This window comes from Billgrantia bachuensis, assembly GCF_011742165.1.
Lineage (GTDB): Bacteria > Pseudomonadota > Gammaproteobacteria > Pseudomonadales > Halomonadaceae > Halomonas > Halomonas bachuensis.
The window spans coordinates 1-57,671 of record NZ_JAAQTO010000005.1 but is presented as its reverse complement, the minus strand read 5'-3'; the positions used below and the strand labels follow the sequence as shown (position 1 = coordinate 57,671).

Below are 57,671 nucleotides of genomic sequence, written 5' to 3'. Positions count from 1 at the left end.
TGCCTGACTCCTAGGGTTTCAGCCAGAACCTGTCGAGAAGCCTCGATCGAGGCATTTTCATTCATGCCCTGCTGGAGGAAGTGCTCCAGCTGCGGGTAACGCTGGACGGCTTCGTCCAGTTGGGGATCGTGACCGGGGCTGTATGCGCCTACGCTGATCAGGTCGCGGTTGCGCTGATAGCGTGAGAAGAGTCGCTTGAAGGCCTGGGTCATGGTCAATTGCTGGTCGTCGATGATGTGGGTCATCACGCGGCTTATCGAGGCTTCTATATCAATGGCCGGGTAGTGGCCGGCTTCGGCCAGTGTTCGAGACAGCACGATGTGACCATCGAGAATGGCGCGTGCCGAGTCGGCGATGGGGTCCTGCTGGTCATCGCCTTCGGTGAGTACGGTATAGAAGGCAGTGATCGAGCCACGGCCGCGTTCGGCATTACCGGCACGCTCCACCAGGCTGGGAATCTTGGCGAAAACCGAGGGTGGATAGCCCTTGGTCGCCGGCGGCTCGCCGATGGCCAGGGCGATCTCACGCTGGGCCATGGCGTAGCGAGTCAGCGAATCCATGATCAACAAGACGTTCTTGCCCTGGTCGCGATAGCCTTCCGCCAAGCGCGTGGCATAGGCGGCGCCCTGCAGGCGTTGCAGCGGAGAGGTGTCGGCGGGTGCCGCTACCACCACCGCACGGCGGCGACCCTCGGGGCCGAGAATGTTGTCGATGAAGTCCTGTACCTCGCGGCCCCGTTCGCCGATCAGGCCCACCACGATGACGTCGGCCCCGGTATAGCGGGCCATCATGCCGAGCAGTACCGACTTACCCACGCCGGAGCCGGCGAACAGCCCCATGCGCTGCCCGCGACCGACACTGAGCAGGGCATTGATGGCGCGAATGCCGACATCGATCTGCTCGTTGATCGGTGCCCGCTTCAGCGGGTTGAGCGGCGGTGTAGCGAGCGGGGAACGCGGAGCGTCGTCCAGTGGGCCGAGGCCATCCAGCGGGTCGCCGTTGCCATCCACTACGCGGCCCAGCAGAGATTCGCCAAGGGGGAAACGGCGCGCGGCATGATCCGGGCCATCGCCCAACGGGAAGACGCGAGCACCGGGCATCAGGCCGGCGATCTCCGTGAGCGGCATCAGCAGGAGTCGTTCGCCGTTGAAACCGACCACCTCGGCCTCGGCAAAACGGGGCGGCTCGCTGCCGCCGGACGAGAGCAGCTCGATGCGGCAAGCATTGCCCAGTGCCACGCGCAGGCCGACGGCCTCGATCACCATGCCGGTCGCGCGGAGCACCCGGCCACTGGCGCGAAAGCCAGGCACCGTTTCCACACGCGCACGGACATGCTGCAGCGTCTGCTGCCAGCGTGCCTGATGCGTGTTGGTCGATGCCGCTGCTTCGCTCATGTCCTGCCTCTATTCTTCATTGTCGTCGGTGGACGTCGCCGAACGGCGCCGCCTGACTTGCGACTTGACGGCCTCCCAGCGACTTTCCCAGGTGGCGTCCAACTCGCCGTTGGCGCTCGTTACCCGGCAACCGCCACGGGTCAGCTGAGCATCTGGCTGCAGCTTCCAGCCTGCCGCGGCCAGTTCGCTGCCCAGGTGTTCCTCGATCAGCTTGTGATCCTGGGGGTTCAGCCACAGACGCTGTTGCCCGATCAGAGGTGGTTCGGTGTGCAGTAACGCCTTGATCAGTTCCAACACCTGCTTGGGGCGTGCCTTGAGCGCCTCGCCGGCCAATTGATGACCCGTTGCCATGGCCAGCTCGACCAGGTCGTTGGCGATCTCTTCGTCGAGCAGTTCGAGTGCATCCGTGAACTGCTCGGCAAGCGGCTTGAGCGGTGTCACGACCTCATGAATGCGCTGCTTGAGCTCGCGCTGGGCCTCCTCACGACCTTCTTTCAGGCCCTGGGTATGACCCTCGCTGCGTCCCGCCTCGAAGCCGGCCTGGTAGCCCTCTTCGCGGGCTTCCTGGATGACCTTCTCGCGCAGCGCTTTAAGCTCCGCCTGGCGCTGAAAAGCGGCACGGCGCCTGGCCTGCTCGGCGGGGTCCAGCTCTTGAGCAGGACTCCCGTCGTCCGAATTCTCGGCGTGCAGCTCGCCCATCCGCCAGCGCTGCCAGGGCGCATGGCGTTCGGAAGAGGAGGGCGCTCGCTCAGACATAGGTGTCGTCTCCGCCGCTCAGCACGATCTCGCCGGAGTCCGCCAGGCGGCGTACCACCTGCAGGACGGATTTCTGCTCGGCTTCCACCTGGGAGACACGAATCGGCCCGCGGGCTTCCATGTCCTCGCGCAACAGATCGGCGGCGCGCCGTGACATATTGCGCAGGAACTTCTCCATGAGCCCTTCGGGGGCGCCCTTGAGCGCCACCACCAACGAGTTGGTGTCGATCTCCTTGAGCACCAACTGGATGCTGCGGTCGTCCAGGTCCATGAGGTTCTCGAACAGGAACATCTCGTCGATGATCTTCTGGGCCAAGTCCTCGCTGTGGGCACGTACCGTTTCGATGGCGGTCTCTTCCAGGGAGGAGTTCATCAGGTTGAGAATTTCGGCCGCGGTCCTCACGCCGCCCATCTTGCTGCGCTTGAGGTTCTGGCCATCGAGCATGCCGGTAAGCACCTCGGTGAGCTCCTGTAGGGCGGCCGGCTGAACGCCACTGAAGGTAGCGATACGCAGAACGACATCGTTGCGCAGCTTGTCGTCGAATTGCTCCAGCACGTCGGCAGCCTGATGCCGCTCCAGGTGGACCAGGATGGTAGCGATGATTTGCGGGTGCTCGTCGCGGATCAGCTCGGCCACCATGGAAGCTTCCATCAGATTCAGCGAATCGATACCGCTGCTGGTCCCGGTGGACTCCAGTATGTCCTCGATCAGGCTGGTGGCGCGCTCGCTGCCCAGGGCCTTGGTCAATACCGAGCGGATGTGCTCGCTGGAGTTGAGGTTCAGCGCGATGAACTCTTCGGTCTCACGATGGAACTCCAGCATGACCTGCTGCATGTCCTCGTGGGAAACCTGGTCCATCTCCGCCATCTCCATACTGAGCTGCTGGATCTCCTTGGGTGCGAGGAATTTGAACACCTCTGCGGCACTATCCTCGTCGAGGGCCAGCATCAGGATGGCGCTGCGGCGCACGCCGCTCATGGTCTTGGCACTACTCATTCTTTGTTCATCCAGCTGCGTACGATCATGGCGATCATGCGTGGATCCTCCTGGGCGAGTTCGCGCAGCTCGGCCAAGTGGTCTTCATAAGCCGAGGAGCGGCGCTTGCGCTTCGGCTTCTGGTAGGGCCGCAGTGCGTCGTCTTCTTCACCAGCCGCTTCCAGCTCGCCTTCGCTTGCCTCCGTATCGTCGCCCACGCGAACCTGCAGACCGGTGCCGGGGGTCGTGGCCAGCACGGGCCGCTCGGTGTGACGCTTGATCAGCGGGCGCAGGATCAGCAAGTAGCCCAGCAAGATGCCTAGTGCCACCAGCAGGTAACGTCCGATGGTGAGTGCCAGTGCATGCACCTGGGGCGATTGCCACCACTCGAGTTCCTCGAACTCCTCCACGTCACGGGTGAACGGGCTGTTGACCACTTCGATGGCGTCTCCACGTGCCTGGGAGAAGCCAATGGCCTGGCGCACCAGACTCTCGATTTTGGCGATCTCAACCTCGCTGAGCGGCACGCGATGCCATTCGCCTTCTTCGTTGCGCTCTTCACGGTAATCCACTACTACCGCGGCGCTCAGGCGAGTCACCTGTCCCTGACGGTGCTGAATGTGTTGGATGTTGCGGTCGACCTCGTAGTTGACGACGTCGTCCTGGTTCAGGTTGTTCAGCGCCTGCAGGCTCTGCTGGGCTTCCTCGGTGAGCTCTCCCTCTTCATCGGTGGGGAGTTCTTCGATGGGTGAGGGCGCGACTCCCGGCGGTGTGTTGCTCAGCGCACCGGGTATACCCATTGCCACTCCATCGCCACCGTTATAGGAGAGGCTGGATTGGCGGCTGCGCACAGCAGCTTCGTTGGGCGGTTGGTTGGGGCCATAGCGCTCGCTGGTTTCTTCGCGACGCGAGAAGTCGATCTGGGCGGCTACCTGAGCGCTGATGCTCTCGCGACCGAGTATCGGCGCGAGAATGTTCTCGATGCGCTGCTGGAAGGAGCGCTCGACCTCGGCGATGTAATCGAGTTGAGTTGCATCGAGTCCACGCCCCTGGCTGTTCGGCATCGACAGCATGCGACCGCTATGGTCGACCACGGTAACGTTCTCGGCCGCCAGCTCCGGTACGCTGCTTGAGACCATGTGGACGATGGCGGCGACCTGACCCTCTCCCATCACGCGGCCCGGCTCGAGGGTCACGATGATGGAAGCCTTTGCGGGCTCGCGGTCGCGCACGAAAACGGAAGATTTGGCCATGGCCAGGTGAACGCGGGCGCGCTCTACCGGCCCCAGGGATTCGATGGAGCGCGATAATTCACCTTCGAGGCCGCGCTGGAAGTTGACCTGCTCGGCGAACTGGCTGACGCCGAAGGCCTGGTTGTCCATCAGTTCGAAGCCGACGTTACCGCCGCGGGGCAGGCCCTGCTCGGCCAGTTGCAGACGCAGGCTGTGCACGGCATCGCCCGGTACCAGCAGGGCGGTACCACCCTCGCTGAAGCGATAAGGAACGCCGCGGGTGTCCAGTTCGCTGATGATGCGCCCCCCATCGGCCTCGGTGAGGTTGCTGTAAAGGACGCGATATTCTGGCTCACGCGCCCACATCAGCAGGGCCACCACGATTGCGATCATGGCGGCCCCACCGATCAGAACGGCGATCAGCGGGTTTCCGCGAAGCTGTTGCTGGAGTCGCTCCAGCATCGCGGTGGAAGACACGCTGCCCGAGGCGTTCTGACGCTCCTGCGTCGTGGCACCGTTGCTCATGCGCCCCCCCGTAGGAGAGCGCCATCGGCTGCTTGTAAAGTGTTGCTGGAAGATGGCATCGACTGCATCCGTTCACCGCGTTCTGGCTGCCCGCAAGGGGCGCAACTGTGATGGAAGCTATTATGCGAGCAGCCTTCCAGTCCAAAGGCGGGAAAAGCCCCTTTTTTACCTGCCATTTGGCAGTTTGGTTAATCTTCGTAAGCTGTTAGCCTTGCTCTACATTCGCCAGGGGCCGGTTCAACGGCTTATGGCGTGGCAAGCTAACACTACGCAAGAGGGCATGGATCATGAGTTCACCGGCCATCCAGTCGGCGCTGGCACAGATGCAGAGCCTGGCGACCCAAGCCGGCGGCCAGGTTGGCAAGGGGCAGCAGGTTTCCACTCAGGTGGGCCAGGGCGGCTTTGCCGGCGAGCTGCAAGCTTCGATACAGCGCATCAACAGCCTGCAGCAGGCATCCGCTGCCAAGACCATGGCGTTTCAGGCTGGCGATCCCAATGTCGAGCTCAACGACGTCATGGTCGACATGCAGAAAGCCAGCGTCGCCTTCCAGATGGGGCTGCAGGTTCGTAACCGCCTGGTAACGGCTTACAAGGACGTCATGAACATGCAGGTCTGACCCCTGCATGAATGTCGCGCGAGCGTGTTGCTTCGCTACGCGATGCCGAAGTGTCGGAACCCTGGCATATTAGCGTTTTTTCGTTCAGACCCTCAGGCTGATCAGATTTCCCTGCAGCTCTTCCAGCCGTTCGGCGATGGCCAGGACTTCCTCCGAAGGAATTTGGCGTAGCACGTCCCCTGTTTCACGATCCACGATGCGGGTAATCACCCGTGATGTGTCGTTGAGTTCGAACTCCACGCCATACTGGCGAAGCACTTCATTGATACGTTGAATTGGCTCCACCAGGTCGGCTGGGCTGGGTGCCTGGCCGTGGCTCGCGGCTTGAGCCAGCAAGGTGCCGGCTGAAGGTAGCGTGGAGAGCACGGTTTCCTTGCGCTGGCGCGGTGTCAGGTCGTGCAGTGCCGACGTGTTCAAGGCGTTGGTGGCATCGGTTAGTGGCGAAGACATTTCGTATTTTCCTTATGTATGCCCTTGCTGAAGCTATCTTCAGCATCCTCCCCAAGGCCGCCTGGTAGACAGCCTCTCCCGCAAAAGCTATCGGCCGAACCGGGAATAACTTTAATGTTTGGCGCAATTTTTTTGCGGCCTTGAGCGCACCGTTGGTCTTTTTTTTCGTTCGTTGATGCAAAGTGAGGCCAAGTGGATAAAATGCAGTTACGGATTGGCTACATTCTGAATGTTGCAATCCAGACAAGCAGGGATCTTGAGCAGGCAGGGAAGCGTGCAGTTTGCACTTGGGTCCGATATGGGCGTTGACTCAAGCTGCATTATCCAGCCAGCGAGGCGCCATGAGCCAAGAGCTAACTATCGAACGCATCATGCAGTCCGGGCTGCTGACTTGCGAACCCGAGACGCCGCTGTGGATGGCCGCCGAGCGTATGGCGGCACGCCAGTGCAGCTCGATCATCGTGGCCAAGTCGGGGCAACCCCTGGGTATCTGGACGGAGCATGATGCGCTTGCGGTAAATTTCGCCGACCCTGATGCCGTTCGCCTGCCAATCTCTGAAGTCATGAACCAGCCGGTAGCGAGCCTGCACTGTTCGACACCGGTCAGCGAAGCCGCGCTGCGCTTCAATGCCGAGCGGCGTCGGCATTTCCTTGTGGTGGATGACGCTGGCGTCCCACTGGGAATCCTGTCGCAGACTGATGTTGCTCTGAACCAGGGGCTCGAGCCCTACCTGAGGTTGCGTGAGGTTCAGGCCGCCATGCGTCAGCGAGCGCTGGTGCTGGAGGGCGAGCTGCGCTTGGCCCAGGCGGCACGTTCGATGCGGCTCTCCGAGTGCGATGCCGTAGTGATCAAGTGCGAGGATGGGGAGCTAGGCATTCTCACGGAGCGCGACCTGGTGCGGTTCGTGGCGCGCCATCCGGGTAACACGCCTATCGGTTCGCTTGCCAGTCGACCTCTACTGACGGTGCACCAGAACGATACCTTGGTAGCCGCGCGGGATCTGCTGATGGATCACCGCGTACGTCACCTGGCAGTGCTGGATGAGGACGACGAAGTTGCAGGACTTCTGGGCTTCCGCGACATGTTGGCCGGCGCCGAGCACCTCTACATGCAAGACCTGCGCAACGCCCTGGAGCAGCGCGACCGTGCACTTGCCCAGTCGCGGGAAAACCGGCAACTGGCCGAGCGGGTGATCGATTCCTCGCTGGAAGGCATCATTATCACAGATGCCGGTAACCGCATCGAATTCGTCAATCGTGCTTTTACCCACATGACCGGATATACCGCAGAGGAGGTGATCGGAAAGACACCTGCGATTCTATCGTCGGGGCGCCATGACGCCGCTTTCTACCATCAAATGTGGGACACCCTGCAACGCAGTGGCTACTGGCGCGGTGAGATCTGGAACCGGCGCAAGAGCGGCGAACTCTACCTGGAGCTGCTGACGATCACGGCAATTACCGACGATAGTGGTGTGGCTACCCATTATGCTGCGCTGTTCAGCGACATCACGCATCTGCGTGACAATGAAGAGCGCATCCGCAGGCTGGCCTACTACGATGCCCTTACGGGGCTGCCCAACCGTCGCCTGCTGGAAGACCGACTGGAGCTGGCGATACGCCACGCCCATCGCAACCAGAGCCGCCTGGCAGTGATCTTCGTCGATCTGGATCACTTCAAGGAGGTCAACGATGCGCTGGGCCACGCCTTCGGTGACGAACTGCTGGTCATGATGGCCGAGAGGCTGCAACTGCGCCTGCGCGAGGATGACACCCTTGCTCGTCTCGGGGGCGATGAATTCCTCGTGCTGCTTCCCGACCTGGAGGAGGTGGACGAGGTGACCAGGGTGGCTCGGCGCTTGGTGGAAGCCGTCCGCGAGCCCTGCGTGATAGAAGGCCAGGAGTTTCGCCTCGGCTGCAGCCTGGGCATCAGCCTCTATCCCGATGATGCTTCGACGGCGGAATCGTTGGTGCATAATGCCGATGTCGCGATGTATCGGGCCAAGCAGGAAGGGCGCAACGGTTACCGCCTTTACCGCAACGAGATGAACCTGCAGGATGATCGCCAGCGTGCGCTCGAAACTGCCCTGCGCGAGGCGTTCGTCACGGGAGAAGGCTTGCAACTGCACTATCAGCCCGTCTTCGAGCGCGATGGGGTCAGGCTGCATGGCGCCGAGGCGCTACTGCGCTGGCACCATCCGCTGTTGGGCAGCGTGCCGCCGGTCAGTGTCGTCACCCTGGCCGAGCGCGCGGGACTGCTACCGCAGCTTGATGAGTACATCCTCGAGCAGATCTGCACACAGTTGGCCGCCTGGAGCACCTTGGGGGCCGGCCCGGTTCCCATCAGCATCAACCTGTCGGCGCGCCAGTTCTGGCAACATGACCTGCCCGTACGCGTGGCCACCAAGCTCAACGAGCACAAGCTGCAGCCGGGCCTGCTGGGCTTCGAGATCGCTGAGCGTACACTGCTTGACAAGCCCCACCAGGCAGCCGTCGTGCTCAAGCGCTTGCGGCGCCTTGGTGGCGAGGTCGCCATCAATGATTTCGGCACCGGCTATGCCTCGTTCGGCTATCTCCAGGAGCTGCCGATCAGCATGCTCAAGATCGACCGCCGTTTCGTGCAGCGCCTGGATAGCGGGCAGCGGGGCAGTGCGGCGATTATAGCCGCGGTGGCCGGGCTGGCTCGGGAGATGGAGCTGCGCCTTGCCGCCGTCGGGGTCGAGACCGAGTCGCAGCGCGATACTCTGGCCCGGCACGGGGTCGAACTGATCCAGGGCTACCTCACCGGTCAACCCCTGCCGGCCGATCTCTTTGCCAAACGCTACCTGGCCTCCCGCAACGGGGTTACGCCACAAGACGCCTGAATGCATGGCCTAAGTACGTCGTAAGTAGGGCCTGATACAGAGGAGCCGGCTTCGGTGGGCGCTTTTCATGGTTTCACCCCTCGTCGAGACCCGTTAGTCTAGGCATCTTTTCGCATTTCTCTTTCATCTCTCCAGGTCAACAACCGTTTCGATGAGTTCCCTGCACTCCAGCAGCGGCGATCATCGTGGCCCCATGCGCCACGAGTCACTGATGCCGACCCACCAAGATCACGACCAGGACAGTACCTGGATGATCGGCTACCTGGACATCATGACCCTGCTGGTGGCACTGATGGTGCTCATCTTCACGCTTTCCAGCTTCGGGCAGCCTGACGACGAGGCGGCGCCTCTCGCTACGCTCGTTCCCTTCGCGATACCCCTACCCAGTGAAATGGCCCAGGCGTTGCCTGAGCCAGTTGCGCCTCGTCCGGCTCTCGGTTGGCTGAGCCAACCGGCCATTGCGGCGGCGCTGGGCGTGGCGGGGCTGCCGCGCCCAGCGCCGAGCGAACGGGTTGCCTTTACGGCTCCGCCCACGCCGCTGGCCCTGCTGGCGCAGCGTGAGCCGCCTCCGCTCGTATTGTCGCCCCTGACTTCTCCGTCGCCGGTGCTGATGGCAAGCGGCACACTGCCGGTATCGGCGGCCAATTTTGCGCTGGTGTTGACCGATCGCCCGCCGAATGGCACTCGGGAAGTCGACCCGCAAGCCATAGCGGCGACCGAAGAGCTGCAAGCCGTGCTGAGTGAGCGTCTTGACGATGCCCCTTACCTGGCTGACCTCGAGGGAGTCGAAGTTTCGCGGGTGGCCGAAGGCATCAAGCTGCGCGTGGAGGATCGGCTGCTGTTCCCCACCGCAACGGCCGAGCTGACCGACGACGGTGAGGTGCTCGTTCAGCGCCTGATGGAGGTCATCCAGCGCCACGACGGAGAAGTTGCCGTGGAGGGGCATACCGACAGTCGGTCGATTCGGACCGAAGAATTCCCCTCCAATTGGGTGCTCTCAAGTGCCAGGGCGATCGCCATCGTTCACGCCCTTGAGCGGGCGGGCGTCGATTCACAGCGTCTGCGCGCCGTGGGCCTGGCCGATACCCGCCCCTTGGCCAGCAACGACACGGGTGAGGGGCGGGCCCAGAATCGCCGCGTGGAGGTCATCATTCACGCGCTCTGAAACCCGCCTAAAGTCTAGTCTCTCGCGGCCGATATACGAGTAGCCCCGGCTCAAGGATGTGCCGGAAAGCAATCCCGATTCGCGAGACCTCCTGATGCTTTCCTCCCTTAAATTCCGACTACTGTTGGCCACGGCTGTTATCATTGCACTTGCCTTGGTGGCCAATGCCGCCGTCAGCTATTTCACCATTCAACGCCATAACGATCGGCAGATCGCACAAAATTTGTCGGACGTGGCTCAAGGCAACGGACGTACCATCAGTGCCTGGGTGGGCTCCCATGCGAGCATGCTCGAGGCGATGGAGAACAGCGTCCGTGCCGAGCATCTCGACCCTGTGCTGAAGGCAGCCCAGGCGTCAGGTAGCTTTCTAGCCACCTACATGGCTTACCAGGATACCGGCGAAACCATCTTCTACGATGGCTGGGAGCCGCCTGCCGACTTCGATCCTCGTGTGCGCCCCTGGTACGAGAGGGCAGTTACCGAAGGCGAAAGCATCGTCACGTTGCCCTATGTCGACACCGTTACCGGTGGGCTGGTGGTCACCATTGCTAGTCCTTTCGAGAGTAATGGCAGCCTGGTTGCCGTGGCCGGCGGTGACGTAGCGATCGACGATGTGGTTACCATTGTCAGTGACATCTCACCGACACCTAGCAGCTTCGCGTTTCTCGTCGCTGCGGATGGTACCCTGATCGCACACCCCGATCCCGAGCTGAGCCTCGAGCCTGCCACACGTCTTTCGGCTCAACTGGATTCCACATTTCTTGCCAACCTTGCGCAAGCGAGCGAGCCTGAGCGATTGACGCTGTCAGAGCGGCCGCGCCTGCTGCAGAGCCAGCCGATTGCAGGTACGGACTGGCAACTGGTCGTAGCGCTGGACGAGCGAGAGGCCACCGCCGGCTTGCGCGCGGTGCTGGGTAGTTCGGCGCTTACCCTGGTACTGGTGGTGCTGGCTGCCGTGCTGGTATTGGGTGCCTTGCTCACGCTCATGTTCCGCCGGTTGCAGGCGGTACGCGATGCCATGACCGACATCGCCAGTGGTGAAGGCGATCTTACCCGACGCTTGCCCGAGAACGGCCGCGATGAGGTGGCGCAGATCGCAGGCGCCTTCAACCAGTTCGTATCGCGTATCGAGAACGTCATGCTCACGATTCGTGATGCCAGCGAGTCGGTGACCGTAGCGGCGGGTGAGATCGCTACCGGCGGCCAGGATCTCTCCCGGCGTACCGAGAACGCCGCCTCGAGCTTGCAGCAGAGTTCGGCCTCTATCGAAGAGATCACCAGTACCGTCGAGCACACGGCGGATTCGGCCCGCCATGCCAGTGATCTGTCGCAGTCTGCTTCCGAGGTGGCGACCCGTGGCGGAGAAGTGGTGGGGCAGGTCGTGACCACCATGCAGGAGATTACCGCCTCCTCCGAGCGTATCGGCAATATCGTCAAGGTGATGGACGGTATCGCCTTCCAGACCAACCTGTTGGCGCTCAACGCCTCGGTGGAAGCAGCTCGTGCCGGCGAGCAGGGCAGAGGCTTCGCCGTGGTGGCGGGGGAAGTGCGTCAGCTGGCGACGCGCAGTGCCGAGGCCTCGCGTGAGATTCGTGGTTTGATCGAAGCGTCCAGCCAGAAAGTGGCCTCGGGCACCGAGCTGGTGCAGCGTGCCGGCTCTACCATGGAGGAACTGGTTGCCGGTGTCGGCCGAGTGGCCAAAGTGCTGGGTGAGATCAGCGTGGCGGCGGGCGAGCAGAGCGACGGCATCGGCCAGGTCAACGTGGCGGTTGCCGAACTCGACCGCATGACACAGCAGAATGCCGCCCTGGTGGAAGAGTCGACGGTTGCGGCCGAACAGCTCAAGGATCAGGCCGATCGCCTGGCCGAAGCCGTGGGCGGGTTCAAGCTCAGCGAGCGGCGCGCGGATCGGCAAGTCTCAAGCCAAGCTCAAGCGGCGCCATCCCGGTCGCGTGAACTCGCCGAGCTAGGCTGAGTCCCTGCCAGGCTCGGTGGAAAAAATACCTAGCAACTAAAGGTTCGCGTCCCGCCGCCGACAACAGGTAGACAAGGAGGGTGCCGAGCGCAGAAATACTTGCCTCGGTACCCGAATTCATCGGCTCAAAGGCAGTTTCTCATGGCCAGCATTTCTTCCCTTGGCATTGGCTCCGGTCTCGATCTCAACGGCTTGCTAAATCAACTCAATGAAGCCGAGCGCGGCAAGCTCGAACCCATCAAGCAACAGATCGAGACCCAGCAGGTCAAGATCTCCGCCTACGGCGAATTGAAGGGAGCGCTCTCCGGTTTTCAGTCCGCCAACGAAACGCTCAATGATGCCTCGCTGTTTCAGAGCCTTTCTGCATCAGCCAGCGGTAATGCCGTGCAGGCCGCCGCAGGGCCAGAGGCTTCCCCGGGGCAGTACGCCATCGAGGTGGAACAATTGGCCACCGCCGGCAGCCTCGCCACACAGCGAGTGAATGATCTCGACACCGTGCTCAACGATGCCGATGCCACGCTCGATCTCACCTTTACGGACGATAGCCTCGACCACGGCGTTGCCATTGCCGCCGACAGTACCCTCGAGGACGTGCGTGACGCCATCAATGCCGATTCCGATGCGGCCGTCACCGCCTCGATCGTGAACGATGGCGAAGGCTACCGATTGGCGGTGATGTCGCAAGAGACCGGTGAGCAGGCGGCTGTCGTCGATGCCAACTTCGCCGACCTGGTGACCCAGACAACCCTGGAAGACGAAGCGGTGCTGCAGGATGGCCAGGATGCCATGCTTGAAGTGAACGGGATCGCCGTATCGAATGCCAGCAACCAGTTGGATGATGCCATCCAGGGGGTCACACTCAGTTTGCAGGGAACGGGGAACAGTACCTTGACGGTTGAGCAGGATGCCGAAGCCGTTCAGCAGGCCGTCGTCGATTTTGTCGAAACCTACAATGAGCTCAAGGAAACGGCTGATAAGCTGACTGCCTACAATGGCGAAGACGGGCAGGCCGGCGATTTGATCGGTGATAGCGCAGTGCGCAGCATCGAGTCTCGTTTACGTAGCGACCTGGCGAGTGTGGTATCCGTCGGTGACGAGCATACGATGCTTGCCGATCTGGGCATGACCCTTCGCGTAGATGGCACGCTCGAACTCGATGAAGTGAAGCTGGAAACGGCTCTCGCGGAAGGCCCAGGCGAGGTTGGGGCATTCTTCGCCGGAGAGGCCGCAACGGATGGCATGGCGGGGCGGCTCGATACGACTCTCGAGCAACTGCTGGATACAAACGGTGCGCTGGAAGGGGCCATCGGCGGGGCAGAGAATCGTATCGATAGTTTGAACGATCGATACACCCGCACCGAACAAAGCATCGACAATACGATTGCACGCTATCAGAAGCAGTTCGGCCAACTCGACGGCATGCTCGCGCAGATGAATCAGACCAGCGCCTACCTGTCCCAGCAACTGAGTAGCTTGCCAGGGCAGAACGGCGAAGGTGGAGGCATGTTTTGATCATTTATCCGGTCCGAGGCTGTCGAGTCAGGCCTCGGCAGAAAATTCAGCAGTAGGCCTAAAGTTGTCATCTTGATGGCCGATAGTAGGCTTATAACCGCTATTGACGCTCACGGAGGGCGACAGACTCATGGCAAGCATCTCCTCACTTGGCGTTGGCTCCGGCCTCGACCTCACTGGCCTGCTGAATCAGCTGAATGCGGCCGAAAGGCAGAAGCTTCAGCCGATCACGGCTCAGAGGACTCAGGAGCAGGCCAAGATCTCCGCCTATGGCCGGCTTCAGTCTGGCTTGTCCAAGTTCCAGGACGCCGTGACCGCGCTCAATGACGCCAAGCTCTACCAGAGCCTGACGTCCAAGACGCTGGGCGAAGGCATCACCGCGACGGCTGGCGCGGATGCAAGCCCGGGGCGTTATGAAGTCACCGTAAACCACATCGCGAAGGCGGGTAGTATCGCCAGCCAGGGTGTCGCAAGCACGACCGATCCGCTGGTGGGAGCCGGCGGTGATACGCTGACGCTCACTTTCGAGGGCAAGGCAGACGTTACGGTTGACCTCGCCGAGGGAGGCACTCTCGAGGATGTTCGCGATGCCATCAATGCACAAGCGGATACCGGTGTGTCTGCTTCGATCATCAATGACGGCAGTGGTTACCGGCTGGTCGTGAACTCCAAGGAGACGGGGTTCGCGGAAAGTGTGACGGGCATGTCCTTCGCTAATACCACATTGACCGAAGATACGGCAGTCAAGGTGGCGGGAAGAGACGCTGAGCTGTTAATCAACAACATCACCATTACCAGCAGCTCCAACCAAGTGGAAGGAGCGATCCAGGGCGTGACGCTCGAACTCGATGCCGCTGCCGCAGGCAAGACCTCGACTATCGTGGTGGAGCGTGACACCGAAGCCCTCAAGGAAGCCGTGACTGGCTTCGTCACCGCCTACAACGAGTTGAAGTCGACGATCGGCCGAATGACGGAGGCGACCGGCGATGTCGAGACGGCGGGTGAGCTGGTAGGGGATCGTACCGTACGCACCATCGAGTCACGGTTGAGCCGTAACCTGGGCGATCTCGTAGCCGGTGGCGAGATTCAGATGATGTCCCAGCTCGGTATTTCCTTGAAACCCAACGGGCGGCTAGAGCTGGACGAAGCCAAGCTCGACGAGGTCATTGCGAACAATCCGCAGGCAGTGTCGGATTTTTTCGCGGGCGATACTGAAGAGGCCGGCATGGCGGGGCGGCTCAGCGGTACCCTGGAACAGGTGCTCGGCGACGATGGCCTGGTAAAGAGTTCGATAAAAAGTTCGGAAACACGGGTAAGCAGCCTGGAGGATCGCTATGAGCGCGTTGAGACCAGCATCGAGCGAACCATCGAGCGTTACCGCAAGCAGTTCGGTCAGCTCGACGTCATGCTTGCTCGGATGAATTCCACCGGTTCATATTTAATGCAGCAGCTCGATATGCTGAACATGCAGATGAGTCAGAGCAAAAAATAAGAGGAGCCTGCCGCTCAGAGCCTGAATATTGAGCCAAGGCGGCAAGTAGACAGCAGGAGCACGGGCTCGGCGTTTGCCGGGCCCGTGCTCTTTACATTATGGAGAACTGGCTTGGCAAGTTGGCCGGTTCTCAAAAAAAGCAAAAAAATTCCATTCGACCCTAAAGGTTTTCCTCCCCGAGCCGTTAATTAGGGTAACGGCCAACGGCGCCGTTGAGACAGGCCCGAGAATGCTGGGCCGCAGCAAAGGTTCAGTGGGCCCGTCAATGGAGCCCTCAACATAGAGAAGGAATGACACCATGTCAGTGATCAACACCAACATCACCGCCCTGATCGGCCAGAACAACCTGAAAACTTCCCAGAGCATGCTGGCCAAGGCGCAGGAGCGTCTCTCCTCCGGCCTGCGCATCAACAGCTCCGCCGACGATGCCGCCGGCCAGGCCATCGCAAACCGCATGAGCGCCCAGATCAAGGGCATGCAGCAGGCTCAGCGTAACGCCAACGACGGTATCTCCCTGGCGCAGACCATGGAAGGTGGCCTGAACCAGATCAGCGACAACCTGCAGCGTATTCGTGAGCTGGCGGTGCAGGCGGCCAACGATACCAACTCCGCTGAAGACCGTGCTTCCATTCAGTTGGAAATCGACGAGCGTATCGCTGAAATCGATCGTGTTGCCGGTGCGACTACCTTCAACGGCACGGACCTGCTGAATGGTGCTGCAACACTGAACATTCAGGTGGGCGCCAATACTACCGCTGACGTTGACGATATTTCGGTCAATACTGTTGATGCCCAAGCAGCGGCGCTGGGCGTTACTGGATTGGATGTCTCTTCCTTCGCGTCTGCACAGGCTGCCATTGACTCCGTTGATGCAGCACTTCAGACCATCGATGACGAGCGCGCAACTCTCGGTGCTACCCTGAACCGCTTCGACTCGGTGATCGAGAACCTGACCACCAACGTCACCAACCTTACCGAAGCCCGTTCGCGGATCGAGGATGCCGACTACGCGGTTGAGGTCTCCAACATGACCCGCGCGAATATCCTGCAGCAGGCGGGTACGTCGATGCTGGCCCAGGCCAACCAGACCCCGCAGAGCGTGCTCTCCCTGCTGGGCTAATCGCACTGCTTGTACCGGATTGCTCCTCGCAATCCTGCCTCTCGAGGCTGGCCAATTGGCCAGCCTCGTTTCGTTAGTGCTCGCTGAAGAAGCCGGGCTGCCTAAGAGTGGAAAAGGCAGGTGTTGCTAGGCCTTTTATGCGTATCCCGGTTCACTGGGCAGGCTACCATGAGCAGTTGTCATCGTACTCGACTGTCAAGGTGCCCTGGCCATGGCCAAGAAAAATGCTCGTCGACGCTTCTCTTCCCCTGCTCCTCAAGCTGGCGTAGCCTTGCCGGCCGATCAGCTAGGTGCCTTTGATAGCGCTTATCATAGCGGAGACTACCCCCGAGCCTTGCGCTTGGCCGAAGCCATGGTGCAACGCTACCCGAAGATTGCCCAGGCCCATGAGCTGCATGCCAAAGCGCTGGGGCGGTTGGAGCGGTATGCCGACGCCTGTGATGCCATGGTCAGGGTGATGGAGCGGGTGGCAACGCCCGGTACCGACCAGCAGCTGAAACTGGCACAGTATCAAGTGCTGGCAGGGCGGGCCAAGACAGCGGTGGCAGCCTTGGAGGGAATCCTCGAGGTAGAATCAGCTCATTTGGCCGCCTTAGTGTGGTTGAGCCGGGCCTATCATCAGTTGGGTAATAACCCTAAGGCTCTCGAGATCAATGGCCGTGCCTTGGCGCTGGATGCTCATAACGAAGAGATGCTGCACTGGAGAGCGCGTATTCTCGATCAGCACAAACGCCATGATGAGGCTCTCAAGACTCTGGAACAATTGCTGGCTATCAACCCCAAGCGCATTGGAGCGAATAACCATATCGCGGCCTTATATGTCAAAGAGGGTGGTTACAAGAAGGCCGAAACTCACTTCTCCGAAGAACTAAAGCTGGACCCTTCAAACGGCCAAATCCATTCGAATCTCTTGGTGGCGGCACACTACAACCCGGAGTATAGCGCCGAGAATCTTTTCACTATGTTGGTCGAGTGGGAAAAACGCTTTGCCAAGCCCTCTTCCGGTCGTGCGGATACGTTGAAGAACCCCGCGAAAAAACTGCGTATTGGCCTGCTTTCCGGTGGCTTCCGGATGCACCCGGTAGGGCAGATGATTCTTCCCGCGCTGAAGCATTTGCCTTGCCAGCAATTTGAGGTAATCGCTTACAGTACCAGCCAGATCGTGGATAAGTTGACTCAGCAGATTCAGGAGGTCATCCACCGCTGGGAGATGATAGAGGGGCTGAGTGCTGGGCAGCTGAATCAGAAATTTCGAAATGACAGTATCGATATCTTGATCGATATGAACGGTGCCGGTGAAGGATCGCGTTACGATACCCTGACGCAAGAGCCGGCACCGCTTATCGTCAAATGGGTAGGCAGCCTGATCAATACCACGGGGCTAAGCTGCTTCGACTACCTTTTGAGCGACAGCATCGAAACACCAGAAGGAGTCGATGATCTTTATGTTGAGAAATTGATCCGGCTTCCCGATGATTATATTTGCTATCATGTTCCAGAGCACGCCCCTTCGTGTAATGCATTGCCAGCACTGAGTAATGGTTACATCACCTTCGGCTGTTTGAATAATCCAGCCAAGCTATCGCCACCCATGTTGGCAGAGTGGGCTAAGCTGCTGAAAGAAGTGCCCGACAGCAAGTTGCTGCTCCGCGGGATCCAGTTCGAGAGTTCGCGCTATCGCGACAAGATAGCCGATATTTTTGCAGAACATGGCGTAGCTGCAGACCGTCTCGTGCTGGAGGGCCCGGCTCAACATCAGGAGTTCATGGCCACTTATCAGCGCATCGACATCGCTCTGGATACCTGGCCCTACTCCGGTGGCCTGACTACTTGTGAGGCACTGATGATGGGTGTGCCAGTGGTGACCCGGGTCGGCCCCACCTTTGCTGGGCGTCATAGCGCCACCCATCTGGCCAATGCTGGGCTTCCCGAGCTGGTGACCGATAGCTGGGAGGATTTCCGCATACGTGCCAAGGAGCTGGCCTCTGACTTGCCCAATCTCGCCGTCATTCGCGCCGCCCTGCGTACCATTCTTACGGATTCCCCTATTTGTGACGGTCCTCGCTTCGCAAGCCACTTGACCACGGCGCTACGTGCCATTTGGCAGCGCCATTGTGAAGGCAAGGCGCCCGAGGCTCTTACCTTCAGTAAGAGTGGCGCAGCTCAGTTCGCTGACGAATATGCCCCAGTGAAACTTGCCGTAGCGTTACCCAGTGGCGGATTTGACTGGCAGCTTGAAAGCCCAGTGCTTGCTGTCGACAACGGTGCGATATTGGCTGCCAGAGCTGATGCCCGCGAGCTGCTTGGCAGCGGTCGTGTCGTTATGCTGAGTTTCGACCCCGCCGGTAAGTTGACTTCGGTGGACCATCTTGCTCAGTATGGAGAGATTCAACATTTCGCTCATACCAGCCTTGGAAGCGGTCAGCCTGCAACGCTGCACGTCGGCGTGGGTCTGGAGCCCACCACTTTGGAACTCATCAGCCAAGACGCCAAGATTGAGACGCACGAAATCCCCACTGTTGCGCTGGATAGTATCGAAGGTCTGCCTGCAATTGACCTGTTGGCTCTAGATGCCTGCCATGATGATATTTCGATATTGTGGCATGCCGAACAGGCTCTGAAGAATACGCTGCTGATCCAGGTACGTGTAGTTTTCCAGACTATTGCGCAAAACCAGCCCGACTTCGCTCGGGTAAATGATTGGATGGAAAAACATGGGTTTCGATTCTACCGGTTTTTCAATGAGCACTATAGAGGCTATTTTCCCGATAGTGTACTAAAGGAAAAGCGCCAGGCAACCGACCTTCAGAGCGCTGATGCGCTCTTTATACCAACAAGTGAGCGTTATGCTGAGTTAGGCTCGCGTCAGCGAATCAAGCTATCGTTTGTTCTACACACTTTGTATGATATCTATGATCTGGCGTATAGCCTGCTCAAAGAGACGGATCCGGAGCGAGCTGCAAGATATCTTGAAGTAGAAGGGCTGATTGAAGAGTTCGATACAAGCTTCGAATCTAGCAATGAGGTGCCACCTCCTGCCGGTCCGCCTATTCCACAAGACGATCATATCAAAGGTAAGCCTATATTAAGTGTCATTTGCACTACATATAACCATGCTGATTATATCGAGGATGCAATTAAAGGAATTATTTCGCAAAAAACAGATTTTCCTTTTGAAATCATTATCCACGATGATGCATCAACGGACGGCACGCAAGATATAATCGAGGTATATGCAAGTAAGTATCCTGATATGATCGTTCCAATCTATCAGAAAGAGAATCAATATTCGCAGAATAGAAAGCCGCTTGACATATGTCTCCCTCTGTCAAAGGGACAGTATGTAGCGATCTGTGAAGGGGATGACTATTGGACTGATGCTGGAAAGCTGCAAAAACAATTTGAATACATGGAGAACCACAAGGAGTGTGTGGTTACGCATCACAATGCTTTTGTTTTTGAAGGGGGTGGTTTAATTGCAGAGTCAAAGCTTCCTCAGAAATTCTCGCGAGGCTTTTCCAGTAATGAGTTATTAAAGAATGATTGTTTTGTGCTTACGCTGTCTATGATGTTTAGGAAAAAGTTTAATAATTTTCCAAGCGAAAAGGGGAATGTGGAAAATGGAGATAATTTTCTTATTTCTATGCTTGGACTCTACGGAGAAAGCCATTATTTGGAAAATATAAAGCCCGCTGCATATCGTCTCCATTCTGGATCCACATGGTCTAGCAAGACGATGAAAGAAAAAAGTAAAATGTTGGCGAACAGTTTTTGGTGGATTGCTGCCTATCATGAGAGGAAGAAAAGGCTTGATCTGGCAGACTTTTATTATAAAAAGTCTGCCAGCGCTTTAAAGAGAGGCTGAGCTAGCTTTTAATCTTGCTTGATGCTTCACTAGCACATAGAATCAATCTTATAAAGCTGGGAGCGGGATGGTTTCCAGCTTTATGAACGCCTAATGTATCCGTAGAAATTGTTATTGAAACTTAGGCACTGGTCAATGAGTGAAATTTTTGGAAGAGAGCCAAGGAGGGGGTGGATTTTATCCTTTATGATCTTAGTGGTTTTGCTATCTCGTTGAACTGCAAGGTTGGAGTTATTAATCGCATTCAATTTTTTTTCCATAAATGCTAGTGAGTATTGATTCTGTTTTTTGTTCCTTTTAATATGTATAAAATGAATTTTTTGGAATGGTTTAAAAATATCTACTTGTTGGGAATAATTGAAAAATTGATCGAAATGGCACTTTACTGTGAAAATGTTTCCGTTCGAATTTTTGTAATTATTCGTTATAAAATTAAAGTGTTCATTGAGGTTTATTAAATTTTTCTCTTTTACAACTTTTGGCACATGTACAGAAAGGTTGAAGTGTTCAGCGACATAACCTGCCTCGGCTTGTGTTAAAAGGTCAGAAATTAATGATGAGCCTACTCTAGGGCTGGAAGCGATAATGACCATTTCCATAATGTATTTTTCCTCCATTTTTTGCTTTGCAGGGAAGTTGAGCGGAATTTTAAAACCGATGGATATAAGATTGGTATGCACTTTCGGCATCTGCTTGGCTATACTCTTCTAATCGCCATATGTTCGTATTGGTAAAATGTGCTTTCCCTCTGTATTCAGGAATTTTGATATCACGGCTGCTGGCTTGCTCAAGTAAGCGATTGGAGATTTCTTCATAATAGTGGTTTGGTCTACGGCAAAAGTCTTCATATTGAATAGTTAATTTATTTTTTTCAGGCAAGCAGGATAAGCCAGTATTTATTGATCGATTTATGGCGGTAATTTGGCCTGCAACGGACTTTAACGGATCAAGATCTTTGAGTTTAGGATATTCCTTAATCTTAAACGAATACCAGGCGCTTATGTCTCCATACTGGCGTTTTCGAGCTTCAAGTGCGGACTGTATATTGAAGATCGGATCGCGGCGAATCCAGATAAAAAGAGCCTTATCAAACTGCTCCGCTAGTTCCGGTATGTTCTGGTTCATAATCATGGCTTTCATGGCAAATGGTTTTTCGAAGATATTTGCCAAGGCATTCAGTTCATCACGTAATCCTGAAAGGTTGGCTTTTTTTCTGAGCTCTGCTGGTGACATATAGTCAAGCTCTTCGAACGGCAGGAAGCGGCGCCAGAAGTACCAGAATTCGTTTGGCGCCAGGGCTCCTTTTGTTTTTCCATTATCGGAACTGAAATTGATGCCGGTGGTGAAGTCCAATATTTCGTTGCGGAAATTATATCTCGAGTCCGTTAACAGTTGCTGTATTTTTGCGCCTACTAATGGTGCTCCAAAAAAGCGGGACAGGAGGTTGCTTGGGTAGGCGATCAAGCCGGTGTCGGCGAGCCATTGCATAAAAAGAGTGCTGCCTGAGCGGTGCGGCCCCATCAGAAAGATCTTCGGAAAACGCTCAACTGAGTCTTTTAGATAGTTTTCGTTCGCGCCCGTTAGATTGGCATTCAGATCCGTAAGCAGTTCTTCGAGTGCTGAAATCCGTGCGAATTTCTCGGCTCTATTTTTTGGAGCGGACATATTGAAAACCTTTTACTTGATTGCTAGCAAGCTGATGAGCCTGCCCATATCACCTTCGTTGTAACGCTGGTCGCACGGCAAGAATAGTCCGTTGGTAACCAGTTTCCATTCAAAACTGCCTTTGTTCACTCGGTTCAGCACTTCAGGCCAGTAGCTTGGCACATAAACACGCCTACTGATAAGTTCTGATCTGCTAGACGTCTTCACGCTTGGAAGGAATGGGTAGCATAAGGGGGCCGGATTATCGTCAAATGCTAAGCTCAATTGATTATACTTGCCTAGACGTTCGTGAAGGTAGCGGGCGTTACGAGTTCGAGCCGTTCTGACTTCTTCGTAATCAATTGCTTGGAGCAAGCGCTCCGTTAAGCAAGACATTCCCTGAACGGGCAGGTCTGAGATGGCCTGCTCTGCCTCTAGGTATTGCTGATAGGCCACTTCTGGACTATTGGTGAGACGGCTGATCAGATGCGGCATTCTGGATTCTGACGAGTTATCTCTTTGCTCCGGCTGATGGATTCGGGAATCTTTTGAGTAGAGCAAACCGCCATCTGGGAGGCCGAAAAATTTTCTTGGTGAAAAGATGGTTGCGACTGCTCTTGTCTGCTCTGAAAAGTAGGCTTGCGAGCAATCGACAATTGTATTTGCATAGCCAAATCTATGAACATTTTGCTTGACTGTATAACCACATAGTCCATAGTAGTCGGTTATGAGTATATGCTCTCCTGCTTTGAGCTGTAGCGCAGCGTCTACTGCAAAGTTACTATCAATGCTATAAAATTTAATGCTTACGCCTAGATCAAGAGCCGCCAAGACTACTGCATCACAGGTGTATGCGGGTAGCCAAATTTTTTTGATATCTAGAGAACTAAGTACAAGTTTAATGCCAGACCTAGCAGAATTTATTTTGATTGTTGATTGATTAAGACTTTTCTCATAAAGTGGAAGCTCTAAACCTTGATATCCACCAATAGCACGACCTTGGATATTGTCCCTGTGTCGAACAAAGGAATTAGCCAAACTCATAACGCTCCATTTGCTCTATCACCTGCTGTGGCGAACAGTTCATTAACATATCGATTATAGAGAGGTTCGGGGTGAAACCAGTTCCACCTTGCGAGTATTCAACAGGCAACGAATCAACAAACTTCAGATCAACCCCTTTCTTGGCAAAATCTGACTTGGTATACAGTTTTCTCCCGCCAGGAGAGTTGAGGTAACAATCTGCTCCGAACAGGTGACATAGCGCAACCAGGCGATCCTGGGCGGAGGCATAGCGGTCATAATCAAGTTCGCTCGTTTTCGCGAACCGCTTTTCGATTCCTAGATACGAAAAGATCTCCTCATAGCTTTTTTGGCATACGGTAGCAATTGAACGATCTTTATGCTCCAGAGATCTTCTGAGTATTGGAAACACGAATTCAAAAAGGGGCGCCTTTGAGTAGCTTTGTTCAATTGTCTTTAGAATTTTTTTCACACGATCTGAGTACTGTAATTCTGATATCAGTTTGTTCGAGGACGCTCCCGGCACCGGAACGGTGAAACGTATAGCACCGTTCGTGGATAAAATGCTATTCTTGTTTATATAGCCCTGTTTTATGTAGGCTATATCGTCGTAAATAAGAAAGAGATCGGCAGCGTAGATGAGCTGAAAATAGCCGATGTAAGGGAATAAGTACGGCTGCATGACTGCCAGCTTCATACATTTAGCTCCGTCGCGATCAGGCTGATGATTTTATTCTGTTCTTTCTGGCTGAGTTGATAAAATATTGGCAAGCATAGCACCCGGCGAGCGATATCTTTGGATACCGGTTGGTCTACCATAGCGTCCAAACAGCTCACCGATTCCAGTGATGGATAGAAATACCGCCTTGCGTGGATACCATTTTCCTCAAGGGTAGCTACCACTCGCATGGCCTGTTCTTCGCGCTCAAACACCACCGGAAAGTAGGCGTAGTTATATTCCAGTGTGTCCGGCTTGGCTTGCAAAAGCAGTGACTGGCTCAGCGCCTGTGCGTACCGTCGCCATACGGCGGCTCGGGCTTTAAGGTTTCCTTCCATTTCATCCAGCACACACAGACCCATGGCCGCCTGCATTTCATTCATCTTGGCATTGACACCCAGCTCTTCGATGTTCTTCGTCCCGGCGATGCCGAAGTTGATCATTTTCTTCGCTCGCTCCAGATCTTCCTTGCGCTTGAAGATAATGGCCCCGCCCTCGGTGGTGTGAAAGAGCTTGGTCGCGTGGAAGCTTAGCGTGGTGGCATCGCCATGCTTGAGAAGACTTTCGCCTTTGTATCTCACGCCGAAAGCATGGGCTCCGTCGTAGATCACTTTGAGCTTGTGGCGCCGGGCAATGAGATCGATGGCCTCCACTTCACAGGCATTGCCGAACACATGTACGGGGACGATGGCTCGAGTTTTTGGGGTAACCGCCGCTTCGATATTGGCGGCGTCGAGGCACCAAGTATCTGCGTCGATGTCCGCAAAGATTGGCTCCACTCCTTCCCACTTCAGTGAGCTGGCGGTCGCCACGAAAGTAAAGGGTGTGGTGATCGCTTCAGCTCTATCTCGCTGGCCACTGATACCTAGCGCCCGGTAGGCGATTTGCAACGCCAAAGTACCGTTTGCCACAAGCAGCAGATTTTCCACGCCCAAATATTCTTCAAGTCGCTGGGTTAGCTCTTGTGCCAGTGGTCCGTTATTGGTCAGCCAGGCGCGCTCATAAATTCCATCAATATAACGATTCAGCTTTTCGCGATTTGGTAAGTAGGGCTGCGTTACAGGGATCATATTTGTTCAGTTCGAGGATCAGTTTGTGTTTTCAACCAAGGAAACTAAGTACTGCCCGTAGCCGTTCTTGCTCAATTGATCAGCCTTGCTGATCACTTCGCTGATGTTGAGCCAGCCATTGCGCCAGGCAATTTCTTCTAGGCAGGCGATTTTGTAGCCTTGGCGCTTCTCGATGGTTTCCACGAACTGAGCGGCTTCCAGAAGGCTTTCATGGGTGCCGGTGTCCAGCCAGGCAAAACCGCGGCCCAGAAGCTCTACTTTGAGGGCGTCGCGCTCCAGATAGGCCTGGTTGATGCTGGTAATTTCCAGCTCGCCGCGGGGGGAGGGCGTGACCTGCTTGGCAATTTCGATGACACTATTATCGTAGAAATAGAGGCCTGTCACTGCATACTGGGATTTCGGCCTGGTGGGCTTTTCTTCAATGGAAATCGCGCGCTTGTTTGCATCGAACTCAACGACGCCAAAACGCTCGGGATCTTTGACTTGGTAGCCAAACACTGTGGCACCGTGAGTTTGTGCGGCAGCTTGGCGTAGCTTAGGCGTAAAGCCTTGGCCATAGAAGATATTATCCCCCAATACCAAGCATACATTGTCATTACCGATGAATGCCTCTCCAATGGTAAATGCTTGGGCCAGGCCATCGGGACTTGGCTGCTCGGCATAGCTGAGCATGATGCCGAATTGACTTCCATCACCGAGCAGTCGCTCGAAGCTGGCGCGGTCTTCTGGTGTAGTAATGATCAACACCTCACGGATACCTGCCAGCATCAGCACCGAAAGCGGGTAGTAGATCATCGGCTTATCATAAATCGGTAGCAGCTGCTTGGATATTCCCAAGGTGATTGGGTGCAGGCGTGAGCCGCTACCGCCGGCCAGTATGATACCCTTCATGCGGAGATTCCCAGACGTTGGTGTAGCTGATGAGGGGTGCGTGCTTGAATCCGATGACACCACTCGAGATTGTCTAGATACCACGTTACAGTCTTGCGAAGACCGCTTTCGAAGCTTTCCTGAGGAGCCCAGCCAAGCTCGCGCTCTATCTTGCTGGCATCAATCGCGTAGCGTTGATCATGACCGGGGCGGTCTGTGACGAAAGTAATTAAGCGGCAATAGCGTACGGTCGCTGGCGCGAGTGCCTGTAGCAGATCGCAGAGGCTCTGTACGACTTCGAGATTAGTTTTCTCGTTGTGGCCACCAATATTGTAGGCCTCGCCTACTTGACCCTCCGTAACTACTTTGTAGAGCGCGCGCGCGTGGTCGTCCACATAGAGCCAGTCGCGGATCTGTTCGCCCTTACCATAAACCGGAAGTGGCTTGCCGCTCAGGGCGTTCAGGATCATCAGCGGGATGAGCTTTTCGGGATAGTGGTAGGGGCCGTAGTTGTTCGAACAGTTGGTAACCAAAGTGGGCAAGCCGTATGTCCGCTGCCAAGCACGTACCAAGTGATCGGAACTGGCCTTGCTGGCCGAGTAGGGCGAGCTGGGGGCATAGGCGGTAGTTTCGGTGAAAAGATCTGTACTTCCCTCCAGGTCTCCGTAGACTTCATCGGTGCTGACGTGGTGGAAGCGGAAGGTGTCGTGGCGTTGGGCATCAAGGCCATTCCAATAACCGCGGGCGACTTCTAGCAGCGTATAGGTGCCGACGATATTCGTCTCAATGAAAGCCGCGGGGCTGTCAATAGAGCGGTCTACATGGCTCTCCGCGGCCAGATGCATGACAGCATCCGGCTGGTGCTCCAAAAAGACTTTTTCTAGCCTCGTTCTATCGCAAATGTCGACTTGCTCGAAGGCGTAGCGCGGAGAGTCAGCGGCCTCAGCTAGTGACTCCAAGTTGCCCGCATAGGTCAATTTGTCGACGTTGACAACGCTGTCCTGAGTATTGTCGATGATATGACGTATGACGGCCGAGCCAATGAAGCCCGCCCCCCCGGTGATCAGTAATTTCATGCTGCTCTCAACCTTCCAGCCTGTGGGCACGCTACCGCCGGGGCATGCTTGACGCGCAGGCATTCCCCAGCCTGATGGTGGCATGCCCGCAAGACCGCCGATCCTTCGATTAGCTGGCCAGAACTCAGCCTATTGCAGGTTCGACATGGTTAAAGTTTTCTTAGCCGCTGTCGAAATTATGTTAACCATCTTTTCGGCAGAGCGGCTATGACGGTCATCACTACCAACGTGCTGTCACTGACGGGGCAGAGCCACCTTTCCCGCAGCCAGTCGCAGCTGGCGGCTTCGATGGAGCGTCTTGCCACAGGTCTGCGTGTGAACAGCGCCAAGGACGATGCCGCCGGCCAGGCCATTGCCAACCGCATGGAGGCCAGCTTGCGAGCGGGCACCGTGCTGTCGCGAGGCATCAGCGATGGGATTTCGCTGATGCAAACCGCCGAGGGTGGGTTGGATGGGATAAACGATATTCTGCATCGTGCCCGCGAGTTAGCCGTTCAAGCGGCCAATGGCACGCTCTCGAATGCCGACCGCGCCTCGATCGATGCCGAATACCAGCAGCTCGCCAAGGAGATCGATCGGATAGCGTTTGGCACCGAAGCGTTCGGCAAGACCCCGCTTGCCCCCGCGGAGCCTCGGCCGCTGCCGGTCAAGCTGGGAAGTGCTCCGCACATTACCGAACTTCTCGAGCCGAGCTTCAATCGGTTCTCTTCCGGCACCAGATCCATGGCCTACATACCGGCAGGTGCCACCAATGTCATGCTCGAGATCGATTCGCTGAGCTTCGACGACGACATCCAGATTTTCACGACAGATGGAAAGCACCTCATTGGTACACCCATTGGAGGTGACCACCCTGACTATGTTTGGCAATACCGCAACGTTAGCGATGCCGCTTCGGCAGATGCCATGTTGGTCACCAGCGATAATGGATTTGACGCGAATGCTCTCTATGATGACAGCCTGCTGCAGGACAGTGCGGGTACGCATGATCCAGATTCATCGCCCATCGTGCTGGATTACAACGGCATGCGGATCGGCTACAGCGGAGATGGTGACCGGCTGGAGCTGGACACTGCCGGCGAGGACGGCACGAAGTTCAACGATGGTTGATTGGCGGAGAACACACTGGAGCGGGTTACCTTCGACAAGGTAACGGAGAACCTGCTCGTTTTCGTCGTCGGGGAGGGGGCATTCAATGCCCGGGCGACCTGGGACGAGATGCCAATAGAGTATGAGGACCCCGAGCCGCCGATGAGCCCCGTCAGTACGCCCAGCGAGATTCCCGTAAGCGCCGGGTTTGGCCAGGGGGTGGATACGATTACCGTCGGCCCCACGCCTGCCGACAGCCATTCGCTGGGGCTCGAGGATGTTGCGCTGGATCCGAGGGAGAAAGCCCTCGAGGCCATGCAGAAATTCCAGCAGGCGATGGGGCAGGTGGATGGCTACCGCAGCCAATACGGTGCGCTACACAATCGCTTCGAGTCCGTCATCGGCACATTGGAGCAGGAGCAGGTGAGCCTCGGAGCTGCCAGATCCCGAATCGTCGATGTCGACTTCGCCAAGGAGGTGTCAGACATGATCAAGGCGAAGATTTTTCAGCAGGCCGGTTCCGCGGTGCTGGCCCAGGCTAATCAGGCGCCGCAGGAAATCATGTCCCTGCTGGCTTGAGGGAGCGCCTTCCAAAGTGGGTAGAGCCTCATTCATTGCTGACTGTGAGAGGAAAATGGTGGAACTCGATTCGAGCCTATCGTCAAGGGAGCTACTGGATGAACTTCTGCCGAAGCTCAAGGCAACCGAGCTGTTCCTGAGTGACACGCTCGCGGCCAAACTGGAATCCAGGCTGGAGCCGGGAGAGGCGCAGCGGCTTGAGAATCTGCAGGCTGAGTTCGAGCTGGAGATTACCATGATCCACCTGAACCTACGGCGTCTATTGCAGCGCTATGCCGATCAATTAACCGACGCCGTCGATGATCCAGAAGGGAAGGGCAATGCTTTTCTGGTACTGGACGAGCATGAGGCGGTGGCCATCGAAAGCATCCGAAGGCTTTACGCACGCTCCCGTGAGTTGCAGACAGACACACCATGAAATGGCACATGGCCGAAGCGGAACATCAGCAACTGATCGATAAGATTGAACAGATCCTGCCAGACCACTCGGGCCGCTGTGCCACGAGCTCTCGCAGCGAGATGTGACGCAAGCAGCCCGGCCCGGGCTGCTTGTTAAGTGTAAGCCGAAGCTTTCCGGTCGCTTTCGATCAGCACTGCGAGTTGGTTGCCCCTCAATCAGCGGGTCGGGTTCAGCTCGGTAATCTTCAGTGTTGCCGACTGCATCTGATCGCTGCCATGCACGCCCACCCAGACGTTGTACATGCCGCTGGGCGGATTCTGGAACATGACCACGGGGTCGAGGCCGTTGAAGTCGTCGTTGCAGTACCAGCGTCCGTCAGGAGCGTTGATCACCAGAGTGGTGTCGCTGCCGGAGGTGGCGGTGACATAAAGCGGCATGCTGCCGGCGGTATAGTGCAGATCGACGTCCGGTGCACTGGCCATGATGTATCCGGTACAGTTGGGGCCCAGCTTCGCACTTACTTGATTGGAGCCGCCGGCCTGCAGGCTTTGGGTCCAGGGGTCGGGAGTAAAGCCGGCCTGAAGATGCACGCTGCCGTAGCTGGGCTCGGCACTCCAGTCCGGTTCCTGGGCCTGGGCCATGCCGAGGGTCAAGGCCAAGCCTGCCATGGCGGCGCCGACCACCTTGGTGGTGCGGTAGAGAGTGTCTGTGTTCAAGGTTGAAGTTCCTGCGTGACTGAGCGTTAGGCTCTTATCGTTGGTATGGGTGAAACGTAGAATAAAGCCGATGGCCATCGATGAGAAGTCGCTGATTCAACACTGTACGACGACTACCGTCATGAACGTAAATCACAAGACCGGTCGAAACGTATGCCGAGTATCGATGTCATGCTGGATCTTTCCGCCGAGGTTTGCCTTGCCCATTACGAAGGGCGAGTTGGGCAAGTAATAGCCCGCAGCCTGGACGGTCGGCGCGTGATGTTTCCAGCCGAAGCGCTGCGTCGAGTGGTGGCCCGGGATGGTGTACATGGCACCTTCCGTCTTTTCTTCTCGCCGGAGGGGCGCTTCCAGTCGATAGCCGCTTTGTCACGAGACATTTGAAATGGCGCTGAAATGACGTGTTGTTTGTCGTATGTCAAACCCTTGGGTCTCGTTACGTTGAGCTTGCTCTGATATAACGATGCATCTGCATCGTTCTCCTTCGTTCAGGCATGTGTGCAGCGTTTCCGTCAACGGCCATTGCGAAGTGCGGCCGCTCTACAAGGCCATGTCATGCTCTTCAGCAAGCTGCGTGAACCTCGCGAGTACCAGAACCGCCGCCTGGATTCGCTAGCCGAGCCACCCGAGGTGGGACATGAGCTGTTCGTCGGTTTGAGCGCTCTTCGCGATACCTTGAGCAGCCGCCACCATTCGCGCGACTTCGCTTTCGCCCATGCACGCTATCTGCGCAGTCGCGTGCTGGCCTTGGGGCTGATCTTTGCGCTGCTTTCACCGCTGTGGATCGTGGTGGATGCCCTGGTGCTGCCGAGCGAGTTGCTGTGGTACACCCTGGCGGGGAGGGTGGGACTGTTGCTGGGGCTGGTGGGTGTGCTGGCGCTGGCATATTTCAGCCTCGAGCGAATTCGGCGCATTCGCTTCAGTGCCGGTATGCTGCTGGCTTTGCCGGCGGGGTTCTATCTGCTCGTACTGATCATGCTGCCAGCGGAGCAAGTACGCCACTTGGTGGGTTATGGCTTCATTCCCTTTCTGCTGGTGGCAGCATTAAGCGTTTTTCCCTTCACACTGCTGGAATCGCTCGTTGCCGGCCTTGCCATGCTTGGGCTGCTGGCGTTCACGCAGGTAATCGATGGCAGCTGGTTGACCGGTCGAGGCTTGGAGAGCGTATGGCTGCTCTCCAGCCTATTGGTCGTTTCGCTGGCGGCCAACCACTTCCAGCTCAGTCTGTTGTTGCGACTCTATCGCCAGGCCACACATGATTCCCTGACCGGGCTCTTCAACCGCGGTGCGCTGGAGGAGCATCTGGAAAAAGTCCAGGCCTGGCAGCGTGACACCGAAGGGCAGGATAGCCTTGGCAGCGTACCTTGTTCGCTGCTGATGGCCGATCTCGACCATTTCAAGCGTATCAATGACAGCTATGGCCACTCGGTTGGCGATAGCGTGCTGTGCCAGTTCGCCGAGCTGTTGATGCGTCAGACGCGCCGGCACGATTGTGTCGCACGTTATGGCGGAGAGGAGTTCGTCATCATTCTGGTCGGCAGCGGCCAGGCCAGAGCGATGGAGATCGCCGATCGCATTCGACGTGCCGTGGAGAAGACCGAGTTCTCCAGCCACGATGGCCAGTCCATACCCGTCACGACCAGCATCGGCGTGACCCGGTTGGAACAGGACGAGCCGGCCCAGGAGGCAATCAAGCGTGCCGATGAGGCGCTCTACCGGGCCAAGCGTGAAGGGCGCAACCAGGTGATGGCGGCCCTGAGTCCCAGCGATCCATCCATCTAGTTCCTCAAGTTTTGCGGCTCGCTGCCGATACTTTATTCAGGCAATTTAGCGAGCGAGGGCGGAATGCCCAATAATCTACAGCAAGTAGCACTGCATACCTGGTTGATACTGGTACCAATGCTGCTGTTGACCATGGGGGTCGTCAACGGGCTGGCAGCCTGGCAGTTGCCTGTCGACTGGCAGCCGGCCTGGGTGAGCCTGCCCATCATGCTGCTGGTGGGGGGTGGCCTGCTGGCAACACTGCTGAAAAATAGGTCAACGGCGCAGCTTTGCGGAGCTTTGCTGTTGCCTATTGGTTTGTTTGCGCCATTGCTTGCGTGGTGGCCTCTCGTGGTTCCCGAAGCGCTCAGCCTGGAACAGGAACCCCTTACACCAGCAACGAGCGTCGCGGTATTGATCGCTTCGGCATGCCTGATGGCGGGCAATGGTTCGGCGCGTTCGCGTCTTTGCTGGTGGTTCGGAGGTGTCGCTCTCTTCCTGGTCGGTGGGGTGAGCGTAGCTGCGGGGCTGAGGCCGGATCTGCTTGCTACCGGCCCATGGGGTACCGCCTTCGCAACACCTTTCACTGCTTTGCCTGCGTTGCTGAGTGGCACGGTCATGATGATGATGGCACGCCACTCGAGCGTTGCCCCCGTATGGAGTCGGTCGATTATCCTGGCCGTGATCGGTGGGGTGCTCGCCAGCGGTTTTGCCTGGTATGCCCTTACCTGGCAGCAGCATGATGCCAAGCTGCGTCATGCCACCGAGTTGCTTTACACCTTCAAGACGAACGCCGAACGCGTGGTGGACGACAAGCAGCGTGAAATTCAGCGTATGGCCGCACGCTGGGAGCAGTTCGGGGGCCTGCCACCGCGAAATTACCGCGAATCGGAAGTCGATGATGTCTTTCGCGACATGCCGAGCCTGATCTCGCTTCACTGGCAGCCTGGCCAGAGTGAGCAGTTCCTCTGGGGGCGTGAAAGGTCCGCTGACTTCCGCTTGGCCGAATGGGTGAGCGAGCGCGACTGGCTGCTGGACTGGCTGGCGGTGGGAGGTTCCTATCCACGTTGGGTGCTACCGGACGAACGGCGGCCCGAATTTGCCTTGATGGCCGTGCCATTGTCGCCTCCCGCCCATGGCCAACTGATCGCCGTGCTCGATCTCACGCGCCTGTTTCGTGAGGAGGTGAGTGCGCTGATCACGCCGCTACGGCTCTCCGTACAGCGTAACGCTAGCCTGATGGTGGCCAACCATCGGCAGGATTCTGCAAGGGGGGTAGAGCTTCAGCGCGGCTGGGTGGTGCTACCCGGCGGTGCCACCGTGGAGATGCGGATCCACGGCGATGGGCCGCTTTCGGCCAACTTGGCGGGCTTGCTACCATTAGGCGTGGCCGTGGGCGGCTTGGTAATGAGCTACCTGCTGGCTTTCAGCTTGGGGATGGCCGGCTTGAGCCGACGTCGCTCGCTGGCCCTGGCGCGCACCCAGCGACACTTGCGTGCACAGCAGCGTGTGCAAACGTTGATCGCGCGGGACCAGCCCCTAGAGGAGACACTCAAGGCAATTTGCCGAATCATCGAGGCCCAGGTGCCGGGCGGTATCGCTTCCATCATGCTCTGCGACGAGGCCCGCCTACGCCTGGAGCGGCTCTACAGCGTCAACCTGCCGCAAGCCTATTGCGATGCGGTCGAGGGGGTGGCGATAGGTCCCGAGAACGGTGCCTGCGGTCGGGCGGCCTATATTCGCGATTTCGTGATATGCGCCGACATCGCCCGCGATCCGCGCTGGAACGGGTATCATGAGCTGGCTGCGCAGCATGGTCTTCATGCCTGTTGGTCCTACCCGGTGACGAGCAGCAGCGCACAAGTGCTGGGTACCTTCGCCATCTACTATCATAAGCCGGGCGAACCCACGCGGAGCGACCGACGGCGCGTCATCGAGGCGGTGGAATTGGTATCGCTGGCCGTGGAGCGTGAGCGCAACCGTAGGGCGTTGAAGGAGAACGAACAGCGCTATCGCTCAATGTTCACCTATCATCCCGATGCCGTTTTTTCCCTCGACCTGAAGGGGTACTTCACCACGGCCAATGCCGCCTGCAGCAGCGTGACCGGCTATCCCCTCGAGCAGCTGATCGGCTTGCATTTCTCGAAACTGGCACAGCCGAACGACCGGGAGCGCATCGAATCGCTTTATGGCGCAGTCGACAAGGGCGAGGCGTTCCGTTATACGGTCACCATTCGTCACCGCGAGGGGCGTAGCGTCTATCTCGACGTGACCAACCTGCCCATCGTGGTCAATGACCGGGTCATCGGTTTCTACGGCATCGCCAAGGACATGACCGAGCGCCATCGGCAGGAGACGGAGCTACGCATACTGCAACGCAGCGTCGAAGCCAGCATCAATGGCATTGTCATTACCGATGCCCGGCAGCCCGATAATCCCATCATCTACGTCAACGAAGCGTTCGAGCGTATCACCGGTTACGGTCGTGATGAGGTCCTGGGTCACAACTGTCGTTTCCTGCAAGGCAGCGAGACCGATGCGGAGGCCATGGCGCAGCTGCGCCAGGCGATTACCGGACAGTACGAGCTCAACGTTACGTTGTGCAACTACCGCAAGGATGGCTCGCCGTTCTGGAACAACCTCTACCTGTCTCCGGTGAGGGATGGCAAGGGCAGCGTTACCCACTTCATCGGTATCCAGCACGATATCTCCGAACGCAAGTCCTATGAGGCGAAGCTGTCCTATCATGCCAGCCACGATGCGTTGACGGGGTTGGCCAACCGTTCGCTGTTCGAGGATCACCTGATGCACGATGTGCTGCTCGCCCAGCGGCACGGATGTCACCTGGCGGTGCTGTTCCTCGACCTGGATGATTTCAAGCCGATCAACGACAGCCTTGGGCACGAAGTGGGCGACCAGATCTTGATCCAGGCCGCACAGCGCCTGGGAGAGGAGCTGGATCCAGGCGATACGCTGGCTCGTTTCGGCAGCGACGAATTCGTCATCCTGCTACCTGAGCTGGAGCGCGAGGAGGAGGCCATTCGCCTGGTCGAACGGTTGCTCGCCCGGGTTCGCCGCCCTTATCGGGTCGGTGAACATGAACTCTACATTGGCGCCAGCGTGGGCATCGCCTTCCTGCAGGAGGAGTTGGAAAGTCCCGTCGAGCTGATCCAGCAGGCTGACATGGCGATGTACCGTGCCAAGCAGAAGGGACGCAATGCCTGGGAATGCTTCACTAGCGACATCAACGATGAAGTGAATGAACGCATGGCACTGCGCAACGATCTGCAGGAGGCGATCGAGGCAGAAAACTTCGAATTGCACTATCAACCCCTGCTTGGAGCCAGGAGCGGGCAGGTGGTCGGCTTCGAGGCGCTGGTGCGTTGGAAGCATCCGATCAAGGGCTACCTCTCACCGGCACTGTTCATTCCGTTGGCCGAGGATACCGGCCAGATCGGAGCGATCAGCGAATGGGTACTACGCCAGGCGTGCCGTGACATGTGTCGCCTGGCCGCGGAGGGTTATGGGCATTTTCGCGTGTCGGTCAACCTTTCGCCATTGCAGTTCCGCCGCGCCAATTTTCTGGGCAATCTGCAGCAGGTGCTGCAGGAAACCGGCCTGTCGGCCGACTATCTCGAACTGGAACTCACCGAGGGCATTCTGATGACCGATACCGCGGCGGCCATCGAGACCCTGCATTGCCTGCGCGACATGGGCGTTGAGGTTTCCATCGATGACTTCGGTACCGGGTTCTCGAGCTTGAGCTATCTGAAGCAGTTGCCAATCGGCAAGATCAAGATCGATCGCAGCTTCGTGTGTGACGTCACCACCAATCGCCATGACAGTGCCATCGTCCAGGGCATCATTTCCATGGCACATCACCTGGGGCTGATCGTCGTGGCCGAGGGAATCGAACAAGCACAGCAGCGTGATTTCCTGGCGGCTCATGGTTGCGACGTATTTCAGGGCTTCTTCTTTGCGCGACCGATGCCTCTCGAGAAGTTGCAGGACTATTTGAAGCAACGGGCTGCTGTGCTCGGCCAGATGGCAGACACAACCACGCCGGTGGATGACGAGGCGTTGGCGAGCGACCCGTCATGGCCAGACGATAAGCACCAATAACTAGCTGAGGGGGCAGGATAGCGAGGATGGCGCAGGTTCAGGATGAATTTCTTCGAGTGGGAAGCCCGAGCGAGATCGAGGCGCTGCTGGAGCGGTTGATCCAGCCTGGCGGTGCTTCGCTGCTGCTGGACAGGCCCGATAGCACGCCCATGCCGGTGGTGGTGATGGAGCAGACGGCGCCGCAATCGCTGCTGCTCGATATTACCGCAGTGCGCGAGATCGCGGGCGAGCTGAAGCGAGGCATCGGCTTTCGCCTGTTGGGCCAGGTACAGGGCAAGATGATCCGCACACCGGCGCTCAAGTCGCTGCAGACCGATACGGTAGGCGGAAGGATACAGTGTCGGTGCGAATACCCGCATTACCTCGAGGAACTGCAGCGGCGCGAGGCCTTTCGGGCCCGCTTGCGCCTGGGCATGGAGGTAGGTGCCATCGTGCGCAGCCCCGAAGGTGAGGCTGTGGTGCAGGGGGACCTCAAGGATCTGTCCCAGCAGGGCTGTCAGCTGGAATTGCCTTCTTCGGCCGCTACGCTGCTTACCGAGGCCGTTCTGGTCGAGATCGAACTCTGCTTCCCCAACGGCACGCGCTTCACGATTCAGGCAGTACCACGTCATACGGTGGCAGATAGCGACCGTCAGGCCTTGAAGGTGGGGTTTCAGTTCGAGAACTGTACTGCCGAGCAGGAGCGCAAGCTATGGTTCTTCGTCCGTGAGATCGAGCGTGAGTCGTCGCGTTATGGCGATGACTCCGATGTCGGGCGCTTGCCGTCGATGCTGTTCCAGAGTCAGGCGGCCGGCGCTGCTGCCCCAGTGGGCCGGCGCAACCTGCAGGCTTACCCCACCCCGATGGCGCGTCGGCTGGCGCGGGTGGCGGGCTATCTCGATGCTCAGCTGCTCGAGTTGCAGCAGGGTGACGACGTTGATTCCGTTCAGCTGTCTCGCCATGCCGACATGTTGCTTCAACTGGCCGAGGAGGACATCGAGGCGCTGCTCTTCGCCACCCGCTGCCTGGGGCAGGAGCCGCTGTTGGTCCGTCATGGGCTGGGTGTCGCTGTGCACCTGCTGGCACTGGCCAGCAGCGGTTCGGTGCCGCGTGATGTGCGCAAGGCATTGGCGGCCAGCGCCATGGTACATGACCTGGGTAAGGGGCTCTTGCCTCCCGGTCTGCTGGCTGCCGAGTCGCTGGGTCCCGAAGGACATGTTCGGCTTCAGGAGCACGTGGAGCTGTTGCAGCAGCGCCTGGGCAGGTGCCAGTGGCTGGCGGTGGGCGTCATGAATTCGGTCGTGGGTGGAATCAATGAGCGGCTCGATGGGAGCGGTTATCCTGCCGGGGCAACGAGTGACGGTCTGACCGAGTTGGCGCGCATGAGCGCAGTGGTGGACGTGGTCGATGCCATGCGGCGCAGTCGCCCCGATCGCCCTGCCTGGCGCATCGATGCCGTGTATCGGCACCTGCTCAAGTCGCCCAACCAGTTCGACCTGCGCTGGGTGAAGCAGTACGTGCAGCGTTTCGGACTGCGTCCGGTGGGGTCGCTGGTGCGCTTCTCGGGTGGCGCGCTGGCCTGGATACAGCGGCTCGACCAACAGGGCAAGCCCTTCCAGGTGCAGCTGACCCAGGAGATCGCTCCGCCCGGCGAGGCGCTGGGGGAAGTGCTGCGAGGGGACATCACGTCGCGACTGGGTGAGATGATCGAGGAAGTCCCCGTCTCGACATGAACGGCCTGGGCACAAGGCAGGGCGGCATGGTCTCGGCGTGCCTAAAGTTGGTTCACCCTGGGCCGATAGTACGAAATAACCCTATGGTCGCGGGCTTTTCACCGGAAGCGTAGGCGCGAATTCTGCCACACTGTCCGTAAACTGCCATGTTGAAATCGTGACCGTTTCGCAGCCACGATATTTCGGAGAACGATCCATGAGTACCATGCGAGGAGCTGCCGCGTACGGCAGAGGTGCCGGCGCCTATGCCAGAATTGGTGTCGAAAGTGCCGTGATGTCGGCCACTCCGCATCAACTGATCGTGATGCTGTTCGATGGCGCGCAAAACGCCATACGTGCGGCACGCATTCACATGCAGTCTGGCAATACCCTTGAGAAGGGTAAGGCCATCTCCAAAGCGCTGGATATCGTCAACAATGGGCTGCTGGCAGCGCTGGATACCGAGAAGGGCGGCGAAATCGCCGAGCGGCTGGGTTCGTTGTATGACTATATCAGCCGTCTGTTGCTGGCCGCCAACCTGCACAACGACCAGGAGAGCCTCGATCAGGCCGAGAAACTGCTGGACGACATTGCGTCGGCGTGGCGAGAAATAGGTGGTGCGGGAGTGCAAGGCTGATATGGCTATGTCGCCCACTCGAGCCGTTCTGGATGGCTATGTCCGGCTCAGGCAACAGGTTGCCGTCATGCTCGAGCTGGCGAGGTCCGGTGAGTGGGATGCGCTCATCGAGCGCCAGTCCGACTACCTGCAGCTTGCCGACCGTCTCAGGCAACTGGACAAGGAGGCAGTGCTGGATCCCGAGGGCCTTCAGCGCAAGGCCGAGCTGCTCGAGGCCATCCTGGCCGATGACCTGGCAATTCGTGAACAACTGATGGCGCGGCGCAGTGAGCTCGGTCATCTGATGGACACCAGCCGGCGCCAGCGCGATTTGCATCGCAGCTACGGCAAACAGGCGGCGTCCGTGGTCGATGCCTCCGACAAGTTCGGCCCGGGGACGCCGTGAGTGGCATCACGCCACTGCTCGATACGCTGCTCCACCAAGTGCTGGGCAAACGTATCGATACGGCCCCGCCGCGTGATCTGACGGAGCCGGTTCGGCCGGTCGACCCGGGTGAGGGGCCGCGAGCGCTGCATAGCGACTCGCGGCTGGAAGGGCGTCGCCCGGGTATGGCACCGCTGCATGGCACGGGTATGCCAGCCCAGCGTGGCGATGGCCTGACGCCGCGCAGCGACCCAGCACAGCCTCCCGCTTCCTCTCAGACCCACTTCAGCCCCTCGGCGCGTACCATTGCCGACCTGCTGGTACGTTTTCCTGCTCCACCATCGGTGCTGAGCACCGCTTCGCCGCTGATGTCGGCAGACGAAGCATCAAACGCCACGACTCTTGCCGCCCGGCTGCAAACCGGCGTACGCGACAGCGGACTTTTCTACGAGTCGCATCTCGCGCGCTGGTATCGCGGCGAGATGAGTCGACAGCAACTGGAAGGCGAGCCTCAAATGCTCCGTACGCTGCGCTATACATCGGCGGCGCCGGGCAACGCTCCCGCTGCAGTGTCGAGCGCATCCGCGGCAGCGCCGAATGCAGGCACTGCGACGACAAGTGGTGCGCAAGTTATGATGCAGGCCGGGCAGGTTCAGCCCGCGCCACCTGCGCCGGGCCAGGCATTGCCGGGCCAAGCGCTGCAGGGGCAGACAGCTTCCGCGGCCAACTCCTACATCTCCACCGAGTCGCTGTACCCCGCGGCAGCACGTGGCGAGAGGGCCGGAGGCGAGGGCCTGGCGCCGACTTCTGGCCAGGTGCGTGACACGGTTCAGCCGGGGGCGCCGCGTGCCGAGGGGCCGGAGTTGGCCGGGCGCGAGGCAGCCGAGCAACTGACTCGTGCGCGCTCAGTTGGAGGAGAGCCGGTGCACGAGAGCCTTCAGGGGCTGGTTCGCCACCAGCTCGAGATGCTGGTAACGCCTGTCTTGCGCTGGGAGGGGGATGTGTGGTCCGGCATCTTCATGGCGCTGATGATCCAACTGCCAGCGGGCGCTCGACATGAGCAAGAAGGCACAGCCGAGGGGGAAGATGAATCGCAGCAAGAGGCATGGCACTCCGAACTTCAGCTCACGGTGCCAAGCCTGGGTGAGATTCGTGTGGCGATGTGGCTGCAGGAGAAACGCATTCGCCTGCAGCTACTGGCCAGGGATGAAGCCACTCTGCAGACATTGGAGAGGGGAGTACCACAGCTGAAACAACGACTCCGGGATGCTGGGCTGGCTACGGTACTGATCGAGGCACGCCCTTGGGACTGGGAGAGAGGGGGTACGGATGACGGAATCGAAGCCTGAGCGGCGGCGCCAGGCGGTGGCGCTGGCCTATCGCGACGGCGACGACGCCCCGCGGGTGCTGGCCAAAGGGTATGGCGATATGGCCGAACGGATACTGGCCGAGGCCAAGCGACAGGGCATCTACGTCCACGATGCGCCCGAGCTGGTATCGTTGCTGATGGGCTTGGATCTGGATGAACGGATTCCGCCGATGCTGTATCAGGTGATTGCTGAATTGCTCGTATGGGTGTATGAGATCGCCGAAGCGCAAGAGCTTCGTTGAATGAGCTGGCGTTTACTTTGTAAAATATTGTAACCAAATATGCATCTATTTGATTTTGTCAAGACATATGTGTGTCTTTTTTTGTGTTCGCACACAATGCGTTAACAATTTAATCCGAAAGACTTAGCTAACTCACCTTTTGGTCTGAGTGGGGCTTGCGTTGAGAGAGGTTGGCAGGTATCAAAACAGTGGTCACAATGCATGTGTGTGAGATATGTCCTTAATCAGGTGCTGCCTGGTCATCTCGTTGCGTAACACGACGTATCTCTAGGCCGTAGTCCTGAATAAGTGCGTTACAAAAAACAAAGGACACGCGAATCAACAGCGTGCAGGGAAACTGAAAATGACGAATACGAATCACCTGGATGAGATCCAGGAGCTGAATCTTGCCTATCTGCTGCTGGCACAGCGTCTGCTCAACGACGACCGCGCGGCGGCTATGTTTCGTCTCAAGATCGATGATGAAACCGCCGATCTGCTCGTGTCTCTCGGCGCTGCCCAGCTGACCCGCCTGGCGCGTACCAACCAACTGCTCTGCCACTTCGGCTTCGAGGGCGCCGAGCAGCTGCGCCAAGTGGTCGATAACCCCCGTGACAATGGATTGTCGCAGTTTCATGCCTCGCTGCTGATGGCGGGCCGTGGAACCGTATCCATGTCACGGGGGGCGTGAGCGATGTCCCAGAAAAGCCTTGTCGAGGAGATGCAGCAGGTCCAGCTTGCCATTGAGCTGATCGAACTGGGGGCTCGCCTTCAGGTGCTGGAAACCGAGACCGACCTGAGTCGTGCCCGCCTGATCCGTCTGTTCAAGGAAGTGCGGGGGATGTCACCGCCCAAGGGCATGCTGCCCTTTTCCACCGACTGGTTCATTACCTGGCTGCCGAACGTACATGCCTCGCTGTTCTATAACATCTATCGCAGCCTGATCGTGGAGCAGGAGTGTGAGCGGATGCAGGCCTTCGTCACGGCCTACCGGCTCTACAGCGAGCAGGTCAGCATTGATCAGGCCGAGCCGGTGCTGGGGCTGACCCGCGCCTGGACCCTGGTCAGGTTCTTCGAGAGCGATCTGCTGCAGCTGTCTACCTGCAACAGTTGCAGTGGCCACTTCGTCGCCCATGCGCACACGCCGGACCAGGATTACGTCTGCGGTATCTGCATGCCGCCCTCGCGTGCCGGCAAGACCCGCAAGCGCCGGGAGCGTGAGGCGGAGGAGGCCGTTAGCCGTGAGGTTTCGCTCAAGCGAGTCGGTTGACGCTCCTGACGTCTGGCACATGCCGGTGTAACAAGACGCCGCCTTCGGGCGGCGTCTTGCTGTATGGCGGTGACGAATGGAGTGATGAGCGAGCTGGCGTTCTCTTTTTGGCTACCAGGCCTCAAGTGTGGCAACGCTTGGCCGATAAGTAGTGATAACGATGGCTTACATCCATTAAAGGGTATCGGTTGTGCTGATTCTTCTGGGTTACTTCGTAGTCATAGTGTGCGTCTTCGGCGGCTTCGTGCTGGCCGGGGGCTTCCTTGGGCCACTCTATCAGCCGACCGAGCTGCTGATGATCGGTGGGGCTGGGGTCGGGGCCTTCATTGCCGCCAATAACGGCAAGGCGATCAAGGCCACGTTCAAGATCATTCCCAAGCTACGGCGTACCAGGAAGTACAACAAGCAGATGTACATGGAGCTGCTGGCGGTACTGTTCAAGCTGCTGACCAAGGTACGTCGCGAAGGCATGCTCGGCATCGAGCGTGACATCGATACCCCCCAGGAAAGCGCCCTGTTCCAGGAGCACCCCAAGGTGCTGGCCGACCCGATGATCATGAATTTCCTGACCGACTACCTGCGCCTGATGGTGGCGGGCGGCATGGATCCGATGGAGATCGATGAACTGATGCTCCACGAGATCGAGACCTTCGAGCAGGAGGCGCATATTCCAGCGGACGCCATCGCCAAGGTGGGCGATGCCATGCCTGCGTTTGGCATCGTCGCGGCCGTCATGGGGGTCGTGAAGGCGTTGACTTACGCCGATGCCGGCCCCGAACAGATGGGGCAGATGATCGCCCACGCCCTGGTCGGCACTTTCCTCGGCATCTTGATGGGCTATGGCTTCATCAATCCGGTGGCGAGCAGCATCGAACGCCAGGTCAAGGAAGCGGAGAAAATGCTCCAGTGTATCCGCATCACCTTGCTGGCAAGCCTGCACGGCTACGCGCCGCAGTTGGCGGTGGAGTTTGGCCGCAAGGCGCTGCATACCGCGGAACGCCCGGGTTTCACCGAGCTTGAGACCTACGTGCGTAACGCCAAGTCGGGCGCGGCAGCAGAATGAGCGCGGGCGGCGACAAGCGTCCGATCATCATTCGGCGCAAGAAGGTAGTCCATGCCCACCACGGTGGCAGCTGGAAGATCGCCCTGGCCGACTTCATGACGGCCTTGATGGCGCTGTTCCTGGTGATGTGGATTCTCTCGGTGGCAAGCCCGGAGGAGCGTGAGGGCGTCTCCGACTACTTCAGTACGCCGCTAGTCAGTGCGGTCACCGGTGGAGATCGTGCGGGCAGCACCCGTGCCATTCCCGGAGGCGGCCCCGATCCGGCTCACAGCGACGGCGAGCGGGCGCGCATCGACACTCGCGAGTTCACGCGCCCGAGTGAGCAGCAGCGACGCTTCTTTCTGGACCTGCAGCGGCGCATCGAAACGGTAATCGAAGCCGATCCCGAACTGCGTGAACTGCGCCAGCAGATGCGCTTCGACCTGACACCCGAGGGGCTTCGCATCCAGCTGCTCGATACCGAACAGCGGCCCATGTTCGCCATCGGTAGCGACCGCGTCGAGCCTTATATGCGCAACCTGCTGCGTACCATCGCGCCGCTGCTCAACGACCTGCCCAATGATCTGAGTATCGGCGGCCACACCGACAGTCGACCCTATGCGGGTGGGTATCGCGGCTACAGCAACTGGGAGCTGTCCAACGGTCGGGCCAATGCCTCGCGCCGCGAGCTGGTTGCCGGTGGTTTCGATTCGGACAAGCTGTTGCGTGTATCCGGCTTCGCCGATCGCGTGCTGCTGCCCGATACCGATCCGTTCGATGCGGACAATCGCCGGATCGAGCTGCTGGTGCTGCTACCGGAGGTGGCGGAGTACATTCGCCGTCCGAACATCCTGAACGGCCCGGGCGTGCCGAGCCCGATGAGCACCCGCTCTGACAGCGAAGTCGATCTGGCTCCCGTGCAACAATTTACTGAAGGCCTGCGCCAAACTCTCAACCCCCAATAACCCATTTTGACACCAGGTGGTAAGCGCATGGATATCACGGATTTCTATGACACTTTCTTCGAGGAAGCCGAAGAGCTGCTGGCCGACATGGAGCGCTACCTGCTGGAGCTCGACGTGGACGAGCCGGATACCGAACAGCTCAATGCTATCTTTCGCGCGGCCCATTCGATCAAGGGCGGTGCCGGCACGTTCGGTTTCGACGTGCTTCAGAGAACCACTCACCTGTTCGAAAACCTGCTCGACCATACCCGCAAGGGCGAGCTCAAGCTGCGCCGGGATATCGTCGATATCTTTCTGGAAACCAAGGACATGCTCAGTGATCAGCTAAACGCCTATCGCAATAGCGACGAGCCCGATCAAGAGGCCTTCGAGCGTATCTGCGAGACGTTGCAGCGGCTGGCGCTGGAGGAGATCGGTCAGGATCTGGATGGCGGCGCCGCGGCGACACCGCCACCGAAGGCCGAGCCAGTAGCCGAGGCCGCCCCTGAAGACCTGCCTGAAGCGGCTAACCCTGCCGGTGGCGAGCAGCGTATCGTGACGCTGCTGAACGTGGGCGAGAAGGATCGTCAGTTGCTCGTAGAGGAACTGGGGCAATTGGGAGAGGTGATCTCACACCAGGGTGACGAGCAGCGCTACGAAGTCGTGCTCGTCTCCAGCGATAGCGACGACGATATCGAAGCCGTGATGTGCTTCATCATCGATGGCGATCAGTTCCAGATCAGACCTGCCGCTTCCGGTCAGTCCGAGGAGGCGGCCGACACGCCCCTCGTCGCTGGTGAAGGGGAGCGAGTCGTCACACTTCTGAACGTGGGAGAAAAGGACCGTCAGCTTCTCGTCGAGGAATTGAATCAGCTGGGCGAGGTAGTTTCACAGCAGGGTGACGAAGCCCGCTATGAGGTCGTACTGGCCTCCTCTGTCAGCAATGACGATATCGAGGCGGTGATGGGCTTCATTATCAATGCCGATCAGCTGCAGATCAGCCGCGCTGGCACCGCCAGTGAAGCGGCGGCTGTGGAAAAAACAGCAGTGACGCCGGCAGCGGCGGATGCCGTCAAGGTGGCTGACACGCCCAAGCCTGCCGATAAATCAGTAGGTCGGTCGACGCCGAAAGCCACCAACGCTGACGCTTCGAAGCCTGCGCGCGGCAAGGCCAAGGCAAAAGGGCCCGAAAGCTCTTCCATTCGAGTCTCCGTCGACAAGGTCGACCAGATCATCAACTTGGTGGGTGAACTGATCATCACCCAGTCGATGCTCGACCAGACCGTCAGCGAAATGGATGGAGTCGCCGACAGCGCGCTGCTCAACGGGATGAGCCTGCTGCAGCGCAATGCTCGGGACCTGCAGGAATCGGTGATGTCGATCCGCATGATCCCGATGGATTTCGTCTTCAGCCGCTTTCCCCGGGTCGTGCGCGAGACCGCCGGCAAGCTGGGCAAGGAGATCGAGCTGGTCACCGAAGGCGAATCCACCGAGCTCGACAAGAGCCTGACCGAGCGCATCATCGACCCGCTGACGCACCTGGTGCGCAACAGCCTCGATCATGGCATCGAGCCGCCCGACGTGCGCGAGGCGGCAGGCAAGCCTCGTACCGGCAAGCTGGTGCTGTCGGCCAAGCATCAGGGCGGCAATATCATCATCGAAGTGATTGACGATGGTGCCGGCCTCAACCGCGACAGGCTGCTGACCAAGGCGCGCGAGAACGGTTTGCCCGTTTCCGACACCATGAGCGACGACGAGGTGTGGCAGCTCATCTTCGCCCCGGGCTTCTCCACCGCCAAGGAAGTGACCGACGTCTCCGGTCGCGGTGTCGGCATGGATGTGGTCAAGCGCAACATTCAAGGCATGGGCGGGCATGTGCTGATCATGTCCCAACCAGGCGAAGGCACCACCATTCGCATCGTGCTGCCGCTGACGCTGGCGATCCTGGACGGCATGTCGATCAAGGTCGGCAACGAGATGTTCATCCTGCCGCTGTCCGCCGTACTCGAGTCGTTGCAGCCGGCCAAGGAGGACCTGTACGCCATGGCCGGTGACGACGTGGTGCTCAAGGTCCGCGACGAGTACCTGCCCGTCGTGGCGGTGCACGAGGCGCTGGACGTACCGAACGCCAAGACCAAGCTCACCGAGACCATCGCTGTGATCGTGCAGGGCGAGGGACGTCGCTATGCCCTGCTGGTTGACGATCTGGTCGGCCAGCAGCAGGTGGTAGTCAAGAATCTTGAAACGAATTACCGCAAGGTGCCGGGAGTATCGGCCGCGACCATCCTCGGTGATGGCAGCGTGGCGCTGATCCTCGATATCACCGGCTTGCATCGCCTCAGCCGTGCCAAGAAGGAAAAGCGCCGGCCCGAGCGCGAATTGCAATCACTCGAAGCTCTTACCGACAAAGCGCTGGAGACCTGATCATGAACCAGTTGAAAGATGCAACATTGGCCGCAGCCGAAGCCCACAACCGTGAATTTCTGGTGTTCTCGCTGGGCGACGAAGAGTATGCCGTCGACATCCTCAAGGTGCAGGAGATCCGTGGCTACGAGAATGTCACGCGAATCGCCAACGCGCCGGACTTCATCAAGGGCGTGACCAACCTGCGCGGGGTGATCGTGCCCATCGTCGACCTGCGCATCAAGTTCCACCTCGAGAAGGTGGAGTACGGCGGCCAGACCGTGGTCATCGTGGTCAACGTCGAGGATCGGGTCGTCGGAATCGTCGTCGATGGCGTGTCCGACGTAATGACACTCTCGCCCGACCAGATCAAACCGGCCCCCGAATTCGGCGTGACCCTGTCGTCTGACTTCCTCAGCGGGCTGGGTAGCCTCGAGGATCGCATGCTGGTGATCGTCGACATCGACAAGCTGCTGACCAGCGACGAGATGGAACTGGTCGAACGCGTGGCTGAGTGAGGCAGGGCTGAACTAAAGTTCGCCTCCTGCATGCCGATGTCCGTATTGAAGACGATGTCTTCGCCCACCGCTCACGAGGGGATGACGTGAAGTATCTCGACAACCTGACAGTCCGGGCCAGTTGGTTCCTGGTGCTGCTGTTCTTCGGCGCGATGCTTGTCGCGCTGAGTGTCCTGGGCCTATATGCGCTGCAGCAAGGCAGTGCCGCCGTAGCCGCCATGGCACCGCATGCGGGGGAGGCGGGCGTTGCCCATCAGGCTGCGTTTACCGCCGCTGCCGACCTGATGCGCCTGGCGATCGTCGCCGTGCTGGCGGGCTCGGCAGTGGTCATGGGCATCGTGGTTTGGGGTATCAGCGTCAACGTGCTGCGGCCACTCGCCCGTCTGGTTGGGTATTTCGAGGGTCTGGCGCAGGGCAATCTCTCCCAGCCGGTCGAGAACCGCGGCAACAACGAGATCGGGCGCCTCTTCACTTCGCTCAGGCACATGCAGGACGGCCTGTCGGGCACGGTGGGAACCGTGCGCAGCAGCAGCGAGAGCATCTACCTGGGGGCCCAGGAGATCGCCGAGGGCAACGGCGAGCTGTCGTCCCGCACCGAACAGCAGGCCGCCTCGCTGGCCGAGACCGCTTCCAGCATGGAGGAACTGGCTTCCACCGTGGAACAGAACGCCGACAATGCGCGCCAGGCCAGCCAACTGGCCGCCGAGGCGTCGCGCACCGCAGCCCAAGGGGGCGAAGTGGTCGGTGAGGTCGTCTCGACCATGCACGACATCAGCGAAAGCTCGCACAAGATGTCCGACATCATCGGTGTCATCGACACGATCGCGTTTCAGACCAATATCCTGGCGTTGAACGCCTCGGTCGAAGCGGCGCGTGCCGGAGAGCACGGCCGTGGCTTTGCCGTGGTGGCCCAGGAAGTGCGCAACCTGGCGGGGCGCAGTGCCTCGGCGGCAGGTGAGATCCGGGGGCTGATCAAGGCTTCTCTCGAGAAGGTGGATGTCGGTACCGCCCGAGTGGACCAGGCCGGCCAGACCATGGGCGAGATCGTGGCGGCCGTCCAACGGGTCAGCGACATCATGGACGAGATCGCCTCGGCCTCGCTGGAGCAGAGCAACGGTATCGGTCAGGTCAATCAGGCCGTGACCCAGATGGATCAGGTGACCCAGCAGAACGCGGCGTTGGTGCAACAGGCCGCTACGGCGGCGACTCAGCTCGAGGCCGAGGCCGCTCGCCTGCGCGAAGCCGTATTGCGTTTCCGGTTGGCTGGGCAACAGGACAATACGGGCCCGGCGTCTCGCAAGAGCCAGGCCAGCATGGTCAGGCAACTGCCACGGCAGCAGGATCCCCTGCCCGCCAAGCGCCATCAAGACATGAAGAATCACCAGAGCGAAAAGTCGCAAGAAGAAGAGTGGGCTTCGTTCTAGGGTCACAGCCCGTTTGAATCGGAGTAACCACGGATACGCAGGGACGGCCTCATGTCAGCACCGTTCCGCCTCTGAATGAGCCGAGTCGGCAAGGAAACTACAATGCGCAACAACCAGCCGGTGACACAGCGGGAATACAAATTGGACGATCGGCAACTGCTGATCACCCGCACCAATCTCAAGGGCCAGATCACCTACGCCAATGACGCTTTCGTCGAGGTGAGTGGTTATAGCCGTGATGAATTGATCGGCTCACCGCATAACCTGATCCGTCATCCCGACATGCCGCCCGAGGCCTTCGCCGACTTGTGGCAGACGATCAAGCGCAATGATACCTGGCAAGGGGTGGTCAAGAACCGATGCAAGAACGGCGATCACTACTGGGTTCGGGCCACGGTCACGCCGATCGTCGAGGGTGACCAATGTCTCGGGTACACTTCGGTGCGCTCTGTGGTCGAGCCTGACGTCGTTGCGACGGTGGAACGTATTTACGCGAGTCTGCGCGAAGGGCGCTCCGGCTACTCCGTTCGCCAAGGCAGAATAGTGCGCCGCGGCCCACTGGGCTGGCTGGCGCGTATCAACCTGCATTCCATCCGCGCTCGCCTCTCCATGCTCACCTGCTCGGCGCTGTTGCTGCTCGCGATCAGTGGCGGTGTCGGGCTCTATGGTCTGGAGGCGTCGGGGCAGCGTTTGGCAGAGCTGAACCGTGACGGCCTGCAGGACGTCATACGCCTGCAACAGCTCGGCCAACTTGTCAACGAGGGGCCGCGAGGGCTCAGCGCCGAGCAGCGCATGGATATCCTGGGCGAGCGGCACCAGCGCGCCGAGGAGCTTTCACGCATCGCCGGGCAGCTTTCCGTGCTGTGGGACGACTATATGGATCGTGAAGTCAACCGCACACCGGTGGCGCTCGAGTTCGATGCCTCATTGGCGAGCTTCCTGACCGAAGGCCTGGCGCCCATGGCCGAGGCGTTGGGGGGAGAGGAAGCCTTCGATGCCATGATGGCGCTGAACAACCAGACGGGGTCGCTGCGTGAAAGCGCGGAAGCCCTGACCGTGCAGGTCAACCAACTGATCGAGCAGCAACGCCTGGCGGCGCTGGGCATGGCGGAAGAGGCCAAGCAGGGGCAACAGCAGATGCTGCTGGGTCAACTGGGTTTCATGGCGCTCGGCTTCGTGCTGCTGCTTATCATCAGTTTGTGGATCATGCGGGCGATTACGCGTCCGGTCCGCCGCGCGTCCGATTTCACCCTGCAGATCGCTTCGGGCAACCTGGCGGTGGCGACACCGAAGCAGACACGCGACGAGATCGGCGCGCTGCTCGGCTCGCTCGATACCATGCGCAAGAGCCTCTACAGCACTACCGAGCGTGTGCAGCAGGGCATCGACGTCGTGACGCCGGCATCGCGCTCCATCGCCCGTGGCAACGAGGACCTCTCGGCGCGCACCGAACAGCAGGCCGCCTCGCTGCAGGAGACCGCCTCCAGCATGGAGGAGATGACCACCACGGTGCAGCAGAACACCGACAATGCGCGCCAGGCCAGCGGTCTGGCGCTGGACAACGCCGGCCGCGTGCGCGATACCGGCGAGCTGATGCATGGCGTGGTGCAGACCATGGCCCGCATCACTGCCGGCGCCGAGAAGATGAAGGACATCATCAACGTGATCGATTCGATCGCCTTCCAGACCAACATCCTGGCGCTGAACGCCTCGGTGGAGGCGGCGCGGGCGGGCGAGCAGGGCCGTGGCTTCGCCGTGGTGGCCGGCGAGGTGCGCAACCTGGCCGGACGCAGCGCGGATGCCGCCAAGGAGATCCGTCAGTTGATCGACGGCTCCGCCAGCGAGATCCACGAGGGGGCCAGCCAGGTGCAGCGCGCCGAGAGCGCAATGGCCGAGGTGGTGACGGCTTCGCAGCGGGTCAACGACATCATGGGCGAGATCACGGCGGCCTCCGAGGAGCAGAGCAGCGGCATTGGCCAGATCAACCAGGCCATCACCGAGATGGACCAAGTGACCCAGCAGAATGCCGAGCGCGTGCAACAGAGCGCGCGGGCGGCAAGCGACCTGCAGCACCAGGCAGAGCAACTGGCCCAGGCCATCCGTGTCTACCGCCTGCAGGGAGCCGGCCCCGAGACGGTGCCCGGCCCGCAGCAAGCCGAAGAGCTTCGGTCAGCCGGCTTCGCCAGGAAGCCGGCGGCGACGTCAGCTTCGCAGCAGGACCCGCTCCCCGCCAAGCGGTCACAGGCCAAGGCGCACCGGCCGGCAGCCGAGGAGGAGTGGGAGACGTTCTGAGAAACATGGCAGGGGACTCACCCATACGAGGCGGCAAAGGATAATAACGATGCGCGACAATCAGCCGGTAACACAGCGGGAATTCAAGTTGAGCGATGAGCATCTGCTCATCAGTCGCACGGACCTGGAAGGGCGAATTACCTACGCCAACTCGGCGTTCGTCGAGGTCAGTGGTTACTCGCATGAAGAAATGATCGGGGCGCCGCATAACCTGATTCGTCATCCTGACATGCCGCCCGAGGCCTTCGCCGACCTGTGGCAGACCATCAAGAAAGGGAAGACCTGGCAGGGAGTGGTCAAGAATCGCCGTAAGGACGGTGACCATTACTGGGTGCAGGCGACGGTCACGCCGATTCTCGAGGAGGGTAAGTGCCAAGGCTATACCTCGGTGCGGGCTCCAGTCGAGCCGGCTGTCGCCGAGGCGGCGGCCCGTGCTTACTCCCAGCTTCGTGAAGGACGCCGGAAACTGGCGGTCAGGCAGGGAAAAATAGTGCGGCGCGGATTGCTGGGTGCGTTCTCGCGGATCAACCTGCATACCATTCGGGCCAAGCTGGTCGCCTTGACCCTGGTGCCGGTCTTGCTGCTCTTGCTCAGCGGAGCCGTAGGGCTCTACGGCCTCAAGGTCTCGGGAGACCGCGTTGCCTACATCAATGGCAACGGTGTGCAGGATATCGCCGACCTTCAGCGTATCGACCAACTGCTGAGCCAGTTGACGACCGACCTGGAGCGCCCGGTGCGCAACCCCAGGGCGTTGCGTCTGGAGCAGATTCAGGAGCTGGCCGATCAAGCCGAAGGTATCGTCGAACGAATCGATGCCTCCTGGGTAAGCTTCCTCGACGGCGAGGATCCGGCGCGAGGAGAAGTGGCTGCCCTCGACGCCCAGCTCGGCGTTGCCGTCGATGACGGCATCCGACCCACGCTGCAAGCGCTGATCGACGGCAGTGGCTTTGCCGCCTACGAAGCCTACAACGATGTGCTGCGACCGGAAGTCGATGCCATCAGCCAGAGCATCAACGTACTGGTCGAGGGCAAACTCGGCTATGCCAACCAGCTGGCTGAAGAGGCCGAGCGCGGGCAGGTCATGATGCTCACGGGCCAGGTTGCGGCGCTGACGATCGGCATCCTGTTCCTGATTCTGCTGGGGTTCTGGACCCTGCGGGCGATTACGCGACCGGTGCGCCGCGCCGTGGATTTCACCCTGCAGATCGCCTCGGGCAACCTGGCGGTGCGCTCGCCCGATCGTGCCCGCGACGAAATCGGTGTGTTGCTCGGTGCGCTGAACACCATGCGCAAGAGTCTCTACAGCACCACTCGCAGCGTGCAGCAGGGCATCGACGTCGTGACGCCGGCATCGCGCTCCATCGCCCGTGGCAACGAGGACCTCTCGGCGCGCACCGAACAGCAGGCCGCCTCGCTGCAGGAGACCGCCTCCAGCATGGAGGAGATGACCACCACGGTGCAGCAGAACACCGACAATGCGCGCCAGGCCAGCGGTCTGGCGCTGGACAACGCCGGCCGCGTGCGCGATACCGGCGAGCTGATGCATGGCGTGGTGCAGACCATGGCCCGCATCACTGCCGGCGCCGAGAAGATGAAGGACATCATCAACGTGATCGATTCGATCGCCTTCCAGACCAACATCCTGGCGCTGAACGCCTCGGTGGAGGCGGCGCGGGCGGGCGAGCAGGGCCGTGGCTTCGCCGTGGTGGCCGGCGAGGTGCGCAACCTGGCCGGACGCAGCGCGGATGCCGCCAAGGAGATCCGTCAGTTGATCGACGGCTCCGCCAGCGAGATCCACGAGGGGGCCAGCCAGGTGCAGCGCGCCGAGAGCGCGATGGCCGAGGTGGTGACGGCTTCGCAGCGGGTCAACGACATCATGGGCGAGATCACGGCGGCCTCCGAGGAGCAGAGCAGCGGCATTGGCCAGATCAACCAGGCCATCACCGAGATGGACCAGGTGACCCAGCAGAATGCCGAGCGCGTGCAGCAGAGCGCGCGGGCGGCAAGCGACCTGCAGCGCCAGGCAGAGCTTCTCGACAGGGCGATTCGTGTCTTCCGGCTGCGTGGTGCCGGACTCGAGCAGGTCGCTGTCCAAGGGCAGGAGCAGACCTCGGAAAACACTGGGCGATCACGTTCAGCAACCCCCGCCTTGTCGCATGATCCGCTTCCCGCGAAGCGTGCTCATGGAAAATCAAGCAAGGCAACAGCCGATGAAGAGTGGGAAACATTTTGACCAAGGCACAGGGTCCCGGGATGGAACCGGGGCAATGGTCCGGGCTGGGTCACCTCGAGCGTGACCTGATCCTTACCGACGAAGATTTTTCCCGAATTCGCCAGCTGATCTATCAGCGTGCGGGTATCGTGCTGGCGGAGCATAAGCGCGAAATGGTCTACAGCCGTCTGGCCAAGCGCTTGCGCCATCATGGCTTGACTCGCTTCAGCGACTACCTGGAGAAGCTGGCACGCCAACCCGATGCGAAGGAGTGGGAGGCGTTCACCAATGCGTTGACGACCAACCTCACGGCCTTCTTCCGTGAGATGCATCACTTCCCGCTGCTGGCAGAGCACGTGCGCAAGTCCAGCGGGCCCGTGCGCATCTGGAGTGCAGCCGCTTCGACCGGGGAGGAGCCGTACTCGATCGCCATGACCCTGCTCGAAACCCTGGGCCCGCGGGCGTCGGAGGCTCGTGTCGTGGCTACCGATATCGATACCGAGGCGTTGACCCGAGCCCGTGCCGGTGTCTATCCCGTCGAGCAGGTTCGCAAGATCGAGGAGAGCCAGGTCAAGCGCTTCTTCCACAAAGGGCGGGGTCAGCACGAAGGGCTGGCGAGAGTGCGGCCCGAGGTGTCATCAATGGTGGAATTCCTGTCGATGAACTTGCTGGCGCCACAGTGGCCGCTAAAGGGACCCTTCGATGCGATCTTCTGCCGCAACGTGATGATCTATTTCGACAAGCAGACCCAGGCACGCATACTCGAGCGTTTTGCTCCACTGCTCAAGCCCGACGGCCTGTTGTTCGCCGGTCATTCGGAGAATTTTTCGTACATCAGCAAGGTGTTCCGTCTGCGAGGGCAGACGGTCTACACCTTGGCCTAGGCTCCTTTCGAAACGTCGTCGAGCGAAGCCAATTCCCGGACGAAGCCTAAAGTTTTTGCCGGCCCAGCCGATGTTTAAACATATGTAATGCCTTGGGGCGCAAAGACTCCCTAACGAGACAGGAGACCTGCCTTGGGATCGAACAGGATCAAGGTGTTGTGCGTTGATGATTCGGCGCTGATTCGTGACCTACTCAGCGAGATCATCAACTCCCAGCCAGACATGGAGGTCGTGGCCGTGGCGCCAGACCCATTGGTGGCGCGCGATCTGATCAAGCAGCACAACCCTGACGTCCTGACACTCGACGTCGAGATGCCGCGCATGGATGGTCTCGATTTTCTCGAGCGGCTGATGCGCCTGCGGCCGATGCCGGTGCTGATGGTGTCGTCGCTGACCCAGGCCGGCTCGGAAATCACTCTGCGTGCGCTGGAACTGGGCGCGCTGGATTTCGTCGCCAAGCCGTCACTGGGAATCCGCAACGGCATGCTCGAGTATGCCAATGATATTGCCGAGAAGATCCGTGCCGCGGCCAAGTCACGCCCACGCCAGGCTCGTCAGGCTCAGGCGACGCCCAGGGCGACCCTCAAGGCACCGCTGGTATCGAGTGAGAAGCTGATCATCATCGGAGCCTCCACGGGAGGTACTGAAGCGATTCGTGCCGTGCTCGAGCCGCTGCCGGCCAACAGCCCGGCCATCCTGATCACCCAGCACATGCCTGGCGGGTTCACCCGCTCCTTTGCCGAGCGGCTCAACCGCCTGTGCAACATTACGGTGAAGGAAGCCAGCGATGGTGAGCGGGTTTTGCCGGGTCATGCCTACATCGCGCCCGGCGATGCGCATCTGAAGCTGGCACGCAGCGGGGCGAACTACGTGGCCAGGCTCGACGACGGGCCGCCTGTCAATCGTCATCGCCCTTCGGTGGACGTGCTGTTTCATTCCGCTGCCACCCAGGCCGGACGCAACGCCATCGGCGTGATTCTCACCGGAATGGGCAAGGATGGGGCCGCCGGGCTGCTCGAAATGCGCCAGGCGGGTTCGCCCACTCTGGCTCAGGACGAGGCAAGCTGCGTGGTTTTCGGCATGCCGCGTGAGGCGATTGCTCTGGGGGGAGCCGTCGAGGTGGCAAGCCTGGACGACATACCCGAGCGTCTGATGGCGCTGGTGGCGGCCTCGGGGCGTGCGCAGCGAGTCTGAAGAACTAAAACAAGACAAAAGAATAGCGATACCTTACGCAAGGAGCCGCCTGGTAATGAGTCGACTGATTCGAAATATCAGTATCAATGTTTCCGTGATAGCCGCCCTGGTCAGCTTCGCCGTGCTGATCGGCGTGGTGGCGATGCTCTCGTTCCTGTCTGAACGCCAGGCGGAGCGTGTCATGACGGACCTCGATCGTATCAATAGCCAACAGCTCAACGAGATCAACCGCGCCGATGCTCTGCTCAACGTGGCGCGCGTCAGCCTCGAGATCGCTTCCAACCAGATCATGCTGGGACGCATGGCCGATGCCAATCAGCAACTCGATGTCGCCGTGGACCGTATGGACCGTGCCGAGGAGCGCTTGAGCCATTTTTCCGCAGCGCCCAAGTCCGATGATTCCGTGGAAATGGCCCAGCGGCTCGAACAGAATTTCACCACGGTGCTCGGCCTCGTTCGCGATCAGCACGAGGCGCTGGACCAATTGAATACGCCGGGGTTCGGCAGGCTGCGTGATGAACTGATCGAGCCCAGCGCCGCTCTCGCCGACAGCATGACCGAGTTCGTTCACTATGGTTTCAGCACGGGGCAGGCGATGACTGCCGACTTCCGTGCCCGCGCCGACCGGTTCGGTGCCATCAAACTGGGCGCCCTGGTCCTGGCCGCGCTGGTACTGGTGCTGGTCTACATCGGCCTGCGCGCCACGGTGATCCGGCCGCTCAACTCCGCGGTCAAGCATCTGCAGACCATCGCCAAGGCCGACCTGACCGGCAAGATACCCGAGGGTAGCCGCAACGAGATCGGCAAGCTGTTCAACGCCATGCGCAACATGCAGCAGAGCCTGACTCGCATCGTCGGCCAGGTCCGTGGCAGTAGTGGCTCGATTCATGTCGGTACTCGCGAGATGGCCAGCGGCAATGCCGACCTGTCGTCGCGTACCGAGCAGCAGGCGGCCTCGCTGGAGGAGACTGCCACGAGCATGGAGGAGATTACCGCTACGGTACGCCAGAACGCCGACAATGCTCGCCAGGCCAGCGGGTTGGCGCTGGATGCATCGACCACGGCCGTGCGCGGTGGCGAAGTCGTCGATCGCGTCGTCAAGACCATGGGTGATATTTCTACCAGCTCACAGAAGATCAGCGACATTACCAGTGTGATCGATTCGATTGCCTTTCAGACCAATATCCTGGCGCTGAACGCCTCGGTGGAGGCGGCGCGGGCGGGCGAGCAAGGGCGTGGCTTCGCCGTGGTGGCCGGTGAAGTACGTAACCTGGCCAGCCGCAGTGCCACGGCGGCCAAGGAGATCAAGGCATTGATCGATGGTTCCGTGTCGCAAGTGAAGGAAGGGTCGACCCTGGCCGAGCAAGCCGGCGAAACCATGGATGATGTGGTCAAGGCGGTACGGCGGGTCACCGACATCATGGACGAGATCGCTGCGGCCTCGCAGGAACAGAGCGACGGTATCGAGCAGGTCAGCCAAGCGGTCGGCCAGATGGACCAGGTGACCCAGCAGAATGCCTCGCTGGTGCAGCAGGCTACAGCGGTTGCCGCTTCTCTCGAAGAGCAGGCCAGCCGTCTCGAGCAAGCCGTGGCGGTATTTCGCCTCTCAGGTGATGCCGGCAGTACAGCGGCCGGCGAACAGTACAGGACGATCACCAAGTCATCCGATGGCGCCGTGGCCTGGATCAAGCGCAGTGATGCAGCCACCGCCGTGAAACCGAGCACGTCCGCTGGTTCGCCATCGCGTGAAGTGGCGGAGGTTGATCCCAAGCCGCGTCGCAAAGCCCGGCGTGAGCCCGTCGCCGAAGGTGACTGGGAAGAATTCTGACTGCTCATTAGTACCCACGACGGCATCCATCGCCGTCAGACGACGATCATTATTTGTTAGATAAAGAGGAATCACGATGGCTGACAAGAACATGAGCTTTCTGGTGGTCGACGACTTTCCGACCATGCGCCGGATCGTTCGGAGCCTGCTGAAGGAGCTGGGTTACACCAACGTCGAGGAGGCCGAAGATGGCCAGGAAGCGTTGAGCAAGCTGCGCTCCGGCTCCTTTGAGTTCGTGGTTTCCGACTGGAACATGCCGAACCTCGACGGCCTGGAGATGCTCAAGCAGATCCGTGCCGACGATGCGCTCAAGCAGTTGCCGGTGTTGATGGTGACCGCCGAGGCGAAGAAGGAAAATATCATCGCGGCAGCTCAGGCCGGGGCCAGCGGCTACGTGGTGAAGCCATTCACCGCCGCTACCCTGGAAGAGAAGCTCAACAAGATTTTCGAGAAGCTGGGCAAGTGACGCTGGCAGCCCCGCTTGCGAAAGGAGAGTACAAGATGAGCGCAAACGAGCAGCCAGGCCAGGCTCAAGCGGCCGGCGCCGCCGGCGAGGAACTTGTCCAGCGTATCGGACAGTTGACCCGCATGCTGCGGGAGAGCATGCGCGAACTGGGTCTGGACAAGGAGATCGAGAAGGCGGCCGAGGCGATTCCCGATGCGCGGGATCGATTGAGCTATGTGGCTACCATGACCGAGCAGGCCGCGGAACGTGCCCTCAACGCCATTGACCGGGCTCAGCCGCTGCAGGACTCGATCAGCAATGGCGCCGAGTCGCTGGACAAGCGCTGGGCCGAGTGGTTCGCCGAGCCCAAGGAGCTCGACGAGGCGCGCGACCTGGTCAAAGAGACGCGCTCCTATCTGGCCGACGTACCCGACAAGACCCAAGCGACGCAGAAAGAGTTGCTGGAGATCATGATGGCCCAGGATTTCCAGGACCTGACTGGCCAGGTGATCAAGAAAATGATGGATGTGATCCGTGAGATCGAGCATCAACTGGTACAGGTATTGATCGACAACGTCCCTGAGGAAGTGGCCCGCGAGAACATGCAGCGCAAGGCCAACGATCAGTGGGAAAATGAAGCCCGCCGCCGCGAGGAGAGTCTGCTCAACGGTCCTCAGATCAAGCCGGGAACCGATGTCATGACGAATCAGGATCAGGTCGACGATCTGCTGGATCAGCTCGGCTTCTGAGGCAGGCGGTAGCTCTGTAGGCACCGGCATGTCTGGGCTCGCCATGTAGCCATGCGCTCTTCCTGCTAGCGGTTCCCCCGCCGCAATCCTTCCCCACGCCAATGATCGGGGCCGATAAGGCCACGATCATTGGCGCTTTTTGTCGTATCGCCCCACTATCGATAGCGCCACAATGGCCACCGTGCAGAAGAGTGTCTGGTGACCATGGCCGACGAAAGCAGCGATCAGGAAAAGACCGAAGAGGCCACGCCACGACGCCTGGAGAAGGCGCGCGAGGACGGCCAGGTCGCCCGTTCCCGAGAGTTGACTACCTTCATGCTGCTGTTGGGTGGCGTAGTCGGTATGTGGTCGATGGGGGCGATGCTCTACGACCAACTGGGGTTGGTCATGGAACAGGCCTTTCTGTTCGAGCGGCGTCAGGCATTCGAGACCGGCCCCATGCTGAGTAACGTGCTCGATCTGGGCACTCGTACGCTGCTGACCATGCTGCCGCTGTTCCTGTTGCTTACGGTGGTGGCGCTGGTGGCGCCGGCGCTGCTGGGAGGGTGGCTGATCTCGGCCAAATCGCTCAAGCCCCAGATGTCCAAGCTCAACCCATTCAAGGGTCTGAAGCGCATGTTCGGCACCCAGGCGCTGATCGAGCTGTTCAAGGCGGTAGCCAAGTCGATACTCATCGGTGGGGTCGGCATGGCGTATCTGTATTTCAAGCGCGGGGAGTTCCTGTCGCTGATGGATCAGCCGACTACCCAGGCGCTGGCCCGAGCACTGATGATGGCCGCCGAGGCTTGTGGGTGGATGGTGCTGACGCTGCTGGTGGTGATCCTGATCGATGTGCCGTATCAGCTCTGGAGCCATGCCAAGAAGTTGCGAATGTCGAAGGATGAGGTCAAGCGTGAGCACAAGGAGTCCGAGGGCGACCCGCACGTCAAGGCGCGGATTCGCTCACAGCAGCAGGCAATGGCACGTGGTCGCATGATGAGCAAGGTGCCCGAGGCGGATGTGATTATCACCAACCCAACGCACTATGCAGTAGCGCTACAGTACGATGAAAAGGGCATGAGCGCCCCGAGAGTGGTCGCCAAGGGCGCCGACATGGTGGCGGCGCGGATCCGCGAACTCGGTGAAGAGGCCGGTGTGCCGCTTCTGCAAGCACCACCGTTGGCTCGCGCCCTG

At 59.3% G+C, this 57,671-nt stretch carries 47 protein-coding genes (1 of these 47 running past the window's edge); 34 read left to right on the top strand and 13 right to left on the bottom strand.

Going from position 1 to position 57,671, the window contains the following annotated elements; translation table 11 throughout:
- The 4 genes in view from fliI to fliF are tightly spaced (at most 9 nt apart) and all read right to left on the bottom strand, a layout consistent with a single transcriptional unit that may run on beyond the window.
- On the bottom strand, nucleotides 1-1,394 hold the 5' portion of the coding sequence (fliI, locus tag HBJ55_RS02570) for a flagellar protein export ATPase FliI (protein WP_240935956.1). It extends 4 nt beyond the left edge of the window; only the first 1,394 of its 1,398 coding nucleotides appear in the window; its start codon is at nucleotides 1,392-1,394; its stop codon lies off the left edge, out of view.
- Between the two features lie 9 nt (nucleotides 1,395-1,403).
- Complete coding sequence (locus tag HBJ55_RS02565) at nucleotides 1,404-2,150, bottom strand: flagellar assembly protein FliH (RefSeq protein WP_167110763.1); 747 nt, start codon at nucleotides 2,148-2,150, stop codon at nucleotides 1,404-1,406.
- Nucleotides 2,143-3,147 carry a flagellar motor switch protein FliG gene (gene fliG / locus HBJ55_RS02560; protein WP_167110761.1) on the bottom strand — a complete coding sequence of 335 codons (1,005 nt, stop codon included), beginning with the start codon at nucleotides 3,145-3,147 and terminating at the stop codon, nucleotides 2,143-2,145. The genes HBJ55_RS02565 and fliG overlap by 8 nt, the downstream gene beginning before the upstream one ends.
- Complete coding sequence (fliF, locus tag HBJ55_RS02555) at nucleotides 3,144-4,883, bottom strand: flagellar basal-body MS-ring/collar protein FliF (RefSeq protein ID WP_167110759.1); 1,740 nt, start codon at nucleotides 4,881-4,883, stop codon at nucleotides 3,144-3,146. Before fliF ends, fliG begins: the two co-directional genes overlap by 4 nt.
- A 287-nt stretch (nucleotides 4,884-5,170) precedes the next feature.
- Between fliF and fliE the strand changes: the two genes are divergently transcribed.
- The gene (gene fliE / locus HBJ55_RS02550; RefSeq protein ID WP_167110757.1) at nucleotides 5,171-5,500 is read left to right on the top strand and encodes a flagellar hook-basal body complex protein FliE; all 330 of its coding nucleotides are present in this window, start codon (nucleotides 5,171-5,173) and stop codon (nucleotides 5,498-5,500) included.
- Between the two features lie 84 nt (nucleotides 5,501-5,584).
- On the opposite strand, the gene HBJ55_RS02545 is transcribed toward fliE, so the two are convergent.
- Complete coding sequence (locus HBJ55_RS02545; protein WP_167110755.1) at nucleotides 5,585-5,950, bottom strand: flagellar protein FlaG; 366 nt, start codon at nucleotides 5,948-5,950, stop codon at nucleotides 5,585-5,587.
- Between the two features lie 341 nt (nucleotides 5,951-6,291).
- Between HBJ55_RS02545 and HBJ55_RS02540 the strand changes: the two genes are divergently transcribed.
- The 7 genes from HBJ55_RS02540 (at nucleotide 6,292) to HBJ55_RS02510 (ending at nucleotide 19,943) form a co-directional block, all read left to right on the top strand.
- Nucleotides 6,292-8,814 (top strand): EAL domain-containing protein, encoded by a 2,523-nt coding sequence (locus tag HBJ55_RS02540; protein ID WP_167110753.1) that lies wholly within the window; start codon nucleotides 6,292-6,294, stop codon nucleotides 8,812-8,814.
- A 211-nt stretch (nucleotides 8,815-9,025) separates the two neighbouring features.
- The gene (locus HBJ55_RS02535) at nucleotides 9,026-9,979 is read left to right on the top strand and encodes an OmpA family protein (RefSeq protein WP_240935955.1); all 954 of its coding nucleotides are present in this window, start codon (nucleotides 9,026-9,028) and stop codon (nucleotides 9,977-9,979) included.
- A 94-nt stretch (nucleotides 9,980-10,073) separates the two neighbouring features.
- Nucleotides 10,074-11,954, top strand: coding sequence for a methyl-accepting chemotaxis protein (locus tag HBJ55_RS02530; RefSeq protein WP_167110748.1), 1,881 nt, complete (start codon nucleotides 10,074-10,076; stop codon nucleotides 11,952-11,954).
- 141 nt (nucleotides 11,955-12,095) lie between these two features.
- Nucleotides 12,096-13,466 (top strand): flagellar filament capping protein FliD, encoded by a 1,371-nt coding sequence (gene fliD / locus HBJ55_RS02525; RefSeq protein ID WP_167110746.1) that lies wholly within the window; start codon nucleotides 12,096-12,098, stop codon nucleotides 13,464-13,466.
- Between the two features lie 130 nt (nucleotides 13,467-13,596).
- Nucleotides 13,597-14,958 (top strand): flagellar filament capping protein FliD, encoded by a 1,362-nt coding sequence (fliD, locus tag HBJ55_RS02520; RefSeq protein WP_167110744.1) that lies wholly within the window; start codon nucleotides 13,597-13,599, stop codon nucleotides 14,956-14,958.
- A 298-nt stretch (nucleotides 14,959-15,256) separates the two neighbouring features.
- A complete protein-coding gene (locus HBJ55_RS02515; RefSeq protein ID WP_167110742.1) occupies nucleotides 15,257-16,078 on the top strand; it encodes a flagellin N-terminal helical domain-containing protein in 822 nt (273 codons plus the stop codon).
- Nucleotides 16,079-16,289: 211 nt separating this feature from the next.
- Nucleotides 16,290-19,943: an O-linked N-acetylglucosamine transferase family protein gene (locus tag HBJ55_RS02510; protein WP_167110740.1), complete on the top strand. Its 3,654-nt coding sequence runs from the start codon at nucleotides 16,290-16,292 to the stop codon at nucleotides 19,941-19,943.
- An 80-nt stretch (nucleotides 19,944-20,023) separates the two neighbouring features.
- On the opposite strand, the gene HBJ55_RS02505 is transcribed toward HBJ55_RS02510, so the two are convergent.
- From HBJ55_RS02505 to rfbB, 7 genes are read right to left on the bottom strand one after another with little or no spacing between them, the layout of a single operon-like run.
- On the bottom strand, nucleotides 20,024-20,623 hold the full coding sequence (locus HBJ55_RS02505) for a hypothetical protein (RefSeq protein WP_167110738.1): 600 nt from the start codon (nucleotides 20,621-20,623) through the stop codon (nucleotides 20,024-20,026).
- A complete protein-coding gene (locus tag HBJ55_RS02500; protein ID WP_167110736.1) occupies nucleotides 20,592-21,608 on the bottom strand; it encodes a sulfotransferase in 1,017 nt (338 codons plus the stop codon). The genes HBJ55_RS02505 and HBJ55_RS02500 overlap by 32 nt, the downstream gene beginning before the upstream one ends.
- Before the next feature lie 12 nt (nucleotides 21,609-21,620).
- Nucleotides 21,621-22,631 (bottom strand): hypothetical protein, encoded by a 1,011-nt coding sequence (locus tag HBJ55_RS02495; RefSeq protein WP_167110734.1) that lies wholly within the window; start codon nucleotides 22,629-22,631, stop codon nucleotides 21,621-21,623.
- Nucleotides 22,618-23,307, bottom strand: a complete 690-nt coding sequence (locus tag HBJ55_RS02490) for a WbqC family protein (protein ID WP_167110732.1) — start codon at nucleotides 23,305-23,307, stop codon at nucleotides 22,618-22,620. Before HBJ55_RS02490 ends, HBJ55_RS02495 begins: the two co-directional genes overlap by 14 nt.
- Entirely contained in the window at nucleotides 23,304-24,398 is a 1,095-nt protein-coding gene (locus tag HBJ55_RS02485) for a DegT/DnrJ/EryC1/StrS family aminotransferase (protein ID WP_167110730.1), read from the bottom strand. The genes HBJ55_RS02490 and HBJ55_RS02485 overlap by 4 nt, the downstream gene beginning before the upstream one ends.
- A gap of 18 nt (nucleotides 24,399-24,416) precedes the next feature.
- Complete coding sequence (gene rfbA / locus HBJ55_RS02480) at nucleotides 24,417-25,289, bottom strand: glucose-1-phosphate thymidylyltransferase RfbA (RefSeq protein ID WP_167110727.1); 873 nt, start codon at nucleotides 25,287-25,289, stop codon at nucleotides 24,417-24,419.
- Nucleotides 25,286-26,344 carry a dTDP-glucose 4,6-dehydratase gene (gene rfbB, locus HBJ55_RS02475; protein ID WP_167110725.1) on the bottom strand — a complete coding sequence of 353 codons (1,059 nt, stop codon included), beginning with the start codon at nucleotides 26,342-26,344 and terminating at the stop codon, nucleotides 25,286-25,288. Before rfbB ends, rfbA begins: the two co-directional genes overlap by 4 nt.
- Before the next feature lie 207 nt (nucleotides 26,345-26,551).
- Here rfbB and HBJ55_RS22235 point away from each other — a divergent pair, with 207 nt between their 5' ends.
- From HBJ55_RS22235 to HBJ55_RS02465, 3 genes are read left to right on the top strand one after another with little or no spacing between them, the layout of a single operon-like run.
- Entirely contained in the window at nucleotides 26,552-27,454 is a 903-nt protein-coding gene (locus HBJ55_RS22235; RefSeq protein WP_206022161.1) for a flagellin N-terminal helical domain-containing protein, read from the top strand.
- Nucleotides 27,455-28,012, top strand: a complete 558-nt coding sequence (locus tag HBJ55_RS22230; RefSeq protein WP_206022160.1) for a flagellin — start codon at nucleotides 27,455-27,457, stop codon at nucleotides 28,010-28,012.
- A gap of 55 nt (nucleotides 28,013-28,067) precedes the next feature.
- A complete protein-coding gene (locus tag HBJ55_RS02465) occupies nucleotides 28,068-28,430 on the top strand; it encodes a hypothetical protein (RefSeq protein WP_167110723.1) in 363 nt (120 codons plus the stop codon).
- Between the two features lie 197 nt (nucleotides 28,431-28,627).
- On the opposite strand, the gene HBJ55_RS02460 is transcribed toward HBJ55_RS02465, so the two are convergent.
- Nucleotides 28,628-29,128, bottom strand: coding sequence for a hypothetical protein (locus HBJ55_RS02460; RefSeq protein WP_206022159.1), 501 nt, complete (start codon nucleotides 29,126-29,128; stop codon nucleotides 28,628-28,630).
- 153 nt (nucleotides 29,129-29,281) lie between these two features.
- Here HBJ55_RS02460 and HBJ55_RS02455 point away from each other — a divergent pair, with 153 nt between their 5' ends.
- The 23 genes from HBJ55_RS02455 to flhB form a co-directional block, all read left to right on the top strand.
- Nucleotides 29,282-29,512 carry a DUF2835 family protein gene (locus tag HBJ55_RS02455; RefSeq protein WP_167110721.1) on the top strand — a complete coding sequence of 77 codons (231 nt, stop codon included), beginning with the start codon at nucleotides 29,282-29,284 and terminating at the stop codon, nucleotides 29,510-29,512.
- A gap of 171 nt (nucleotides 29,513-29,683) precedes the next feature.
- Entirely contained in the window at nucleotides 29,684-30,910 is a 1,227-nt protein-coding gene (locus tag HBJ55_RS02450) for a GGDEF domain-containing protein (protein WP_167110719.1), read from the top strand.
- Nucleotides 30,911-30,973: 63 nt separating this feature from the next.
- Nucleotides 30,974-35,011: an EAL domain-containing protein gene (locus HBJ55_RS02445; RefSeq protein WP_240935954.1), complete on the top strand. Its 4,038-nt coding sequence runs from the start codon at nucleotides 30,974-30,976 to the stop codon at nucleotides 35,009-35,011.
- A gap of 26 nt (nucleotides 35,012-35,037) precedes the next feature.
- Entirely contained in the window at nucleotides 35,038-36,723 is a 1,686-nt protein-coding gene (locus HBJ55_RS02440) for an HD domain-containing phosphohydrolase (protein WP_167110717.1), read from the top strand.
- Between the two features lie 196 nt (nucleotides 36,724-36,919).
- Nucleotides 36,920-37,339 (top strand): flagellar export chaperone FliS, encoded by a 420-nt coding sequence (gene fliS, locus HBJ55_RS02435; protein ID WP_167110715.1) that lies wholly within the window; start codon nucleotides 36,920-36,922, stop codon nucleotides 37,337-37,339.
- 7 nt (nucleotides 37,340-37,346) lie between these two features.
- The gene (locus tag HBJ55_RS02430) at nucleotides 37,347-37,724 is read left to right on the top strand and encodes a flagellar protein FliT (protein ID WP_240935953.1); all 378 of its coding nucleotides are present in this window, start codon (nucleotides 37,347-37,349) and stop codon (nucleotides 37,722-37,724) included.
- Nucleotides 37,721-39,052, top strand: a complete 1,332-nt coding sequence (fliK, locus tag HBJ55_RS22635) for a flagellar hook-length control protein FliK (protein ID WP_167110711.1) — start codon at nucleotides 37,721-37,723, stop codon at nucleotides 39,050-39,052. Before HBJ55_RS02430 ends, fliK begins: the two co-directional genes overlap by 4 nt.
- A complete protein-coding gene (locus tag HBJ55_RS02420) occupies nucleotides 39,033-39,314 on the top strand; it encodes an EscU/YscU/HrcU family type III secretion system export apparatus switch protein (RefSeq protein WP_167110709.1) in 282 nt (93 codons plus the stop codon). The genes fliK and HBJ55_RS02420 overlap by 20 nt, the downstream gene beginning before the upstream one ends.
- A 343-nt stretch (nucleotides 39,315-39,657) precedes the next feature.
- A complete protein-coding gene (gene flhD, locus HBJ55_RS02415) occupies nucleotides 39,658-39,984 on the top strand; it encodes a flagellar transcriptional regulator FlhD (protein WP_167110706.1) in 327 nt (108 codons plus the stop codon).
- Between the two features lie 3 nt (nucleotides 39,985-39,987).
- Nucleotides 39,988-40,563, top strand: a complete 576-nt coding sequence (gene flhC / locus HBJ55_RS02410) for a flagellar transcriptional regulator FlhC (RefSeq protein ID WP_167110704.1) — start codon at nucleotides 39,988-39,990, stop codon at nucleotides 40,561-40,563.
- Between the two features lie 190 nt (nucleotides 40,564-40,753).
- Nucleotides 40,754-41,626 (top strand): flagellar motor stator protein MotA, encoded by an 873-nt coding sequence (motA, locus tag HBJ55_RS02405; protein ID WP_167110702.1) that lies wholly within the window; start codon nucleotides 40,754-40,756, stop codon nucleotides 41,624-41,626.
- Nucleotides 41,623-42,570, top strand: coding sequence for a flagellar motor protein MotB (gene motB / locus HBJ55_RS02400; protein ID WP_167110700.1), 948 nt, complete (start codon nucleotides 41,623-41,625; stop codon nucleotides 42,568-42,570). Before motA ends, motB begins: the two co-directional genes overlap by 4 nt.
- 27 nt (nucleotides 42,571-42,597) lie before the next feature.
- A complete protein-coding gene (locus HBJ55_RS02395) occupies nucleotides 42,598-44,973 on the top strand; it encodes a chemotaxis protein CheW (protein ID WP_167110698.1) in 2,376 nt (791 codons plus the stop codon).
- A 2-nt stretch (nucleotides 44,974-44,975) separates the two neighbouring features.
- The gene (locus HBJ55_RS02390; protein ID WP_167110696.1) at nucleotides 44,976-45,470 is read left to right on the top strand and encodes a chemotaxis protein CheW; all 495 of its coding nucleotides are present in this window, start codon (nucleotides 44,976-44,978) and stop codon (nucleotides 45,468-45,470) included.
- A gap of 86 nt (nucleotides 45,471-45,556) precedes the next feature.
- Nucleotides 45,557-46,894 (top strand): methyl-accepting chemotaxis protein, encoded by a 1,338-nt coding sequence (locus HBJ55_RS02385; RefSeq protein ID WP_167110694.1) that lies wholly within the window; start codon nucleotides 45,557-45,559, stop codon nucleotides 46,892-46,894.
- A 102-nt stretch (nucleotides 46,895-46,996) separates the two neighbouring features.
- On the top strand, nucleotides 46,997-49,186 hold the full coding sequence (locus HBJ55_RS02380) for a methyl-accepting chemotaxis protein (RefSeq protein WP_167110692.1): 2,190 nt from the start codon (nucleotides 46,997-46,999) through the stop codon (nucleotides 49,184-49,186).
- Between the two features lie 49 nt (nucleotides 49,187-49,235).
- The gene (locus HBJ55_RS02375) at nucleotides 49,236-51,419 is read left to right on the top strand and encodes a methyl-accepting chemotaxis protein (RefSeq protein ID WP_167110690.1); all 2,184 of its coding nucleotides are present in this window, start codon (nucleotides 49,236-49,238) and stop codon (nucleotides 51,417-51,419) included.
- Between the two features lie 20 nt (nucleotides 51,420-51,439).
- The gene (locus tag HBJ55_RS02370; RefSeq protein WP_167110830.1) at nucleotides 51,440-52,282 is read left to right on the top strand and encodes a CheR family methyltransferase; all 843 of its coding nucleotides are present in this window, start codon (nucleotides 51,440-51,442) and stop codon (nucleotides 52,280-52,282) included.
- A 132-nt stretch (nucleotides 52,283-52,414) separates the two neighbouring features.
- Nucleotides 52,415-53,476, top strand: a complete 1,062-nt coding sequence (locus tag HBJ55_RS02365) for a protein-glutamate methylesterase/protein-glutamine glutaminase (RefSeq protein WP_167110688.1) — start codon at nucleotides 52,415-52,417, stop codon at nucleotides 53,474-53,476.
- A 55-nt stretch (nucleotides 53,477-53,531) separates the two neighbouring features.
- Nucleotides 53,532-55,304, top strand: coding sequence for a methyl-accepting chemotaxis protein (locus HBJ55_RS02360; protein ID WP_167110685.1), 1,773 nt, complete (start codon nucleotides 53,532-53,534; stop codon nucleotides 55,302-55,304).
- 76 nt (nucleotides 55,305-55,380) lie between these two features.
- A complete protein-coding gene (cheY, locus tag HBJ55_RS02355; RefSeq protein ID WP_111415342.1) occupies nucleotides 55,381-55,770 on the top strand; it encodes a chemotaxis response regulator CheY in 390 nt (129 codons plus the stop codon).
- Between the two features lie 35 nt (nucleotides 55,771-55,805).
- Complete coding sequence (gene cheZ / locus HBJ55_RS02350) at nucleotides 55,806-56,498, top strand: protein phosphatase CheZ (RefSeq protein ID WP_167110683.1); 693 nt, start codon at nucleotides 55,806-55,808, stop codon at nucleotides 56,496-56,498.
- A gap of 204 nt (nucleotides 56,499-56,702) precedes the next feature.
- On the top strand, nucleotides 56,703-57,671 hold a 969-nt coding region (gene flhB, locus HBJ55_RS02345; RefSeq protein ID WP_167110681.1), incomplete at its 3' end, for a flagellar biosynthesis protein FlhB.

What these genes read in the sequence shown, in the direction of transcription:
- fliF (WP_167110759.1), bottom strand. Translation starts at nt 4,883, where the DNA reads ATGAGCAACGGTGCCACGACGCAGGAGCGTCAGAACGCCTCGGGCAGC.
- HBJ55_RS02420 (WP_167110709.1), top strand. Translation starts at nt 39,033, where the DNA reads ATGACGGAATCGAAGCCTGAGCGGCGGCGCCAGGCGGTGGCGCTGGCC.
- HBJ55_RS02515 (WP_167110742.1), top strand. Translation starts at nt 15,257, where the DNA reads ATGTCAGTGATCAACACCAACATCACCGCCCTGATCGGCCAGAACAAC.
- motB (WP_167110700.1), top strand. Translation starts at nt 41,623, where the DNA reads ATGAGCGCGGGCGGCGACAAGCGTCCGATCATCATTCGGCGCAAGAAG.
- HBJ55_RS02485 (WP_167110730.1), bottom strand. Translation starts at nt 24,398, where the DNA reads ATGATCCCTGTAACGCAGCCCTACTTACCAAATCGCGAAAAGCTGAAT.
- HBJ55_RS22235 (WP_206022161.1), top strand. Translation starts at nt 26,552, where the DNA reads ATGACGGTCATCACTACCAACGTGCTGTCACTGACGGGGCAGAGCCAC.
- HBJ55_RS02530 (WP_167110748.1), top strand. Translation starts at nt 10,074, where the DNA reads ATGCTTTCCTCCCTTAAATTCCGACTACTGTTGGCCACGGCTGTTATC.
- HBJ55_RS02540 (WP_167110753.1), top strand. Translation starts at nt 6,292, where the DNA reads ATGAGCCAAGAGCTAACTATCGAACGCATCATGCAGTCCGGGCTGCTG.
- HBJ55_RS02370 (WP_167110830.1), top strand. Translation starts at nt 51,440, where the DNA reads ATGGAACCGGGGCAATGGTCCGGGCTGGGTCACCTCGAGCGTGACCTG.
- HBJ55_RS02510 (WP_167110740.1), top strand. Translation starts at nt 16,290, where the DNA reads ATGGCCAAGAAAAATGCTCGTCGACGCTTCTCTTCCCCTGCTCCTCAA.
- HBJ55_RS02455 (WP_167110721.1), top strand. Translation starts at nt 29,282, where the DNA reads ATGCCGAGTATCGATGTCATGCTGGATCTTTCCGCCGAGGTTTGCCTT.
- cheZ (WP_167110683.1), top strand. Translation starts at nt 55,806, where the DNA reads ATGAGCGCAAACGAGCAGCCAGGCCAGGCTCAAGCGGCCGGCGCCGCC.
- flhD (WP_167110706.1), top strand. Translation starts at nt 39,658, where the DNA reads ATGACGAATACGAATCACCTGGATGAGATCCAGGAGCTGAATCTTGCC.
- rfbB (WP_167110725.1), bottom strand. Translation starts at nt 26,344, where the DNA reads ATGAAATTACTGATCACCGGGGGGGCGGGCTTCATTGGCTCGGCCGTC.
- HBJ55_RS02440 (WP_167110717.1), top strand. Translation starts at nt 35,038, where the DNA reads ATGGCGCAGGTTCAGGATGAATTTCTTCGAGTGGGAAGCCCGAGCGAG.
- fliE (WP_167110757.1), top strand. Translation starts at nt 5,171, where the DNA reads ATGAGTTCACCGGCCATCCAGTCGGCGCTGGCACAGATGCAGAGCCTG.
- HBJ55_RS02390 (WP_167110696.1), top strand. Translation starts at nt 44,976, where the DNA reads ATGAACCAGTTGAAAGATGCAACATTGGCCGCAGCCGAAGCCCACAAC.
- HBJ55_RS02500 (WP_167110736.1), bottom strand. Translation starts at nt 21,608, where the DNA reads ATGTCCGCTCCAAAAAATAGAGCCGAGAAATTCGCACGGATTTCAGCA.
- HBJ55_RS02490 (WP_167110732.1), bottom strand. Translation starts at nt 23,307, where the DNA reads ATGAAGCTGGCAGTCATGCAGCCGTACTTATTCCCTTACATCGGCTAT.
- HBJ55_RS02380 (WP_167110692.1), top strand. Translation starts at nt 46,997, where the DNA reads ATGCGCAACAACCAGCCGGTGACACAGCGGGAATACAAATTGGACGAT.
- HBJ55_RS02545 (WP_167110755.1), bottom strand. Translation starts at nt 5,950, where the DNA reads ATGTCTTCGCCACTAACCGATGCCACCAACGCCTTGAACACGTCGGCA.
- HBJ55_RS02495 (WP_167110734.1), bottom strand. Translation starts at nt 22,631, where the DNA reads ATGAGTTTGGCTAATTCCTTTGTTCGACACAGGGACAATATCCAAGGT.
- rfbA (WP_167110727.1), bottom strand. Translation starts at nt 25,289, where the DNA reads ATGAAGGGTATCATACTGGCCGGCGGTAGCGGCTCACGCCTGCACCCA.
- HBJ55_RS02395 (WP_167110698.1), top strand. Translation starts at nt 42,598, where the DNA reads ATGGATATCACGGATTTCTATGACACTTTCTTCGAGGAAGCCGAAGAG.
- HBJ55_RS02565 (WP_167110763.1), bottom strand. Translation starts at nt 2,150, where the DNA reads ATGTCTGAGCGAGCGCCCTCCTCTTCCGAACGCCATGCGCCCTGGCAG.
- HBJ55_RS02535 (WP_240935955.1), top strand. Translation starts at nt 9,026, where the DNA reads ATGCCGACCCACCAAGATCACGACCAGGACAGTACCTGGATGATCGGC.
- HBJ55_RS02375 (WP_167110690.1), top strand. Translation starts at nt 49,236, where the DNA reads ATGCGCGACAATCAGCCGGTAACACAGCGGGAATTCAAGTTGAGCGAT.
- cheY (WP_111415342.1), top strand. Translation starts at nt 55,381, where the DNA reads ATGGCTGACAAGAACATGAGCTTTCTGGTGGTCGACGACTTTCCGACC.
- fliD (WP_167110746.1), top strand. Translation starts at nt 12,096, where the DNA reads ATGGCCAGCATTTCTTCCCTTGGCATTGGCTCCGGTCTCGATCTCAAC.
- flhC (WP_167110704.1), top strand. Translation starts at nt 39,988, where the DNA reads ATGTCCCAGAAAAGCCTTGTCGAGGAGATGCAGCAGGTCCAGCTTGCC.
- fliG (WP_167110761.1), bottom strand. Translation starts at nt 3,147, where the DNA reads ATGAGTAGTGCCAAGACCATGAGCGGCGTGCGCCGCAGCGCCATCCTG.
- HBJ55_RS02450 (WP_167110719.1), top strand. Translation starts at nt 29,684, where the DNA reads ATGCTCTTCAGCAAGCTGCGTGAACCTCGCGAGTACCAGAACCGCCGC.
- HBJ55_RS02445 (WP_240935954.1), top strand. Translation starts at nt 30,974, where the DNA reads ATGCCCAATAATCTACAGCAAGTAGCACTGCATACCTGGTTGATACTG.
- fliS (WP_167110715.1), top strand. Translation starts at nt 36,920, where the DNA reads ATGAGTACCATGCGAGGAGCTGCCGCGTACGGCAGAGGTGCCGGCGCC.
- HBJ55_RS02465 (WP_167110723.1), top strand. Translation starts at nt 28,068, where the DNA reads ATGGTGGAACTCGATTCGAGCCTATCGTCAAGGGAGCTACTGGATGAA.
- HBJ55_RS02430 (WP_240935953.1), top strand. Translation starts at nt 37,347, where the DNA reads ATGTCGCCCACTCGAGCCGTTCTGGATGGCTATGTCCGGCTCAGGCAA.
- fliD (WP_167110744.1), top strand. Translation starts at nt 13,597, where the DNA reads ATGGCAAGCATCTCCTCACTTGGCGTTGGCTCCGGCCTCGACCTCACT.
- HBJ55_RS02360 (WP_167110685.1), top strand. Translation starts at nt 53,532, where the DNA reads ATGAGTCGACTGATTCGAAATATCAGTATCAATGTTTCCGTGATAGCC.